This window comes from Arcobacter cryaerophilus gv. crypticus, assembly GCF_002993025.1.
GTDB lineage: Bacteria > Campylobacterota > Campylobacteria > Campylobacterales > Arcobacteraceae > Aliarcobacter > Aliarcobacter cryaerophilus_B.
Genome location: NZ_NXGI01000017.1, coordinates 1 through 57,671 on the forward strand (window position 1 = coordinate 1; position 57,671 = coordinate 57,671).

At 26.3% G+C, this 57,671-nt stretch carries 64 protein-coding genes and 1 tRNA gene (1 of these 65 running past the window's edge); 29 read left to right on the forward strand and 36 right to left on the reverse strand.

Translation table 11 applies throughout. The features are described 5' to 3' along the window. Positions 1–225 precede the first annotated feature (225 nt). Entirely contained in the window at positions 226–1,206 is a 981-nt protein-coding gene (locus CJ670_RS07395) for a diaminopimelate dehydrogenase (RefSeq protein ID WP_105939486.1), read from the reverse strand. 146 nt (positions 1,207–1,352) lie between these two features. Here CJ670_RS07395 and CJ670_RS07400 point away from each other — a divergent pair, with 146 nt between their 5' ends. The 3 genes from CJ670_RS07400 (at position 1,353) to CJ670_RS07410 (ending at position 6,474) form a co-directional block, all read left to right on the forward strand. Next, positions 1,353–2,141: an ABC transporter ATP-binding protein gene (locus CJ670_RS07400; protein WP_105939487.1), complete on the forward strand. Its 789-nt coding sequence runs from the start codon at positions 1,353–1,355 to the stop codon at positions 2,139–2,141. Positions 2,142–2,204: 63 nt separating this feature from the next. Next, positions 2,205–5,093, forward strand: a complete 2,889-nt coding sequence (locus CJ670_RS07405; RefSeq protein WP_105939488.1) for a DUF748 domain-containing protein — start codon at positions 2,205–2,207, stop codon at positions 5,091–5,093. A 97-nt stretch (positions 5,094–5,190) separates the two neighbouring features. Continuing rightward, positions 5,191–6,474 carry a hemolysin family protein gene (locus tag CJ670_RS07410; protein WP_105939489.1) on the forward strand — a complete coding sequence of 428 codons (1,284 nt, stop codon included), beginning with the start codon at positions 5,191–5,193 and terminating at the stop codon, positions 6,472–6,474. 15 nt (positions 6,475–6,489) lie between these two features. On the opposite strand, the gene CJ670_RS07415 is transcribed toward CJ670_RS07410, so the two are convergent. Then, positions 6,490–8,691, reverse strand: coding sequence for an endonuclease MutS2 (locus tag CJ670_RS07415; RefSeq protein ID WP_105939490.1), 2,202 nt, complete (start codon positions 8,689–8,691; stop codon positions 6,490–6,492). Positions 8,692–8,778: 87 nt separating this feature from the next. Beyond that, positions 8,779–11,535, reverse strand: coding sequence for a YhdP family protein (locus CJ670_RS07420; RefSeq protein WP_165785198.1), 2,757 nt, complete (start codon positions 11,533–11,535; stop codon positions 8,779–8,781). Positions 11,536–11,581: 46 nt separating this feature from the next. Here CJ670_RS07420 and mltG point away from each other — a divergent pair, with 46 nt between their 5' ends. The 5 genes from mltG to CJ670_RS07445 all read left to right on the forward strand — a co-directional run bounded on the left by mltG (position 11,582) and on the right by CJ670_RS07445 (position 16,689). After that, a complete protein-coding gene (gene mltG, locus CJ670_RS07425; RefSeq protein WP_280951924.1) occupies positions 11,582–12,709 on the forward strand; it encodes an endolytic transglycosylase MltG in 1,128 nt (375 codons plus the stop codon). A 119-nt stretch (positions 12,710–12,828) separates the two neighbouring features. Next, complete coding sequence (locus CJ670_RS07430; RefSeq protein WP_105939492.1) at positions 12,829–15,021, forward strand: NADP-dependent isocitrate dehydrogenase; 2,193 nt, start codon at positions 12,829–12,831, stop codon at positions 15,019–15,021. A gap of 90 nt (positions 15,022–15,111) precedes the next feature. Further along, the gene (locus tag CJ670_RS07435; protein WP_105939493.1) at positions 15,112–16,050 is read left to right on the forward strand and encodes a malate dehydrogenase; all 939 of its coding nucleotides are present in this window, start codon (positions 15,112–15,114) and stop codon (positions 16,048–16,050) included. Further along, the gene (locus CJ670_RS07440) at positions 16,047–16,343 is read left to right on the forward strand and encodes a heavy-metal-associated domain-containing protein (protein WP_105939494.1); all 297 of its coding nucleotides are present in this window, start codon (positions 16,047–16,049) and stop codon (positions 16,341–16,343) included. Before CJ670_RS07435 ends, CJ670_RS07440 begins: the two co-directional genes overlap by 4 nt. Positions 16,344–16,410: 67 nt before the next feature. After that, on the forward strand, positions 16,411–16,689 hold the full coding sequence (locus CJ670_RS07445; protein ID WP_105939495.1) for a c-type cytochrome: 279 nt from the start codon (positions 16,411–16,413) through the stop codon (positions 16,687–16,689). Positions 16,690–16,719: 30 nt separating this feature from the next. Here CJ670_RS07445 and CJ670_RS07450 read toward each other — a convergent pair whose 3' ends face one another. Then, a complete protein-coding gene (locus tag CJ670_RS07450) occupies positions 16,720–17,109 on the reverse strand; it encodes a hypothetical protein (protein WP_105939496.1) in 390 nt (129 codons plus the stop codon). A gap of 78 nt (positions 17,110–17,187) precedes the next feature. Here CJ670_RS07450 and CJ670_RS07455 point away from each other — a divergent pair, with 78 nt between their 5' ends. After that, entirely contained in the window at positions 17,188–18,477 is a 1,290-nt protein-coding gene (locus tag CJ670_RS07455) for a C40 family peptidase (protein WP_105939497.1), read from the forward strand. A gap of 1 nt (position 18,478) precedes the next feature. Here the strand turns inward: CJ670_RS07455 and CJ670_RS07460 are convergent, their stop codons facing one another. Both CJ670_RS07460 and rsmH read right to left on the reverse strand, forming a co-directional pair. Further along, the gene (locus tag CJ670_RS07460; protein ID WP_105910691.1) at positions 18,479–18,742 is read right to left on the reverse strand and encodes a hypothetical protein; all 264 of its coding nucleotides are present in this window, start codon (positions 18,740–18,742) and stop codon (positions 18,479–18,481) included. After that, a complete protein-coding gene (rsmH, locus tag CJ670_RS07465) occupies positions 18,735–19,640 on the reverse strand; it encodes a 16S rRNA (cytosine(1402)-N(4))-methyltransferase RsmH (protein WP_105939498.1) in 906 nt (301 codons plus the stop codon). The genes CJ670_RS07460 and rsmH overlap by 8 nt, the downstream gene beginning before the upstream one ends. A gap of 56 nt (positions 19,641–19,696) precedes the next feature. Here rsmH and CJ670_RS07470 point away from each other — a divergent pair, with 56 nt between their 5' ends. From CJ670_RS07470 to CJ670_RS07480, 3 genes are all read left to right on the forward strand, one after another. After that, positions 19,697–20,275: a class II aldolase and adducin N-terminal domain-containing protein gene (locus CJ670_RS07470; protein WP_105910693.1), complete on the forward strand. Its 579-nt coding sequence runs from the start codon at positions 19,697–19,699 to the stop codon at positions 20,273–20,275. A 33-nt stretch (positions 20,276–20,308) separates the two neighbouring features. After that, positions 20,309–20,650, forward strand: coding sequence for an HU family DNA-binding protein (locus CJ670_RS07475; RefSeq protein ID WP_483414924.1), 342 nt, complete (start codon positions 20,309–20,311; stop codon positions 20,648–20,650). Between the two features lie 133 nt (positions 20,651–20,783). Then, positions 20,784–20,867: transfer RNA gene (locus tag CJ670_RS07480), tRNA-Leu, on the forward strand. Positions 20,868–20,878: 11 nt separating this feature from the next. On the opposite strand, the gene CJ670_RS07485 is transcribed toward CJ670_RS07480, so the two are convergent. Beyond that, a complete protein-coding gene (locus tag CJ670_RS07485; protein ID WP_105939499.1) occupies positions 20,879–21,466 on the reverse strand; it encodes a hypothetical protein in 588 nt (195 codons plus the stop codon). Then, positions 21,463–22,629 carry an FAD-dependent oxidoreductase gene (locus tag CJ670_RS07490; protein ID WP_105939500.1) on the reverse strand — a complete coding sequence of 389 codons (1,167 nt, stop codon included), beginning with the start codon at positions 22,627–22,629 and terminating at the stop codon, positions 21,463–21,465. The genes CJ670_RS07485 and CJ670_RS07490 overlap by 4 nt, the downstream gene beginning before the upstream one ends. An 81-nt stretch (positions 22,630–22,710) precedes the next feature. Here CJ670_RS07490 and CJ670_RS07495 point away from each other — a divergent pair, with 81 nt between their 5' ends. The 5 genes from CJ670_RS07495 (at position 22,711) to CJ670_RS07515 (ending at position 26,517) form a co-directional block, all read left to right on the forward strand. Next, a complete protein-coding gene (locus CJ670_RS07495; RefSeq protein WP_105910697.1) occupies positions 22,711–23,076 on the forward strand; it encodes a response regulator in 366 nt (121 codons plus the stop codon). Positions 23,077–23,086: 10 nt separating this feature from the next. Then, positions 23,087–23,701, forward strand: coding sequence for a chemotaxis protein CheC (locus tag CJ670_RS07500; RefSeq protein ID WP_105939501.1), 615 nt, complete (start codon positions 23,087–23,089; stop codon positions 23,699–23,701). Next, complete coding sequence (locus CJ670_RS07505) at positions 23,698–25,197, forward strand: PAS domain-containing sensor histidine kinase (RefSeq protein ID WP_105939502.1); 1,500 nt, start codon at positions 23,698–23,700, stop codon at positions 25,195–25,197. Before CJ670_RS07500 ends, CJ670_RS07505 begins: the two co-directional genes overlap by 4 nt. Before the next feature lie 70 nt (positions 25,198–25,267). Beyond that, positions 25,268–26,128, forward strand: coding sequence for a DnaJ C-terminal domain-containing protein (locus CJ670_RS07510; RefSeq protein ID WP_105939503.1), 861 nt, complete (start codon positions 25,268–25,270; stop codon positions 26,126–26,128). 8 nt (positions 26,129–26,136) lie between these two features. Continuing rightward, on the forward strand, positions 26,137–26,517 hold the full coding sequence (locus tag CJ670_RS07515; RefSeq protein WP_105939504.1) for a heat shock protein transcriptional repressor HspR: 381 nt from the start codon (positions 26,137–26,139) through the stop codon (positions 26,515–26,517). 35 nt (positions 26,518–26,552) lie between these two features. Here the strand turns inward: CJ670_RS07515 and CJ670_RS07520 are convergent, their stop codons facing one another. The 12 genes from CJ670_RS07520 to CJ670_RS07575 form a co-directional block, all read right to left on the reverse strand. Continuing rightward, on the reverse strand, positions 26,553–27,620 hold the full coding sequence (locus CJ670_RS07520) for a DUF475 domain-containing protein (protein ID WP_105910702.1): 1,068 nt from the start codon (positions 27,618–27,620) through the stop codon (positions 26,553–26,555). A 53-nt stretch (positions 27,621–27,673) separates the two neighbouring features. Then, positions 27,674–28,618: a tetraacyldisaccharide 4'-kinase gene (locus tag CJ670_RS07525; RefSeq protein ID WP_105939505.1), complete on the reverse strand. Its 945-nt coding sequence runs from the start codon at positions 28,616–28,618 to the stop codon at positions 27,674–27,676. Positions 28,619–28,622: 4 nt separating this feature from the next. Beyond that, on the reverse strand, positions 28,623–29,759 hold the full coding sequence (locus CJ670_RS07530; RefSeq protein WP_105939506.1) for a DegT/DnrJ/EryC1/StrS family aminotransferase: 1,137 nt from the start codon (positions 29,757–29,759) through the stop codon (positions 28,623–28,625). 14 nt (positions 29,760–29,773) lie between these two features. Then, entirely contained in the window at positions 29,774–30,526 is a 753-nt protein-coding gene (locus CJ670_RS07535; protein WP_105939507.1) for an NAD+ synthase, read from the reverse strand. Between the two features lie 20 nt (positions 30,527–30,546). After that, a complete protein-coding gene (locus CJ670_RS07540; RefSeq protein ID WP_207761784.1) occupies positions 30,547–30,768 on the reverse strand; it encodes a hypothetical protein in 222 nt (73 codons plus the stop codon). A gap of 3 nt (positions 30,769–30,771) precedes the next feature. Continuing rightward, a complete protein-coding gene (locus tag CJ670_RS07545) occupies positions 30,772–31,002 on the reverse strand; it encodes a (2Fe-2S)-binding protein (protein WP_105910706.1) in 231 nt (76 codons plus the stop codon). After that, positions 31,002–31,757 carry a TerB family tellurite resistance protein gene (locus CJ670_RS07550; protein ID WP_105939508.1) on the reverse strand — a complete coding sequence of 252 codons (756 nt, stop codon included), beginning with the start codon at positions 31,755–31,757 and terminating at the stop codon, positions 31,002–31,004. The genes CJ670_RS07545 and CJ670_RS07550 overlap by 1 nt, the downstream gene beginning before the upstream one ends. A gap of 82 nt (positions 31,758–31,839) precedes the next feature. Beyond that, positions 31,840–32,580 carry a 3'-5' exonuclease gene (locus tag CJ670_RS07555; RefSeq protein WP_105939509.1) on the reverse strand — a complete coding sequence of 247 codons (741 nt, stop codon included), beginning with the start codon at positions 32,578–32,580 and terminating at the stop codon, positions 31,840–31,842. 18 nt (positions 32,581–32,598) lie between these two features. Then, entirely contained in the window at positions 32,599–33,627 is a 1,029-nt protein-coding gene (queA, locus tag CJ670_RS07560; RefSeq protein ID WP_425352277.1) for a tRNA preQ1(34) S-adenosylmethionine ribosyltransferase-isomerase QueA, read from the reverse strand. A 4-nt stretch (positions 33,628–33,631) separates the two neighbouring features. Further along, positions 33,632–34,363, reverse strand: a complete 732-nt coding sequence (gene tatC, locus CJ670_RS07565; RefSeq protein ID WP_105939511.1) for a twin-arginine translocase subunit TatC — start codon at positions 34,361–34,363, stop codon at positions 33,632–33,634. Then, positions 34,363–34,785, reverse strand: coding sequence for a Sec-independent protein translocase protein TatB (gene tatB / locus CJ670_RS07570; RefSeq protein WP_228154225.1), 423 nt, complete (start codon positions 34,783–34,785; stop codon positions 34,363–34,365). The genes tatC and tatB overlap by 1 nt, the downstream gene beginning before the upstream one ends. A 91-nt stretch (positions 34,786–34,876) precedes the next feature. After that, the gene (locus CJ670_RS07575; RefSeq protein WP_105910712.1) at positions 34,877–35,896 is read right to left on the reverse strand and encodes an aldo/keto reductase; all 1,020 of its coding nucleotides are present in this window, start codon (positions 35,894–35,896) and stop codon (positions 34,877–34,879) included. A gap of 137 nt (positions 35,897–36,033) precedes the next feature. On the opposite strand from CJ670_RS07575, the gene CJ670_RS07580 reads away from it, so the two are divergent. Beyond that, entirely contained in the window at positions 36,034–36,240 is a 207-nt protein-coding gene (locus tag CJ670_RS07580; protein ID WP_105939512.1) for a malate dehydrogenase, read from the forward strand. 27 nt (positions 36,241–36,267) lie between these two features. On the opposite strand, the gene CJ670_RS07585 is transcribed toward CJ670_RS07580, so the two are convergent. The 3 genes from CJ670_RS07585 to recR are packed head-to-tail and all read right to left on the reverse strand — an operon-like array spanning position 36,268 to position 37,949. Further along, positions 36,268–37,191 carry a dUTP diphosphatase gene (locus CJ670_RS07585; RefSeq protein WP_105910841.1) on the reverse strand — a complete coding sequence of 308 codons (924 nt, stop codon included), beginning with the start codon at positions 37,189–37,191 and terminating at the stop codon, positions 36,268–36,270. Position 37,192: 1 nt separating this feature from the next. Further along, positions 37,193–37,375, reverse strand: coding sequence for a uracil-DNA glycosylase (locus CJ670_RS07590; RefSeq protein WP_066154426.1), 183 nt, complete (start codon positions 37,373–37,375; stop codon positions 37,193–37,195). Between the two features lies 1 nt (position 37,376). Beyond that, positions 37,377–37,949, reverse strand: coding sequence for a recombination mediator RecR (gene recR, locus CJ670_RS07595; protein WP_105939513.1), 573 nt, complete (start codon positions 37,947–37,949; stop codon positions 37,377–37,379). 90 nt (positions 37,950–38,039) lie between these two features. Between recR and abc-f the strand changes: the two genes are divergently transcribed. The 5 genes from abc-f to CJ670_RS07620 all read left to right on the forward strand — a co-directional run bounded on the left by abc-f (position 38,040) and on the right by CJ670_RS07620 (position 42,998). Beyond that, positions 38,040–39,989, forward strand: coding sequence for a ribosomal protection-like ABC-F family protein (abc-f, locus tag CJ670_RS07600; protein ID WP_105939614.1), 1,950 nt, complete (start codon positions 38,040–38,042; stop codon positions 39,987–39,989). A 52-nt stretch (positions 39,990–40,041) separates the two neighbouring features. Continuing rightward, positions 40,042–40,485 (forward strand): GatB/YqeY domain-containing protein, encoded by a 444-nt coding sequence (locus CJ670_RS07605; protein ID WP_105910716.1) that lies wholly within the window; start codon positions 40,042–40,044, stop codon positions 40,483–40,485. Positions 40,486–40,513: 28 nt separating this feature from the next. Continuing rightward, complete coding sequence (locus CJ670_RS07610; RefSeq protein WP_105939514.1) at positions 40,514–41,455, forward strand: M23 family metallopeptidase; 942 nt, start codon at positions 40,514–40,516, stop codon at positions 41,453–41,455. 14 nt (positions 41,456–41,469) lie between these two features. Next, entirely contained in the window at positions 41,470–41,787 is a 318-nt protein-coding gene (locus CJ670_RS07615; protein WP_245391663.1) for a polymer-forming cytoskeletal protein, read from the forward strand. A gap of 95 nt (positions 41,788–41,882) precedes the next feature. Further along, the gene (locus tag CJ670_RS07620; protein WP_105939515.1) at positions 41,883–42,998 is read left to right on the forward strand and encodes a GGDEF domain-containing protein; all 1,116 of its coding nucleotides are present in this window, start codon (positions 41,883–41,885) and stop codon (positions 42,996–42,998) included. 16 nt (positions 42,999–43,014) lie between these two features. Here CJ670_RS07620 and CJ670_RS07625 read toward each other — a convergent pair whose 3' ends face one another. From CJ670_RS07625 to CJ670_RS07645, 5 genes are read right to left on the reverse strand one after another with little or no spacing between them, the layout of a single operon-like run. Next, on the reverse strand, positions 43,015–43,221 hold the full coding sequence (locus CJ670_RS07625) for a tautomerase family protein (RefSeq protein WP_105939516.1): 207 nt from the start codon (positions 43,219–43,221) through the stop codon (positions 43,015–43,017). Positions 43,222–43,233: 12 nt separating this feature from the next. Then, positions 43,234–44,025 (reverse strand): indole-3-glycerol phosphate synthase TrpC, encoded by a 792-nt coding sequence (gene trpC / locus CJ670_RS07630; RefSeq protein ID WP_105939517.1) that lies wholly within the window; start codon positions 44,023–44,025, stop codon positions 43,234–43,236. After that, positions 44,003–45,328: a tetratricopeptide repeat protein gene (locus CJ670_RS07635; RefSeq protein ID WP_105939518.1), complete on the reverse strand. Its 1,326-nt coding sequence runs from the start codon at positions 45,326–45,328 to the stop codon at positions 44,003–44,005. The genes trpC and CJ670_RS07635 overlap by 23 nt, the downstream gene beginning before the upstream one ends. Next, on the reverse strand, positions 45,304–45,687 hold the full coding sequence (locus CJ670_RS07640) for a YkgJ family cysteine cluster protein (protein WP_105939519.1): 384 nt from the start codon (positions 45,685–45,687) through the stop codon (positions 45,304–45,306). Before CJ670_RS07640 ends, CJ670_RS07635 begins: the two co-directional genes overlap by 25 nt. After that, positions 45,680–46,396 (reverse strand): tRNA1(Val) (adenine(37)-N6)-methyltransferase, encoded by a 717-nt coding sequence (locus CJ670_RS07645; protein WP_105939520.1) that lies wholly within the window; start codon positions 46,394–46,396, stop codon positions 45,680–45,682. Before CJ670_RS07645 ends, CJ670_RS07640 begins: the two co-directional genes overlap by 8 nt. A gap of 141 nt (positions 46,397–46,537) precedes the next feature. Here CJ670_RS07645 and CJ670_RS07650 point away from each other — a divergent pair, with 141 nt between their 5' ends. The 4 genes from CJ670_RS07650 to CJ670_RS07665 are packed head-to-tail and all read left to right on the forward strand — an operon-like array spanning position 46,538 to position 49,412. Next, the gene (locus CJ670_RS07650) at positions 46,538–46,867 is read left to right on the forward strand and encodes a 4Fe-4S binding protein (protein WP_105915171.1); all 330 of its coding nucleotides are present in this window, start codon (positions 46,538–46,540) and stop codon (positions 46,865–46,867) included. Between the two features lie 2 nt (positions 46,868–46,869). Then, positions 46,870–48,000 carry a 2-oxoglutarate synthase subunit alpha gene (locus tag CJ670_RS07655; protein ID WP_105939521.1) on the forward strand — a complete coding sequence of 377 codons (1,131 nt, stop codon included), beginning with the start codon at positions 46,870–46,872 and terminating at the stop codon, positions 47,998–48,000. A 2-nt stretch (positions 48,001–48,002) separates the two neighbouring features. Beyond that, on the forward strand, positions 48,003–48,836 hold the full coding sequence (locus CJ670_RS07660; protein WP_105917247.1) for a 2-oxoglutarate ferredoxin oxidoreductase subunit beta: 834 nt from the start codon (positions 48,003–48,005) through the stop codon (positions 48,834–48,836). Between the two features lie 9 nt (positions 48,837–48,845). Then, positions 48,846–49,412, forward strand: coding sequence for a 2-oxoacid:acceptor oxidoreductase family protein (locus CJ670_RS07665; protein ID WP_105910728.1), 567 nt, complete (start codon positions 48,846–48,848; stop codon positions 49,410–49,412). Between the two features lie 27 nt (positions 49,413–49,439). Here CJ670_RS07665 and CJ670_RS07670 read toward each other — a convergent pair whose 3' ends face one another. The 3 genes from CJ670_RS07670 to rpe are packed head-to-tail and all read right to left on the reverse strand — an operon-like array spanning position 49,440 to position 51,502. Continuing rightward, entirely contained in the window at positions 49,440–50,264 is an 825-nt protein-coding gene (locus CJ670_RS07670) for a 3'-5' exonuclease (RefSeq protein WP_105910729.1), read from the reverse strand. Beyond that, on the reverse strand, positions 50,251–50,844 hold the full coding sequence (locus tag CJ670_RS07675; RefSeq protein WP_105939522.1) for a phosphoribosylanthranilate isomerase: 594 nt from the start codon (positions 50,842–50,844) through the stop codon (positions 50,251–50,253). The genes CJ670_RS07670 and CJ670_RS07675 overlap by 14 nt, the downstream gene beginning before the upstream one ends. A gap of 16 nt (positions 50,845–50,860) precedes the next feature. Continuing rightward, complete coding sequence (gene rpe, locus CJ670_RS07680; RefSeq protein ID WP_105939523.1) at positions 50,861–51,502, reverse strand: ribulose-phosphate 3-epimerase; 642 nt, start codon at positions 51,500–51,502, stop codon at positions 50,861–50,863. Positions 51,503–51,607: 105 nt separating this feature from the next. Here rpe and CJ670_RS07685 point away from each other — a divergent pair, with 105 nt between their 5' ends. Further along, a complete protein-coding gene (locus CJ670_RS07685) occupies positions 51,608–52,612 on the forward strand; it encodes a phospholipase A (RefSeq protein WP_207763620.1) in 1,005 nt (334 codons plus the stop codon). A 105-nt stretch (positions 52,613–52,717) separates the two neighbouring features. On the opposite strand, the gene CJ670_RS07690 is transcribed toward CJ670_RS07685, so the two are convergent. From CJ670_RS07690 to hemH, 5 genes are read right to left on the reverse strand one after another with little or no spacing between them, the layout of a single operon-like run. Continuing rightward, positions 52,718–54,067, reverse strand: coding sequence for a cryptochrome/photolyase family protein (locus CJ670_RS07690; protein ID WP_105939525.1), 1,350 nt, complete (start codon positions 54,065–54,067; stop codon positions 52,718–52,720). Continuing rightward, entirely contained in the window at positions 54,064–54,915 is an 852-nt protein-coding gene (locus CJ670_RS07695) for a TIGR01777 family oxidoreductase (RefSeq protein WP_105939526.1), read from the reverse strand. Before CJ670_RS07695 ends, CJ670_RS07690 begins: the two co-directional genes overlap by 4 nt. A 23-nt stretch (positions 54,916–54,938) precedes the next feature. After that, the gene (locus CJ670_RS07700) at positions 54,939–55,235 is read right to left on the reverse strand and encodes a TIGR03643 family protein (RefSeq protein WP_105939527.1); all 297 of its coding nucleotides are present in this window, start codon (positions 55,233–55,235) and stop codon (positions 54,939–54,941) included. Positions 55,236–55,238: 3 nt separating this feature from the next. Then, on the reverse strand, positions 55,239–55,763 hold the full coding sequence (locus CJ670_RS07705) for a lipocalin family protein (protein WP_105939528.1): 525 nt from the start codon (positions 55,761–55,763) through the stop codon (positions 55,239–55,241). 9 nt (positions 55,764–55,772) lie between these two features. Beyond that, positions 55,773–56,708 carry a ferrochelatase gene (gene hemH / locus CJ670_RS07710; protein WP_105939529.1) on the reverse strand — a complete coding sequence of 312 codons (936 nt, stop codon included), beginning with the start codon at positions 56,706–56,708 and terminating at the stop codon, positions 55,773–55,775. Positions 56,709–56,855: 147 nt separating this feature from the next. Between hemH and CJ670_RS07715 the strand changes: the two genes are divergently transcribed. Beyond that, positions 56,856–57,671, forward strand: the 5' portion of a protein-coding gene (locus CJ670_RS07715) for a cryptochrome/photolyase family protein (protein WP_105939530.1). Its footprint extends 579 nt past the window's final position; 816 of the gene's 1,395 nt are visible here — the first part of the coding sequence; it begins with the start codon at positions 56,856–56,858; the stop codon falls past the right edge of the window.

Consider the following 57,671-nt stretch of genomic DNA (forward strand, 5'->3'; position numbering starts at 1 on the left):
GGATAAAATCATCAAGTCCCATAAAAAAGCCCTTTATATAGTTGATTGTAGTGATGAAATTATATCAAAAAGTGCCTATTTATGGGCTGTATTATAGCTTTTACATATAAGAAATTAATGATTTTTTATGTGCGAAAGTTGAGTAAATAGATTAAAATTATGATTAAATATTTTATGGATTAAATATTTAATAAATTGAGACCAAAGTCCCAATTTAAAATAGTATTATAAAAGTTCTTTTACTAAATCAGCTGATGATTTAGCAGATAATAAAATTGGTGCTACATCAAATACTGTTTTAGCTCCAAAATCACCTTTTAAAGACATTTTATATGTAGCTCTAGCATATGCTACAAGTACACTAGCAGTAAACTCTGGATTGCTATCAAGTTTTAAAGCATATTCAATTACTTGATTTACACCTTCGCTTGATTTTCCACTTCTTATTACAAATCCACCATGAGGCATAGTGTTGTGATTTTTATCAAACTCTTCTTGGCTTATAAAATTTACTGTTGTATCATAAGGCTCAAAGTAGTTTGGCATTGTTTTTATTTCATTTTCTACTTTTTTAGCATCCGCACCATCATTTAAAACTACAAAACACTCTCTAGCATGTTTTTCTTTTGTAGTTAAATTAGGTCTTGCACCACTTCTTACTTTTTCAATAGCACTATTTGAAGGAATTGTATATTGAACTCCAGCTTTTACACCCTCAACTCTTCTTATTGCATCTGAGTGTCCTTGACTTAGACCTTTTCCCCAAAATGTATAAGTATCTCCATCTGGAAGTAAAGCTTCTCCATATATTCTATTTATTGAAAACATTCCAGGATCCCAACCAACAGAAATCATTCCTATTTTTTTATTTTTTTGGCAAGATTTATCAACACTTGCAAAATAAGCTGGAATTTGGGCATGATTATCATAGCTGTCTACTATATGAAAATGCTCTGCGAATTTTGGTCCTTGAATAGGTAAATCATCTTTTGAACCACCACATAAGATTAAAACATCTATCTTTTCTTTGAAATCTAAAATATTTTCTAAAGAAAATACAGGAGTGTTTATTGTAGTTACACTTTTCGGGTCTCTTCTTGAAAAAACTGCTACTAAACTCATATCAGGATTTTTTGAAATAGAAAGCTCAACACCTCTTCCTAAATTCCCATATCCAACAATTGCAACTTTAATCTGATTATTCATGCTAAACGCTCCTTTTGAAGTAGTAAGTTTTTTTGGTATGTAAGATATAACAAAAAAATTTCGGCAATATTTTACTATTAAAAAACTTAATAAAATAGTTAGTAGTGTTGTTGTAAAATTCCAATTATCCAATTTTAGGAGTAAAAATGAATATAATAGAGTTCGAAAATATCGATGTTGGATATGATGAAAAAATTGTTTTAAAAGATATAAATTTGAAAATTAAAAGTGGTGAGCACTTTGCAATCTTAGGTGCAAATGGAAGTGGAAAATCAACTTTAATGAAACTAATCCAATCTCAAATTCATCCAAGACACACAAAAGAGTTTAAAAAAGAGATTTTTGGAAAAAGTAGATACTCTATTTTTGAATTAAAAAAAGAGTTAGGAATAATCACAAATGATTTACACAACTATTTTGAAAAAGAAGGTGGATATTTAACTGGTTTTGAAGTAGTTTTAAGTGGATTTTATAGCTCAATTGGAATATTTACACATCAAGATTTTACAAAAGAGCAGATAAAAAAAGCTCTTGAAGTTATTCATTTTTTAGAAATTATTGATTTAAAAGATAAAAAAGTATCATCTATGAGTACAGGACAACTTCGAAAATGTATAGTAGCACGTTCTTTAATACACGATCCAAAAGCTTTTGTACTAGATGAACCAACTGTTGGACTCGATATAAAAGCTCAAATAAATTTTATAAAACTATTACAAAAAATATCACTAAAATCAACAATTATTTTAGTAACTCATCATCTAGAAGAGATATTTCCAGAGATAAAAAATGTAGCTTTAATTTACAACAACACAATTTTTAAAATTGGTAAAAAAGAAGATATTTTAAATAGTGAAAATTTAAGCATAATTTTTGATATAAAACTTGAAGTTAAAGAAAAAAACAAAAGATACTATATTGAAAGCATTTTATAATAAATTTATTTATCATTGTGCTATAATCTAAAAAAAAAACATAAATAAAAAGGAAAATAAAAAATGAAAGCCCTCAAAATAACATCTTATTTCATACTTTCATTACTATTTTTATATATTTTAAGCGGATTTTTTCTTCTTCCTTATATTGCAAAAAAAGAGATAGTAAAAAATTTAGATGAAATTTTAATTACAAAAACAAAAATTGAAAAAATATATTTTAATCCTTTAACTCTAGATTTAGAGATAAAAGGTTTTTCACTATTAGATGAAAAAGAGCAAGAAGTTGTAGGTTTAAAAAGCTTATTTGTTGATTTTAGAGCTTTAAAATCAATAGAAAAAAAATATTTCCATATAAAAAATATTTTACTTAAAGGTATTTATTTAAATATTATAGAAGAAGAAAAAGGCGTTTTTAACTTAGCAAGCTTAGTAAAACCAACCGAAACAATAGATGAAGAGATAAATCAAAAAGAGAAAACAAAACTTATTGATTTTTTAGTTTCTAAAATAGTTTTAAAAGATACAAATATAGATTTTACAAGTTTTACAGATAAAAAGAAGTACAACTTACTTCTAAAAGATATAAACTATACAATATATGATTTTGGAACATTCAAAAACTATTTATCTTCAAATAACTTGCAATTTAAATTAAATGAAAATACAGATGTAAAAATATCTGGAGGTCTAAAAATTGATCCATTTATTGCTTATGGAAAAATTACTATCTCAAATTTAAAAATCAAAGAACTTTTAGATTTTGATAAATCACTTTTTAATTTTGAATTAAATCCTGAGGCAAATATAAATCTTGTTTTAAACTACAATATTGACACTACAAATGATTTTAATCTATTTTTAAATAGTGAAATTTTTGAGATAAATAATTTAAAATTAAAACAAAATCAAAAAGAGATAGCAAGATTAAATAAACTAGATTTAAAATATTTTTCATTTGATTTAAAAAATCAAGAGTTGAATTTTAAAGATTTAACTCTAAAAGATTTATATGTAAATATGATTTTAGATAAGTCTGGAGTTAATTTTACAAATCTTTTAAAAGAGAAAAAAAATGAAAAAGATATACAACATAATACTCAAGAAAATAATGTAAATAATAAACCATGGAAAATAAATTTTGAAAATACTAATTTAAATGCAAACTTTGATTTTGATGATTTTTTAAATAATTCAAAACTAAATATTAAAGATATAAAAGTAAAAACTTCAAATATAAATATAATAGATGATAAAATAAATATTCAAGGTGCTAATTTAGCTACTTTAAATACAAAATATCTTGATAATAACAATAAATTAAATATTAGTTCAAGCAAAACAGATTTAACTCATGACAATATTAATATAAATGGCTCAAAAGTTGAAATATCAAATTCAACTTTAAAAAAAGATAATTTAATATTTGAAGATGAAAAATCAAAAATTAAAATAACTACAAATAGTTTAGATTTAGGTTTATCAAAACTATCTATTTTCGATGAAATATCTTTTGATTTATCAGATTTAAAACTAAATAATTTGGTTTTTTCAGATAAAAACAACAATATATCTTTATCTTCAAAAAATAGTAAGCTAAAAGTAAATAACTTTTTATTAGATAAACAAAATAACATCTCTATGAAGCAAACTGAACTTTATGATACAAATATTAATTTTTTTGATTCAAATAGCTCTTTTGATATAAATACAAAAAAAACAAATTTAAAAATTTCAAATTTCAGCTTAAAAAAAGATGTAATAACTGTTGGTCAAATTTTATTAAAAGATCCTAGAATAGATATTTTAAATATGGAAAGCAAACTTAAAATTGAAGCTAAAAATCTAAATCTGGATTTAAATAAACTAGTTAGTAAAAAGAATTTATTTAGAATAGAGAAAACAAATTTAAACAATCCACATATATCTATAATCCTAGCAAAAAATATTCAAGCTAAAGATGAAATAGAAAAAAATGATATAAAAAAACAAGAAGTTGATAAAAAAGTTGAAAACAAAAAAGCAACAAGACTAAATTTAGGTCCAATTAATATAAAAAATATGACTTTAGATTTTGAAGATAAAAATCTTCCAATTCCTTTTAAAACAACAATTTCAAAACTAACAGGAGCAGTTTCAGCAGTAAAAAATAGAGCAAATAGTACTTCAAATCTTGAGATAAATGGAGTTGTAGATGATTATGGAGTTGCTAAAATAACAGGAATTGTAAATCCAAATGATATAAAAATTCTAACAGATATAAATATGAAATTTCAAAATATATCTATGAAAAATTTCACGCCATATACAGCAAAATTTCTTGGTCGAACAATAAAAGATGGTAAGCTTGAACTCGATTTAAACTACAATATTAGCGAGTCAAATCTAAAAGCAAAAAATAGTATTATTATTAAAAAATTAGAGCTAGGAGACAAAATAGAAAGTAAAGATGCAGTATCTTTGCCTTTGGATTTAGCAATTACACTTCTAGAAGATAGCTCAAATACTATTGATTTGAATCTTCCTGTTTCTGGAAATGTAGATGACCCAGAATTTTCTATTGCTGCAATAGTTTGGAAAGCATTTGTAAATCTTATTACAAAAGCTATAACAGCACCATTTTCACTTATTGGAAGCTTATTTAATTTTAGTGAAGATGAGATAAATAGCGTAGATTTTAATTTAAAAGAGAGCGAAATAACTCCTATACAAAAAGAGACTTTGGATAAAATAGCTATTATTTTAAATAGTAAAAAAGAGTTTGCAATTAGTTTTTCTCCATCTTTTGATGAAAAAAATGAAAAAGAGAAAATTGCAAATCAAAGAGCTTTAAATATTCAAAAATATTTAATTGAAGAAAAATCAATAGATAAAAAACAGGTTATTTTAGAAAAAGATATCAAAAAATCATCTTCAAATATTAATTTAAATTTAAAAGAGATAAAAAAGTAATCTAAAAGCAAAATTTAAGTCAATATTGTTTATATTTCTGGTTCTTAAAAAATTTAATTAAAGGAAAAACTTGGATCCCGATATACAGTCCTATGTTATGCTTCTTACCGCACTTATTTTAGTGCTAATGAATGGTTTTTTCGTACTTTCAGAATTCGCAATTGTTAAAGTTAGAAAAACTAAACTCGAAGAGTTTGTAAAACAAGGCAGAAAAAGTGCAGTTTTAGCACTAAAAATGTCAAATTCTCTTGATACTTATTTAAGTGCAACTCAACTTGGAATTACTTTTTCATCTTTAGCTTTAGGTTGGATAGGTGAGCCAGCTCTTGCAAGGCTAATAGAATCAAATGTATCTTTTCTTGCAAACAACCCTGTATTACTTCATACAATAAGTTTTACTATTGCTTTTTCTATTGTTACATTTTTGCATGTTGTTTTTGGTGAAATTGTTCCAAAATCTATTGCTATTGCAAAAGCCGAAGTGATGGTTTTATATATCGCTCGTCCTTTATATATATTTTGGTTAATTTTTTATCCACTTATTAGATTTTTTGATATTGTTGCTGCTGCTGTTCTTAGAGCACTTGGAGTTAAACCAGCAACAGAGCATGAATTGGCTCACTCAGAAGAAGAACTTAGAATTATAGTAAATGAGAGTTTTAAAGGTGGTCATATTGACTCTGTTGAGAGTGAAATAATAAAAAATGCGGTTGATTTCTCAGAAACTGTTGCAAGAGAGATTATGACTCCACGAAAAGATATGATATGCTTAAATTCTGAAAAAAGTTTTGAAGAAAATATAAAAAGAGTAACTTCTACAAAACATACAAGATATCCATATTGCCACGGCGGAAAAGATAATATTGTAGGAATGGTTCATACTAGAGATTTGCTAAATAATGCTCTTGAAAATAAAGAAATTGATATTTCAAAACTTGTAAGACCAATTATTATGGTGCCTGAAAATACTTCAATATCTTCAATTTTAACAAGAATGAATAAAAGTAGAATACATTTAGCATTAGTTGTAGATGAGTATGGTGGGACTTCTGGACTTATTACTATGGATGATATTATTGAAGAGATTATTGGTGAAACTACAGATGAGCATGATCCAAAAAATGAAACTATAAAAAAAATAGATGAAAATAAATATGAACTAGATGGAATGGTAAATATTGAAAAAGTTGAAGAGATTCTAGATATAAATTTTGACGATGATAAAGTATCTGTTACAATCGGTGGAAGAATTTTTAATTTAATAGGAAGATTACCAATTGCTGGAGAAACTATTGAAGACAAAGATTGTACTTATAAAATTATAGAAGTAGGAAGTAATCGTATAAAAAGAATATTATGCGAAAAAAAAGAACAAGAATAATCTATTAAATTAGAGCTAAAGTTTTATAACTTTAGCTCCAAATCCACCACTACTTGGATGTGCATCTTCAAAACCTTTTACTCTTGGATGTTTTTTCAAAAATTCTTTTACAGCAAAAGCTAGTTTTCCAGTGCCAATTCCATGATATACTAAAACTTCTTCAAATCCAGCCAAAAGAGAATCACTTAAAAACTTATCAAGATTTTCAATAGCTTCTTCAGCTCTAAGACCGTGTAAATCTAACTTTATATTCGCTGTTTCTGGCTTTTGTATAGTTACCACAGCTTTTTTTGTAGGAATTTTTGGTGGAGGATTTCCACTTCTACTTAAATCATTAAGTTGAACTTGAACTTTCATTCCCATATCATTTTCAATAAATGCCTTAGAACCTTTAATTGAAACAATAGCGCCTTTTGTATTTCTATATTTAACTCTATCCCCTACTTTTAACTCTATTTTTTCTTGTACTTTTTCAACTTCTATCTCTTTTGCTATTTTGTGTGAAACATTTAAGTGTTGATGAGATTGGCTAATAAGTTTTGCTTTTATAGCCTTTTTAGCTTCATCTCTGGCATCTTTATACTCTTTGTGAAGTTTTGATTTTTCACTATAAATATGTAAATCCAAACTCTCTTTTTGCTCTATTAAATTATTTGTTAACCTTTTATAATTTTCTATTTCACTATCTAAATTTGATATTTTTTGCCTATATTCTTTTTCTAGCTCGCTACTTCTTTCTATTAACTCATTTAATCTATCTTTATCTTCCCCATAAACCTCTTTTGCTCTTTTTACAACTCCAGCTGGGATTTTATATCTCAAAGCTGTTTCAAAAGCATAAGACCTACCAATAGTTCCTTGCAAGAATTGATATGTTGGTCTTTGATTCTCTTCATCATAAAGTGCTGCTATTAGCTCAACATTTGGATTTGAAGCCATCAAAGCAGCCAATCTTTTATGGTGAGTTGTGATAATTATTTTTATATCATTTTTAATTAAATCTTCAATTATAACTTTAAATAAGCTAGCAGCTTCATCTGAATCAGTACCTAATTCTATCTCATCAACTCCAACTATTGCATTTTTTACTTCAAAAAGCTTTGAAAATTCTAGCATTCTACCAGCAAATGTAGAAATGTCATTTTTAACACTTTGTGGGTCATCTAAAACAGCATTAATAGATTTAAAATTGCTTACGACTGTACTTTTGTGTGCATTATATGGAAGTAAATATTTTGATAGAAAAATCGCACTTAAAATCGATTTTAACATCATAGTTTTTCCACCTGCATTTACACCTGTTATCATAATAACACTCTTTGAAAAATCAATACAAATAGGTCTTGGACTACTTAAAGCTGGATGACAAAAATCAACAAGTCTATTTTCATCTTTTTTTGAAGGTAAAATAAAATTCTTATCCCCTATTTTTGAGAAAAATATTCTTGCTTGATAGTGATCAAATTTATCAAACTCTTTGTTTATAAATTTTAAAAAAAATAGATTTCTTTCAAAAAGATGAGAGATTTCTTTACAAAGTCTAAATAAAATTTCCTCTTGTTTGTTTTTCAAATCACTCTGTTTTTGTTTTAAATCACTAACACTATGTGGAATTACATAAAAAAATCCCGAATTTGATCTATCTATAACACTTCCACTAAGTATGTGATTAAATCCTCCACGAACTAGTAAACACTCTTGGTCATTTATAAAATGTACTTGCATATCTACTAAATATGGCTTTATTTTTGAGGAGTTTATAGTTTTATAAAGGCTTTGTTTTATCTCTTCTTTATTTTTATAAATTGCTTGTTTTATATTGTCAAAATCTTCATCAATACCCTCTTTTATATTTGCTTTATCATCAAAATATTCACAAATTTTTATAATCTCACTTGGAATAATGATTTTATCCATCCATTCAAGAAGTTTTCCTTCAAAATTAAACCTTTTTAGATACAAAAAATAGTTTATTATTTTTATAAACTCATAAATTTCATAAACTCTTAAAATACCTTGTTTTTGAATGTGCATAAGTTGTGAATCAAGATTTTGTACACTTAAAGGCTGGTTTATATTATATTTTGAAAGTTCACTTATTATTTTATAGTGAATATTTATATCACCTTCTAGTATTATAGATTTTTCTCTTGCAAAAAGTTTTGAAAAGTTTGTGATATATTCGTTTAAGTCTAGTTTTTTTATTAAATTTTCCATAGCGTAAATTGTATCAAAATAGCCATAAGGTTCTTATGAAAAATTTTATATTTTTATAATAAAGCTATAGTAAAAATAGTACTAAATTCAATCTTTTTGATTAAATTTATTAAAATCATCAATCATATTTGAAGGTGTTGTAAATACTCTTTTAAATATATTCAAAGGTGCATAAAATCCATCTTTAAATAAATTTGTAGTAAGAACTGGGTCACTTAAGCTTCCTGTTACTTGAATTTGTGTTTCAACTCTCTTTCCATCTCCCAATAAAATATAATTTATAATTGGAATATATTCAAATACAGATGAATATGTTTTTAAAAATACTAAATTAAGAGTTGCATCTACTTCTTTTTTATTCAAGTCTAAAACTCCTTTTCCTTCAAAATCCATACCATTTCCAACTGTGTGTAAATTTTTTATATCAATTAAATTTTTATCGTTATCATATTCAAATTCAACTACACCCTCTTTCATCTTATAAATTCCTAGTTTATTTAATCCAAAAACAGCAGGAATAGCCAAAAGTGGATTTATAAAAGCTGGTGAACTTTCAATTAAAAACATAATATTATTTAAAATACTAACATTTTTTAAACTACTATCTTCAATTATCAATTTTCCTTTTACGCTTTTGGTAGTTCCATTTGCAAAAAAATCAATTTTTCCACCATCCAAAATATTACTATTTGCAAAAGTATTTATAAATTTTTCATTTATTTTTGCTGCATATACATCTATATTATTATTTTTACTTGTAAAACTTATTTTACTATCTTCAAATTCCAAATAGAAAAATTTTCTATCTTTATTTATATTTAACTCATAAAAATCTGCTAAAATTTTATTTTTATTATTTATAACTATATTCGATTTTATTCCAATAATACCTAAACTTCCTATTTTCTCATGAATATCATTGTATTTAGTATCATAAAAAATATCATATCCATCTAATTTTATAGTTGTTTGCTTATCTTTTACTCTTAAAAAAATATCATCTGTTTTTGAGTTTATATCTAAAATACCATTTTTGTACTTTCCTAAAATATCAAGCTCTTTTAAATCTTCATTATCTTTTTTTATAGGTAAATCCAAATCAAATAAAGATGCATTAAAAGTTATTAAATCTTTTTTTATATTAAAATTAGCACTTTTTATTTTATACTCTTGATTATCAAAAAATAGTTTAGAATTTTTTAAGTCTATATTTGTATCAAATTCTACTTTACTATTTTTACTAATATTTTCATCATAAAAAATATCATATCCATCCAAAAAAAGATCTATATTATCTTTAAAATTTAACCTTATTGAGTTATCACTAGAAGAGATTTGTACTCTATCTTTATTTATATTTCCATAAAAATCTAAACTATTTATCTCTTTATTATCTTTTTTTATAGGAATAGTAAATCCACTAAAAAATCCATTGAAGTCTATATTATCTTTATTTATAATTTTTAAAGATATGTTTCCATTATTTATATTATTTTGTTTTAAAATATCTGAATAATTATATATTTTTGAAATATCATTTACATTTATAGTTAAAAACTTATCGTATTTTATAGTTGTTTTTAAATCTTTTAGTTCAATATTTACATTTTTGCTAAAATCCATAAAAATATCACTATTTGCGTTTGTTATATTTAAAATTTTAGAATTTTTGCTATCTTTTATTAAAATCTTATTTATTTGTGAAGTTCCTTCTATTTTTAAACTATTTAAATCTAGTTTTAAATTTGCTTTTGCATCTACAATATCTTGAAAAATAAAGCTAGCATCATTTATATATAATAAATCATTTTCTAAAATAACTTTTGCACCATTTGTTTCAAAATCAAAACCAGATATAGAAATGTTTGATTTTTCTGCTATAAAAACTCCATTATAACTCATAGGCTTATCTTCAGCATACGGGAAAGACAAAAGAAGCTTTGCTTGTGTTTCTCCGTTTTTTTGCAAAACAGGAACAATAATTTCATAAGCTTTTAAAATATCTAAAACATCTTTATCTAAAGAGGTTTTAGCCTCTATATTAACCAAAACTAAACCATTATTCTCATTTGCAATATCTTTTATTGTTACAAAACTATTTTTAAGCTCTTTTCCTTTATATATTGCATCTACTAAATCAAAATGCAAAGTACTATTTTTGAAATTTACATCAACTTTACTTGTATTTATCTCTTCTAGACTATTTTCAAATCTTATTTTTGCATTTTCAATAACTGCATCACCTTGGAGGCTTTTTTCAATTATCTCATTTTTATTTAAATCAAATTCACCATAAAACCAATTTAGTTTAAAATCACCATTTACATTATCATACATCCAAGAATTTGCAACTTCTGGTAAATCAAGATATTCTTTTAAAAAATGTAAGTTTTTGAAAAATTCACTATTTATAAAAAAATTAACTCTATCTTTTGTAATATCAATATTTCCATTAACTATTAAATCTTGATAATAAATATCCCCAAAATACTTTAACTCTTCATCAAAATAGTCTATTTTTGCTTTTCCTTTAAATAAAATGTTGTAATCTTTTAAATATAAATTATTAATATCTAACAAAACCTCTTTTGATAAGACATCTATTTTTGAGTCAAGTAAAAAAAACTTATTTTCAACACTTAAGATATCTTTATTTAATATTATTTTAACTACATTATCATTGATTGATAGTTTTTCTATATCAATATTTTGAAACCATTTTAATACAAATGGTAAAATATCCAAATTCTTTTTTATATCTTCAATTGAGCTATTTGTCATGGTTTTTTTTGATTTATACTCTATGTTTTCAATCTTTAAAATCAGTTTTTTATCCAATTTCATATAAAATTCCGAAATTTTAAAATTTAATAACTGAAAAGAGCTTATTTTGATACCTGAAAATAGAAGAGAAAACATTACCAATAAGAGAGATATTACAAGCAACAATACAAAAATTCTAATCTTTTTTAACACTTTATATCTATCCCTTATTTTTTGTATTATTGTGCTTTACTATTTAAATTTACCAGTTGTTACAAATAAAATTATATTTATTCCAAAAGGTAGTACGAGCAGTATTGTAACACACTTAAACAAAAATGGCTATGAAATGAATATAATAGATGAGATTATTTTAAAATCTGGTGGCTTCATACAAAGTGGTTGGATCGATGTTGAGCAAACAAGACTTACAAAAATGGATTTCTTAATAAAACTTCTTACTTCAAAAGCTGCTTTAAAAACAATTACACTAATTCCAGGCGAAACTTCATACTTTTTTTTAAAGAAAATTGCAGATGAATTTAATTTAGATGAAAACAAACTTCAAAAAATATATAATGAATACTCTTATAAACTAGATGGAAATATATTAGCAGATAGCTATTCTTTACCTATTGGAATGAACGAAGAGTATATTTTATTTTATCTATTTTCACAAACAAATAAAAAATATGAAGAGTTCTCAAAAAAAATATTTGGTAGATATGACAAAGAAAAATGGTTTAGATACATATCTTTAGCTTCGGTTGTACAAAAAGAAGCAGCAACAACAAATGAAATGCCAATAATAGCAAGTGTTGTTCATAATAGATTAAAGAAAAATATGGCACTTCAGATGGATGGAACATTAAACTATGGAAAATATTCAAATAGTGTTGTAACAGCTGATAGAATAAGAAATGATGAAAGTTCATACAATACTTACAAAAACAAAGGCTTACCAAAAGATCCAGTTTGTGCTGTTAGTTTAGATGCAATAAAAGCAGCAATTTTCCCTGTAAAAAGTAATTACTTATATTTTGTAAGAGATAATAAAACAGGGCTTCATAAGTTCTCAAATGATTATGAAACACATCAAGCAAATATTAATGCAAATATTGGAGTAGTAAAAACTTATACAAAAGTTAATGATAAACCAAACGATATAGATAATGAAGCTATTGATATTATGAAAAATGATATTTCAAATCAAAAAGCACCTTCAATAAAAGATTTATTTAATAGTGTAAATTAAGATGTGAATATTTGAAACAATCAAATATTCACACAAAAAAATATAACCAAATTCAATATCTTTAAATATAAATCTAGTTACAATCTTGCCATATCAAATTTACAATTTAGGATGGAAAAATGGCACAAATTATTTACACAAAAGTTGATGAAGCACCAGCTTTAGCAACATACTCTTTTTTACCAATAATACAGGCTTTTACAAAAAGTTCTGATATACAAATGGTTCAAAAAGATATTTCACTAGCTGGAAGAATTATTTCAACTTTCCCTGAAAACTTAAAACCAGAGCAAAAAATTGGTGATACTTTGGCTGAACTTGGAGATATGACTCAAAATCCAGATGCAAATATTATTAAATTACCAAATATTTCTGCATCAATTCCTCAGTTAAAAGCTGCAATTGCTGAGCTTCAATCAAAAGGTTATGATATTCCAAATTATGATGCAAGCCAAGAAGTAACTGCAAAATACTCTAAAATCTTAGGAAGTGCTGTAAATCCAGTATTAAGAGAAGGAAACTCTGATAGAAGAGCTCCAAGTGCTGTTAAAAACTATGCAAAAAACAATCCTCATAGAATGGGTGTTTGGGCAAAAGATTCTAAAACTGATGTTGCTCATATGAATGCTGATGATTTTTACGGGACAGAAGTTTCAACAATCTTAGATAAAGAAGATAACTTTAAAATTTCTTTTGTAGGTAAAGATGGAAAAGAGACAGTTTTAAAGGCATCTTTACCACTAGAAAATGGTGAAGTTGTTGATGCAACTAAATTATCTGCAAAAGCTTTACAAGAGTTTTATCAAAAAGGTATTGATGAAGCTAAAAAAAGAGATGTTTTATTATCACTTCACTTAAAAGCTACAATGATGAAAGTATCTGATCCAATTATGTTTGGATTTGCAGTAAAAGTATATTTCAAAGATTTAATTGCAAAACATAGCTCAACTTTTGAAAAAATTGGAGTAAACTTTAACAATGGTTTAGGAGATTTATACTCAAAATTAGACCAAGTTGATGATGCATTAAGAGCTCAAATTTTAGCAGATATTGATGCAGTATATGCATCTCAACCAAGACTTGCTATGGTAAACTCTGCAAAAGGTATCACAAACTTACATGTTCCATCTGACGTTATTATTGATGCATCTATGCCTGCTATGATTAGAGGTGGTGGAAAAATGTGGAATAAAGAGGACAAAGAAGAAGATACTCTAGCTATGATTCCTGATAGATGTTATGCTACAACATACCAAATTATTATTGATGATTGTAAAAAAAATGGAGCACTTGATCCAAAAACTATAGGAACAGTTCCAAATGTTGGATTAATGGCTAAAAAAGCAGAAGAGTATGGAAGCCACGATAAAACTTTCCAAGCAAATGCTGATGGGAAAATAGTTGTAACAAATAAAGCAGGTGAGACTGTATTTAGTTTTGATGTTGATAATGGTGATATCTTTAGAATGTGCCAAACTAAAGATGAACCAATTAAAGATTGGGTAAAACTAGCAGTTAATAGAGCTAAATTATCAAATACTCCTGCAGTATTTTGGTTAGATAAAAATAGAGGTCATGATGCAAAAATGATTGAAAAAGTTGAAAAATACTTAAAAGATTATGATTTAAGTGGTCTTGAAATATCTATTAAATCTCCAGATGATGCTATGCAATACTCTCTTGATAGAATGAGAAAAGGTCTTGATACAATTTCAGTAACTGGAAATGTATTTAGAGATTACAATACAGATTTATTCCCAATTTTAGAGCTAGGAACTAGTGCAAAAATGTTATCAATTGTTCCACTTATGAATGGTGGAGGTTTATTTGAAACTGGTGCTGGTGGATCTGCTCCTAAACACGTTCAACAACTTCAAGAAGAGAACTATTTAAGATGGGATAGTTTAGGTGAATTTATGGCTCTTGCTGCTTCATTTGACCACTTAGCTAATACTCAAAATAATAAAAAAGCAGCTGTTTTAGCAAAAACTCTAGATGCAGCTACTGGAACATTCTTAATCAATGACAAATCACCAGCTAGAAAAGTTGGTGATATTGATAATAGAGGAAGTCATTTCTATCTTGCAATGTACTGGGCTGATGAGTTAGCAAAACAAAATGATGATGCTGAACTTAAAGCTGAATTTACTTCAGTTGCAAAAGTAATGAATGAAAATGAAGCTCAAATTGTAAAAGAACTTGCTGAAGTTCAAGGAAAACCTGCAAATACAGGTGGTTACTACTTATTTGATGATGAATTAACTTCAAAAGTTATGAGACCTTCTGCAACACTTAATAAAATTATTGGATAACTAAAAAGAGGTAATCCTCTTTTTAGTATAAATGTAAAATCTTTCTTAAGAAAACTCTTAATTTACTCTTCAAATTTAAAAAGGCTTAATGTGAATAAAAAAACTGTTGGAATTATTGGAGTTGGAAATGTTGGCTCAAACTTAGCTTTTTGCTTAGCTACAAGTGATATTTGTAAATCTATTTTACTAAAAGACATTAGAGAAGAATTTACACAAGCTATGGCTTTAGATATATCTCAAGCAGCAAAATCAAAAAATAGCACTACAAAAGTTAAAGCTTGTATAAATAATAGTGATTTCAAAAACTGTGATATTGTTGTAATAACAGCTGGAATTGCAAGAAAACCAAATATGAGTAGAGAAGATCTGATATTTACTAATCAAAAAATATTAGAATCAATTTTTGATGAAGTATTAGAAAACAATAAAAATGCTATTTTTATTATAGTTTCAAATCCTTTAGATGCTATGGTCTATGTAGCACTGAATAAATCAAAATTACCTAGAAATAGAGTTTTTGGAATGGCTGGTGTTTTAGATAGTGCAAGATTTAAACACTATATAGAAGAAAAAATAGATTTTGATTACAACAATATAGAAGCTATGGTTATAGGAGCTCATTCAAATACAATGGTTCCTTTAATAAATCATGCAAAAATTGATGGTAAAAAAGTAGTTGATATTTTAAAACCTGAAGATATTGAACATATTTTACAAAATACTAAAAATGGTGGAGCTAGAATTGTTGATTTATTAAAAACAGGTTCTGCATATTTTGCACCAGCTTACTCTTGTTTTCTTATTTGTAGGGCTATAATAAAAGATACTAAAGAGATTTTTTCAACATCTGTTGTCCTTTTTGATGAATATGGTTATAATAATATTACTCTTGGAGTACCAACTATAATAGGTAAAAATGGTATTGAAGATATTATAGAGCTTGATTTGAGTGATGATGAAAAAGAAGAATTAAATATATCTGCTCAAACTGTTCTAAGTAGTATTAATATTTTAAAGGATAGTAAATGAAACAAACATTTGAAGTGCATAATGTAAAATGTAGTGGTTGTGCAAATACTTTAACAAAATCTTTAAAAGATGAGTTTGGTAACATTGAAGTTGATTTATCTGTAAATCCTAGAAAAATAACATTAGATATTGAAGATAATAAAATTGAAGAGTTAAAACTTAAATTAAGAAGTTTGGGGTATCCACTAACGAATGATGAATTAAGTGGTTTTGAAAAAGCAACTACAACTGCAAAGAGTTTTGTCTCTTGTGCTATTGGTAAAATTGATGTTGCTTTAAATAAAAAAAATTGATTAAAATCAATATATTTTAATCTTATATTTCATATAATCATCTCATCTTATTTAAAAGGGAAATTAAATGAAAAAAATAGTTTTAGCAACAACAATATTAGCAGCAAGTTTTGCATTCGCAAATCCTTATGCAAAATGTGTAGCATGTCATGGTGCAAATGGTGAAAAAGTAGCTTTAGGAAAATCTAAAATTATTAAAGATATGACAAAAGAAGATTTTGTAGCATCTTTAAAAGGTTATCAAGATGGAACTTATGGTGGTCCTCAAAAAGCTCTAATGGTTGGTCAAGTTAAAGATATGACTGAAGCAACTATGAAAGAAATTGCTGATTTAATAGTTAAGTAATTATTTTAATAAAGTAGCTAAAATATTTAGCTACTTTATACTCTTTTTTATATTTTCTAACATTTTTATAAGCTCATTTTTCTCATTCATAAGTTCGTTTATCAAAATATCTTTTTCATCTTTGAAATTATTTATATTTTTTTGCTCTAAAATTTTACCAATATAAATTTTAAATATATTTTTATCTTCTAAATACTCTATTTTTTGGCACTCTACTATTATTTGTGGTTTATCTTCACCAAATGTATTAACAAAAACTATTTTTTCAATACATTTTATATCATATAATATATTGTCTTCAATAATTTTTGGCTCTAAAAACTCTTTTTTCCAATATTTAGTAGCTTCTTTTTCAATGATTGTTATATTTTTTAATATAATATCTTCAAATAGAACCTTATTTATAGATAATTTAAGCATTTATTTTTTCCTAAAATCGAATTGAAACGAATTTCAATTATAAAATGATACAATCCTTAAAAATTTCAAGGGATAATTATGTTAAAAACTTTTAAATATTTTACTACTATTTTAGCGATATCTTTTTTACTTACAGCTTGTAGTCAAAAAGTAGTTGTAGAAAAGCCAACAATTTTAGAAGTAAAACAAGATACAATTGTAGAACTATCAAAACAAGCAAATGATAAATTCTTAAATCAAGAAGAACAAGCAGATGAATATTTTTCTAAATATTTTAGACCTTGGAAACAATCAAAATTATCTTATAGTGAAGTTGAAGCAAAATGGGGTTTTTCATATAAAAATAAAAAAGTATATTTAGAAAACCATAATCAAGCAACAAAAGAGTGGTTTGATAAGAAAATAGAAAATGCAAATTTTGAAAACTACAATAAAGATATTAAAAAAGCAATTACACTAAAAAACACAAATGTAAGAGTATTGCCAACAAACTCACCAATGTTTTATAATCCTAGCCTACCAGGAGAGGGTTTTCCATTTGATTACAACCAAAATTCACTATTAAAAATAAACACACCTTTAATAGTTTCTCATTTTTCAAAAGATAGAGCTTGGGCATTTGTTGAATCAAACTTTGTTGGTGGTTGGGTAGAGATAAATAGTATTGCTTTTGTAGATGATAATTTCATACAAGATTTTACTACAAATGATTATTTTATAGCAACTAAAGAAAAATTTGCAATTTATGACCCTATTTTTAGAGAGTATGTAAAAGTTGGTACAATTTTTCCAAAAAAAGAAAATAATTTTATAGTTGCAAAAAAAGATGACAATCTAAATGCAAAAATATCATATATTAAAATAGAAGATGAGTTCGTTGAGAAAATGCCTTTGGCTTATACTTATGAAAACCGTGCAAAAGTTTTAAAAGAATTTATAAATGAGCCTTACGGTTGGGGAGGACTTTTAAACAATAGAGATTGTTCTAGTTTTACTCAAGACTATTTTAGTGTATTTGGAAAATATCTTCATAGAAACTCAAAAGCACAAACAACAAATGGAAAATATTATGATATCTCACAACTAAATCTTGATGAGAAAAAAGAGTTTATAAGAAAAAATGCTATTCCTTTTTCTACTTTAGTATATTTAAAAGGGCATATAATGTTGTATATAGGTATTGAAAACAACGAACCTTTGGTTGTTCATAATGTTTGGAGTGTAAAATTAAAAAACAAAGATGATAAAGAATTTAGATATATAATAGGTAAAACAGCTATTACAACTCTAGAGCCAGCAAAAGAACAAGAAGGTTTTACTCAAGATAGTAATATTCTAAAAAAAGTTCTAGGAATAACTATTTTATAAGTTACTTATTTTCTTCAAGCCTAATTAGAGGATTAAATAAAAGAGAATCTAAAACTTGATTTTTAAACTTCATATCCTCTAATTGTTTACTTAAAAATGTATTTTCTTCGTTTAGAGATATATAATGAGAATAAAGTCTATTTATATCTTTGCTTGTATAATAAATATTATTACTAACAAAAATTTTTGGTATATACATAGAAAGTGCTAAGAATAGCATAATAATAACAAATCTTAATGAATTTTTTTGGTTTAATTTAAACAAATCTAAATACCCTTAACTTTGCACTTCTGCTTCTTGGATTTTGTTTTATCTCAAAATTAGTTGCAATTATAGGCTTTTTTGTAATAATTTTACCTAAAGAGTGGTTTTTTCCACATTCACATCTAAATGCATCTTTAGGACAAATACAATTTTCACTCCACTTCTTGAAATAATTTTTTACAACTCTGTCTTCTAAAGAGTGAAAAGAAATTATTGCCACAATACAATCTTTTAGTTTTGCTTCTTCCATAGATTTAAATAATCTATCTAAAACACCTAACTCATCATTCACTTCAATTCTAATTGCTTGAAAAATCAAAGTAGCTGGATGAATTTTACCTTTTGGAAGTTTATTATAAAAAAATTCTGCAAGCTCTTTTGCACTATAAAATGGTCTATTTTGAACAATCAAAGATGCAACTTTTTTGTATTCTCTAACTTCACCATACTCTTTGAAAATATTTTCAAGTTCTACTTGAGAGTACGAATTTATAACAGTTGAAGCATCTAAACTTTGATTTTGATTCATTCTCATATCAAGATTTTGCGAATTAAAACTAAAACCTCTATCTAGTTTATCTAGCTGCAAAGAAGATACTCCAATATCTGCCAAAATACCTCTTATTGGATAATCTTCAAATTTTTTAATAACATTTTCAAAATTTCCTTTATTAAATTCAACTCTCTTTTCAAAATCTTTTAATCTATTTTTACTAAATTTTAGTGCTTCATCATCTTGATCATTACAAATTAGTTTTACACTACTATTTTGATTTAATAATCCACTACTATGTCCAGCATATCCAGTAGTACAATCAATTATATACCCTATTTTTATCTCTTTAAAACAATCTAAAACTTCATTATATAAAACAGGAATGTGTGGTATATCTTCCAAATTTAACCTTTTATTAAAATTCCTATATAATAGCGAAAATATATTTAAGGCTTAAAATGTTGAATCAAGATACAGTAAAACTATTATCAGAACTATCACTATCAATGTTTACAAAAAACTTTTTTGGAATTTTTCAAGGTGCAATATCAGCCAAACTAGACCATGAACACTTTATGATTAATTCAAAAGATGCTGTTTTTGATAATCTAGATGATAAATCTTTTTGTACTTTAAATATGAATAAACCTGACTATAGATGGAATATTGCTAGTTTAGATGCATATACTCATTCAGCTATTTATACAAATATCCATGAAGCAAAATATATAGCATTTGGTATGCCAATTTATACGACAGCTTATACTTTAGGACATGATAATATAATTTTTGAAGATTATTTTGGAAAAATACTTTTTGGAGAAGTTCCAATATATAATCCAGGTGATTTATCAACTTGGAAAGAAAGAAGTGCTTTAGAAATTACAAAATCTATAAAAAATACTGAACATAACTTGCTTGTAATAAAAGGAATTGGTACTTATATTTACGATAGAGATATTCATGAACTTGTAAAAAAAATAGCAATTTTAGAGAACTCTTGTAGACTTTTAAGCATAAAAAGCACCTTTAGATGATTTTTTTACAAAATTTAATACAAAATAGTAGAAATTTTAGGTAACTTAAAGTTTAACTATAATAAAGTTTTCGCAATTTATTTTATACGAGGAGTTATTATGAACAAAGCGGAATTTATTGATGCAGTTGCTGCAAAAGCTGGTTTATCTAAAAAAGATGCAAAAGGTGCTGTTGATGCAGTATTAGATACTATTACAGAAGCTTTAGTTAAAAAAGATACTGTAAGCTTTATTGGGTTTGGTACATTCTCAACAGCTCCTAGAGCAGCTAGAGAAGCTAGAGTTCCAGGAACTGACAAAACTGTAAATGTTGCTGCTACAACAGTTGCTAAATTTAAAGTTGGAAAAGCTTTAAAAGAGGCTGTTGCTAAATAAGTTTTAAAACTTATAAAAGAGAGTTTATTTTTATTTAAAATAAACTCTCTTTTCTTTTTTGTATATTTTAATATTTTGTGATTTAATTACCTATAATTTACTTTAAATATAAAATTAATAATAAAAACTATATGGCTCTATGGCGGAATTGGTAGACGCGTACGATTCAAAATCGTGTTCCATTGGAGTGCCAGTTCGACTCTGGCTAGGGCTACCATTTAGTTTAATTTAATTTGTATTATATTTATTAAATTCTTTTATAAAATTTTCCAAATCTCTTTGTATATCATCTTCACTTATTCCATTTTGTAATGCACCTTTTTTTACGCTATTTTGAAAAAGCTTAGTTATTTTTCCATCTTCAAAAACTTTATATACAAAATATTCATTTTGTGAATTATTCTTTAAATCTAAACTATTGGAAAAACTACCACTTGAATCATTTATCAAATGAATTTTTGAATCTTTAAACATCTTTTCAAGTTCACCATTTACTGCTATTTGTTTAATAAGCCAAGGTGTATTAGATATATTTGCAACTAAAACTATATTTTCATTTATATTTTTTTTATATAACTGACTAAAAACTGCCAAAGTATCATGATTTAAAACTACCAAATATAATGGAAATTTTTTAAAAAAATCATCTTTTTTTGTATAGTTATTTGAATTTACTACATCAAAAAAGCTAGGTAGATATTTAAAATCTAACTCTTTTTCGCTTTTATTCTCTTTTATACTAGAAGGAATTGTAAAATATATTAAAAATCCAAATCCAACAACAAACAACAAAACTACTTTGAAAATATTTTTCATAAACTTTTCCCCTCTTTCTTTGCCCATCTTTTAAATAATCTATAATTTAAAATATTTTTAGGCATTTCTGTATTATTTACTACAAATTCACACAAAATATTAGCTAAATATGGAGCTAAAACAAAACCTCTTCCACCAACACCATTTAAAGTATATAAATTTTCATACAAAACTAACTGTTCATCTTTTATAAAAGCTCCATTTTTAATATGTGGATAAGATTTAAAACTATTTTTACTATCAATCAAATTTCCAAGCATTGGAAAATAATCAATACTTGAAGCTCTAGCTCCTATTTTTATATCTATAACTTCTATATTTTCAAGGTTTAAAATATCATTTGCTTTTTCTAAAAGCTTTTTTGTATCATTTTGCATTATTTTTAAAGTTTTTTCATTATGAGATATAAAATTTATATCTTTTAAATTTAAATCATAAGAACTATTACTCATATCATTCTCAAATCTATTATGTGTCGCACCAATTGAAATTTTAAACTTTTTATTTTCTTCTACACTTTTAGATATTGAGCACTCTTTGTGATAGTTATACAACACTTTCGTACTACTTAAAATATCTATTTTTTGACCCCAAACTGCTCTTAGTTTAAAATAATTCTCATCAATTAACGAAATATTTGCACCTGTACATAAAAATAGTTTATTGGCTTTAATCTCATCATTTAAAATCCAATAGTTTTCGCTTTGATTTATTGTTTTAACATCATAATTAAATAGTTTTTCAATACCAAAACTAAGCTCTTTACATAAAATTTCAGGTTTAACAGTACTTCCTATTTCAAAATAATATCCATTTTCTCTTTTTTCAAAAGGAAAATCCATATAAGGTATATAATTATTAAATTTATCTTCATCTACTTTATTTTTTGGAATTCTTATTGTTCCAGATTTTACAAAACTTTTTGAGAAGTTTTCTTCATAAAATTTTGTTGAAAATTTTAAAGCATTTGTTACTAAATCTTTAAAATTATTATCAATACCTAAAAGTGGTGATAAAAAAGCCCCAGCAGCACCACTAGCACCCAAACAAACATCACTATTTTTATCTATAAGTAAAATATTATTAGAATATTTTTTTAAAAAATAAGCTAAAGAACATCCAACTATACCACTTCCAATAATTATATAATCATACTTTTTCATAAAAATAGTATATCAAAAAAAATCAAAGTATATTTTAAATTTAAGTAGATAAAATACATAATTATTTTTAAAAGGTAGTTTATGAAAATTTTAGTAACAGATGATTCTAAAATGGCTAGAAAAATGGTAATAAAAACACTTCAAGATGCATTAGATGATAAAAATTATGAAGTTTTAGAAGCACAAAATGGTCAAGAGAGTCTTGATTTGTATAAAGAACACAATCCTGATATAGTTTTTATGGATTTAACAATGCCTGTAATGGATGGATTTGAAGCTTTAAAAAAGATAAAAGAGTTTAATGAAAATGCAAAAGTAGTTGTAATATCTGCTGATATTCAAAAACAAGCTATGGACAAAGTTAGAGAACTTGGGGCACTGAATTTTGTAAAAAAGCCAATTGATTTAAAAAAAATGCAACAAATTTTAAATAATATAAACTCTTAAAAGGTAAAAAATGAGCAATATAAAACTAACAGAAGATGAAAAAGATTGTCTTCAAGAGCTTATGAATGTAGCCTATGGAAGTGCAACTGCTGCAATTACTGAGATATTTGATGCTTTTGCAAAACTTAGTATTCCAACTATTAGAATAATAAATGCTGTAGATTTAAAAGATTATTTAGCAAAAGAATTAAACTTTAAAGATGAACACTTTATAGCATCACAACAAATAAATGGTCCTTTAAATGGTGAAAATATGTTTATCATAGATAAAAAATCTGCTACAAATATGTCTATTAAATTTAGTTTTAGTGATGATGAAATTTCAAATGAAGATATTAGTGATATAACTTTAGAAATTACAAATATTTTATCATCTTCAACTATCAGTAAATTAGCAGAAAATATGGGAACCAGTGTATCTTTTTCTGCTCCAACAATAAAAACTATAAATTCAATCAATCAATTAAACAATATATTTATAAGCAACTACGAAAAAGTCATTATAATTTCTACTAAATTAGAGTTTGATGACTTAAATATCCATGGTGAACTCTTTATTTTAACAACAGATAACTCAATTTTATTTATAAAAGAGAAATTAAATAAAATATTGGATGAACTATGAGTAATCCAACAAAAAATAAATTTGATATTATTTGTAATACCGTAGATAATGGAATTATTGTATTAAACAAAGATTTAACAATACTTTTCTGGAACAGATGGTTGGAAACTAGGACAGGTATAGAGGCAAGTAGTATTATTGATAAAAATATTTTAAATTTTTATTCAAATATTGATGAAAAAAAATTAAAAAGAAAAATAACAACTGCTTTAAAGCTAAATTCTCCAACATTTTATACTCCCCAAACAGATAATTTTTTAATTAATATAGAGATAAATAATATATCTGATAGAGTATTTAATCAAATGCAACAAAGCATTACTATAACTCCACTAGATTTAGAAGAAAGCTTAGTTATTTTATATATATACGATATAACTTTTTTAAGCGAAACAAACTATAAACTAGAGATTGCAAAGAAAAATTTAAGTGAAAAAAATGAAGAATTAAGGCTTATTTTAGATACTACAATGGAAGCTATAATTATTTTTAAAGATAATAGTGTTGTTGATTGTAATAAAATTGCCATTGAATTATTTAATAAACAGATGAAATATGAGTTAATAAATAAAAGTTTTACTGATTTAATAAATAATAAGAATAGTGATATTTTTAATGAAAAAGAACCTTTTGAAACTAACTTAAGAAGAGATGATGGTAGTGAATTTAGTGCTATTATAAATATCAAAGATACTAGCTTAAACAACCAAATATTCAAAATCGTAACTATAGCAAATATCGAGGATTTAAAAAGAAAAGATAATCTTATGGCAGAACAGACAAAACTAGCTGCAATGGGTGAAATGTTAGGAAATATTGCTCATCAATGGAGACAGCCTTTAAACATAATCTCTATGTCATCTTCTAATCTTAAATTAAAAAATGATATGGGAGAGCTAAATAATTCTACATTAAGTGAGTCATTATCTCTTATATTAAAGACAACAAATCATCTATCTGATACTATAGACACATTTAACGATTTTCTAAAAATAGATAAGGAAAAAACTATTTTTAATGTTAATGATAATATTAAAAATAGTATCTCTTTGATAGATAGTTTTTTTAAAAATTTCAATATCGATATTGTTTTAGAGTTAGAAGAAGGTCTTTTATTAAATAGCCTTCCAAATGAGTTTTCTCAAGCATTTATAAATATTTTAAATAATGCAAAAGATGCAATAGTTTTAAATCTAAAAGATAATGAATTTGGTTTAATAAAAATAAAAACAAAAAAGATTGACAATTTTATAGAAATATTAGTTTTAGACAATGCGTTAGGAGTAGATAAAGATATTTTAAATAAAATATTTGAGCCATATTTTACTACAAAACATAAATATCAAGGTACAGGTCTTGGTCTTTATATGACTAGAAAGATTATAAATTCTAGTATGGGTGGAGAAATAAGTATTCAAAATAAGAAATTTTTACACAATCAAAAAGAGTATGAAGGGGCTGAGTTTAAAATAACAATTCCAATTAAACTTGATTGACTTTGACTCAAGGTTTGTGATATAATTTTATCCTATAATTTAAAATTTTTAATAACATAGGATTTAAAAAATGGCAAAAAGTTTATATGAAACATTAGAAGTAAGTGAAAATGCATCAGCTGATGAGATAAAAAAAGCTTACAGAAAACTAGCAAGAAAATATCATCCAGATGTAAACAAAGATCCAAAAGCTGAAGATAAATTTAAAGAAATAAATGCAGCTTATGAGGTTTTAAGTGATCCACAAAAAAAACAACAATATGACCAACATGGAGACTCTATGTTTGGTGGACAAAATTTCAGTGATTTTGCTAAAAATCAAGGTGGTGGAGTTGATTTAGATGAGATTTTAAGACAGATGTTTGGTGGTGGTGCAGCTGGATTTGGAAGAAGTAATTTTGGTGGTGGATTTGGATTTGATACTCCTGATTTAGATACAAATGCACAAGTTACTATACCTTTTGACGTTGCAGTTTTAGGTGGTAAACAAAATATATCTTTAAATAATGATTCATTTGATATAAAAATTCCAGAAGGAATTGAAGATGGTCAAAGAATAAGAGCAAAAGGAAAAGGAAAATCATATCAAGGGCAAAGAGGAGATTTGATTTTAAAAATAAATATCTCTCCTAGCAATGAATATGAAAGAGACTTTGATAATCTAATAAAATATTTTGATTTACCTTTAAAAACAGCTTTATTTGGTGGTAAAGTTAATATTAAAACTATTCACAAAGATATAACACTAAAAGTTCCACAAAATACAAAACAAAATCAAAAATTTAGAGTAAAAGAGCTTGGTGTTTTAAATAAAAAAACAAAAGTAAGAGGTGATTTATATCTTAAAGCAAATATCATTTTACCAAAAATAGAAGAGCTTAGTCCTGAGCTTTGTAAACTACTTGAAGAAGAACTAAAAGATAATCAATAGGAGTTTTTATGGAAAAAAATAGCTATATTGAACCAGTTTACTTAATATCAGTAGTTGCTGATATTTTAGGAGTTCATCCACAAACTTTAAGACAATATGAAAGAGAAGGTTTAATAAAACCATCTAGAACAAATGGTAAAATAAGACTATATTCACAAAAAGACATTAACCACATAAAGTATGTTTTAACTCTCACAAAAGAGATAGGTGTAAATTTAGCTGGTGTTGATATTATTTTAAAGTTAAATGATAAGATTGAAGAACTTGAAACTATAATTTCAACTTACAAAAACAAGACCCAAAAAGTAGATAATCTATCTGTTGTTCCAGATAAAAAAGCATTGGTAATACAAAAAAGCTCTTTTGAGATGGTTATTATTAAGAATTAATTGAAATTTTTTGGGAGATTATCCCAAAAAATTTACTATTTTGGATCTATTATAAACTCTTTATTTTTATAAATAGAGTGAATAAATGCCAAACCAATAGGTACTATTGCAAAAGTAGTAATCAACATAGGTGGTAAATGATAAAAAATCTGAATCAACATAGATAAAGATAAAAGTCCAATAGACCACATAGCACCATGTTCAAGATATATATATTTTGAAACAACCTCTCTTTCAACCATAAAAATTGTAAGACTTCTTACCGCCATAGCTCCAATACCAAGACCTAACATGATTATTACAATATTTTGAGTAATTGCAAATGCTCCTAAAACTCCATCTAAAGAGAAACTCATATCAATTACTTCAAGATACATAAAAGAGATAAAACCTCCACTTAGTTCTGTAACTTTTAAATCAGAATTTGAATCAGTTTTAAGCTCCATAATACCTTTTAAAAGTTCTAAAAGATAAAAAGCAATAACACCAATAACCATAGGAACTATAATTTCAAGCTTATCAACTTTTACTAAATTATCGCCCATAACAACTTCATTTGGTGCAATATAAGTAATACCTAAAATTAAAAACATAATAAAAAGCGCTTTAATATCACCTACTTTTGATAGTTTTGTAGCAAAATTCTCAATATATTTTACCCAGTGTGTATCTTTGTTTTCATCAAAAATAAATTTTAAAAATAGCATTAATAGGAACATCCCACCAAATGACATAATTACATGATGAGAATTTTGAATAATTTTCTCATACTCATCTGGATTATTTACAGCTAAATTAAAAGAGTCAAGAAAACCCATAGATGTTGAAAAATAAACTATTAAAATGGGAAATACAAATCTAACACCAAATACAGCTATTATCATTCCCCAAAGAAGAAATCTTCTTCTCCATACAAGAGCCATTGTTGCCAAAATAGTAGCATTTACAACAGCATTATCAAAAGATAAACTAAGCTCCAAAACAGATAAAATAGTACCTTGATAAAGTGCAAAAAAGCCACCATACAAAAATAGTAAAACTGAAGCTACAAACCAAACAGCAAAAAAGCCATAGAAATAAGATATGATAGGTTTTTGTTTCAATATAATCCCTTGATTTATAAATTTTTGGCGATTATATCAAAATTTAATAAATATTAGCTATTTATTTTTAAGTAGTCATTTAATTCTTTAAAATCCAATTTTTCGCATAGTTCTATTTTTAAATCCATAATATAAATATCTTTTAAATAAAAGTTCTTAAGTTTTACAAAATCTTTTTGTGTAGTAACTATTGCAAAATCTCTATGTTTTTCTAAAATAGTATCTATCTCATCTTTTGTAAAAGTATGGTGATCTTCAAAAAATATAGTCTCTATGTTTTTTGGTAAAAATTCCAAAAGCCTTTTTGGTTTTGAAATTGCAGTTAAAAGAATAGTTTTTTCAGGAAGTTCTGATTTTTGACCATCTTTTTTTATCTCTACAACTCTTTTAAAATCAATACCTTCTTTTAAAACTAGATTTGCTTTTTTATAAAAACTCTTTGGCTCTCTATATGCTCCGCTTGGAATACAAAAATTATTCGTTGGTTCATCTTTTGGTTTTAATAAAATATCAAATTTTTTTATATTATATTTTGAAAAGCCATCATCTAAAAAAATAACTTTACAACCTAACTCTTTTGCTTTATTTATACCCAAAACTCTATCTTCACTAACTATTACAGTAGCATTTTTTAAAGATGTAGCTAAAAGCATAGCTTCGTCACCACTTGTGCTTACATCTACTTTTATTTCACCATTTAAACTAACTACAAAAAGTCCTTTTGAAACTCTTCCATAACCTCTTAAAATAACGCAAACATCATTAAAATTTTTAGCTAATTCAATAGTAATTGGAGTTTTTCCACTTCCCCCAATAGTTAGGTTTCCAATAGATATTATAGGAATACCAAAATCAATTTTTGAAGAAGTAACTCTTTTTATAAAAATAATAAAAATGTATAAAAAACTAAGTGGTAAAAGTAAATAAGATAATATTTTTTGTGAAAAATTTGGAAAAAATAGATAATCTTCAATCCAGAAAATTATTTTTTGCTTCAAAATTTTAAATCCACTCTAGTGCAATTTGTACAACTTGATCACAAACATAATTCACCTCTTCATTTGTAAGACCTGCATATATTGGTAAAGATAAAATTTGCTGATAGTTATTTAAAGCATTTGGAAATGCTGTTATTTTTATAAAATATTTATTTTTGTAATAAGTCAAAAGATGAAGCGGAATATAGTTTAATGCCGTTGAAACGCCTTTTTCTTTTAAAGCCCTTGCAAAAGCATCTCTATTTCTTGATATTTTTATGATATATTGAGTGTAAATATGCTCATTTTTATGAGGTAAAATAGTGATATGTTTAATATCTTTTAATCTCTCTTCATAAATTTTTGCTATCTCTTTTCTTCTTTTTATAAAACCATCTGTTTTATTTAACTGTGCTATTGCATAAGCAGCATCAAGTTCAGAAATGTCAAATTTATGCCCAATATCATCAACATCATAGATATAATCTAAGTTTCCATAACTATCATATGCTGTTGTAATTGCATGAGTTCTTAAAAGTTTTGCTCTACTAGCCAACTCTTCATTGTTTGTAACTAAAACTCCTGAACGACTAATCGCATATTTTGATGGTGATGGATTTGTAGAAAAAATTGTCATATCAGCACTTAAATTTCCAACTTTTTTACCCTTGTATGTAGTTCCTAATGCAGCTCTACAATCTTCTATTATTAAAATATTGTGCTTTTTTGCAATCTCATAAATTTTGTCCAAATTTGGAGCAAGTCCACCAATAAAAGTGATAATCGCTGCTCTTAATTTTTTTGATTTATTTGCAATAATTGCCTCTTCAAATTTTTCAATATCTAAATTCATATCTTCTAAATTTATATCAACAAATATAGGCTCTGCATCAAAATGTCTTACAGTTTCTGGCAAGTTTACAAAAGAGTTTACAGACATTAAAACCTTATCACCTCTTTTTAATCTCATAGAGCTAAGTGCCAAATGAAGAGCGGCTGTTGAAGTTGCTGTTGCAATAGCATACTTTGCTCCAATATATTTAACCATCTTCTCTTCAAACTCTAAAACTTTTGATAAATCATCTTTAGCTTGAAGAACTGATTTTAATTGATCAATCTCCTCATTATCTAAAGTTGCTTTATATATTGCAATATTTCTCATCTTTACCTCTATTTCTATATTTTAGCAATAATTGGCAATCTTCTTTTAAACTCATTTACTTGAACTCTTCTTTTGATATTCTCTATAAACAAAGCTTCAAATCCAAAAGCCAAAAGCTCATCATTGCTTCTATTCTCATCTATCATCTTTTTTAATAAAGAGTCAATTTTAGCATAACTATATCCCAAATCAGCCTCATCACTTTGACCTTCATAAAAATCAGCACTAGGTGCTTTTTTAACTATATTTTCATTCACACCTAAATATTTTGCAAATTCAAACAAATCACTTTTATATATATTTCCAATAGGATTTATTGCACAAGCTAAATCTCCAAAAATTGTTCCATATCCAAGCAATAATTCACTTTTATTTGAAGTTCCAACTACTAAAGAATTTTCTCTTGCACTAATATCATATAAAACTGACATTCTTAATCTTGCACTAAAATTTCCAATTCTAAGACTATTTTCTTGCATATTTTTTAAATATGCACTTAGCATTGGTTCAATACTTACTATCTCATACTTTATATTAAACTTTTCACAAAGCTCTACTGCATCATCAATTGAAGCTTTAGATGAGTATTGAGATGGTATTAAAACGCAGTTTAAATTATCATCAAATACTTCTTTACACAAAACTGCTACAACAGCAGAATCAAGTCCACCTGAAAGCCCTAAAGTAACTCTTTTTAATCCAGTTTTTAAAACTTCTTCTTTTAAAAAATTTATTAAATTTTGCTTAATTTTTTCATATTTATTCATTTTTAAACCTTAATTTAAGATTATATATCATCTTTCTTTGTTTTTTGATAAATCTCATCCAAATAGGCCGAATTTCCCTTTTGCTGTTCAACTTTTTTATCAATTAATCTAAAAACAATATCTTTTAGTTCATCTTCATCAAAATAGTTTAAATAGTTTGGATTTATATCTATCTTTTCACTATCATTTATTTTTAAAAGCTCTTTTATCTCTTTTATTAACTCTTCTTTTATATCTATCAATTTTTACTCTTTATTAAATTTTTTTAAAATTTCATCTAAATGTAGTTCCATTTTTTGCTCACCAATATCAGTTTCACTAGATTTACAACAACCACAAGAACTTCCTGCATCTGTTAAATCTTCCAAATCATCAAGTGTTTTTGCATTTTTTTCTTTTATTGCATATATTAATTCGCCAAGACTAACTTGTTTGCAATCACAAACTATAAATGAGTGAGGAAAATTTCTTGCCATTATATACCTCTACTCTTTTTTATAATCTCGTAAGCTTCATTTATCTCTTGAAGTTTTGTTGTAGCTTCATCTATAATATTTTGAGAAGCACCCTGCCCTGTAATAATATCTGGATGATATTTTTTAACTAAATTTCTGTAGTTTTTCTTTAAAGTTGAATCATCATCATTTGGATTTGATTCTAAAATTTCATAAGCACTTTCAAGTGATAGTGCTTTTTCATTTGCTCTATTTTTATAAAAATTCTCAAAATTTGATATAAGATTTATATAATCTTTTTGCTCTATTTTTAAAGCTTTTGCAATATCTTCAGTTATCTCTTGCTCTTGTTTTGAAAAATCTCCATCAATAAATGCAAGATTTAGTAGATACTCCATATATTTTAATCTTTTAGAATAATCTGATCTTGTTAAACTATACAATCTTTCACAAATAGTAATAAGATTTGAAAAGCTATCTTTTTCTTTATTATATAAATTTTTTAGATTTTCTCGAACTTCTTGTGAATTTTGAAAATGGCTTGAAATATCACTAAAAGTATGTTTTAAAATCTCAGCTTCAAGCTCTCCAACTTTTCCATCTGCTTTTGCAACTTTTGCCATTAAAGCAACTAAAAGACCAGCTTCATGATTTAATAAATCACCTCTAAAAATCTCTTTTTGATTTAAATTTATATTTTTAAACTCTTCAGTTTTATAATTTTTTCCAATAATAAATAAAATTGCAATAACAACTGCTAAAACTATTAACTCCATTAATATCCTACTTTTGATTTAAAAATTTGAGTTTTTATTTTATCAAATTTAGACTGAGAGTATAAAAAGCTTAATTAATAATTTAATTTTTTAAAACCATATTTAAAGTATATTGCATATCTTCATCAAGTTCCATATTTTTAATCATCCAGTTTAGATAGTTTGCATCTTTTCTAGCAATATCTTCTATATTTTCACCTTTATATTTCCCAAATTTAAAAGTTTGTACAAATACTGGAGTAGAAGTTAGTTCAACCAATTTTTTCATAGGATTTACATCTGGAAAACTTTCTTTTACTTTTGCTACAAGTTTTGATAAGAATAGCTTCATAACTAATACATCACCTATTGCATCATGAGCTTTTATTGTTATATTGTATTTTTTTGCTTCAATTTCCTCTTGTTTGAAAAGTTCCAAAGCGTATCTTAAATATTGTAATCTATGATAAGGAAGTTCAGAAAAAAGATGTCTAGCACATCTTAAAGTATCTATTAATTGAAGTTGATTTTCAAAACCCTCTTTTTTTATCATATCTAAATCAAAATTTATATTGTGTGCTATCAAAAAATTTTCACTATTATTTAATTCTTGTAACCTTTTATAAAATTTTGTATCAACTGCTTTTGGCTTATTTTCTAGTAAATCTTGTGTAATATTGTGAATTTCCATAGCTTCAAGTTTTATTGGAATATCACTACTGCAAAGTTCATCAAAAGCTTCAACCTGACCTTTTTGGTCTACAATCATAGCTCCAAATTGAATAACTCTATCTTCTTGAGAAATACCTGTCGTTTCAGTATCAAATAAAATATAATATGCCATAGTAAATTTAAGTATCCTTTATATTATTAACATTCCATCACCATAAGAATAAAATCTATAATTATTTTTTATAGCGATGTCATATAGTTCTAATGTTTTTTCAAGCCCAATAAATGAAGCAACTAACATAATCAAAGTAGATTTAGGAAGATGAAAATTTGTAAGTAAATAATCAACTTTTATAGGTTTATTAATAGGATTTAAAAAAAGATCACACTCGCCTTGAATTTTATTTGTTCTTACATAATACTCAATAGTTCTTGTAACTGTTGTACCAACTGCCAATACTTTTTTTGCATTATCTAAATTCTTTTTTGCATCAATTCCTATTTCAAAATATTCACTGTGCATTGGATGAGATAAAATATCTTCAACATCTACAGGCTTAAATGTACCTGCTCCCACATGAAGCGTAAGATAATTTAAACCATATTTTTTCTCTATTTCTTCTAGCAATTTTGTTGTAAAATGTAAAGATGCAGTTGGAGCTGCAACTGCTCCATAATTTTTTGCAAAAAGTGTTTGATAGTTTAATTCATCTTCTTTTTTATCCTCTCTTTGCATATATGGAGGAAGTGGAATATGTCCTATTTTATTTAAAATCTCAACCAAAGATAAAAAATCAACTCTTTTTTTACTATTTTCATCTTTAAAAAATGATACAACTCTTGTACCATCTTCATTTAATTCTAAAACTTCTGCTATTAAATTTTCATCAAAAAATATTAGAGTCCCAACTTTTACTTTTCCTTTTATCATAACTAAATATCTATCCATAAAAAGAGGTTTATTTAAAAGTAGTTCTAATTTAGCACCTGTAGATTTTTTACCAAATATTCTAGCTTTTATAACTTTTGTATCATTTAAAAATATAGTTAAATCTTGCGGTAAAAAATCTAAAATATTCTCAAAAGTAGAGTGAAAAATCTCATTTTTCTCTCTATTATAAACCAACATTTTTGCACTACTAGGAGGATTTACTGGAAAAGTAGCAATTTGACTAGCAGGAAGGTTAAAATCATAACTTGAAGTTTTTAAAACATCTATCAAATTAATCTTCTTCCTCTTCTTCTTTTTGTGCTGGATTAAATACTTTTGCTATATAAATAGATACTCCATAAAGAATTAATAAAGGAGCTGCCATTAAAACTTGACTAATAACATCTGGAGGAGTTAAAACTGCTGAAACTATAAAGATTAAAACAACTGCATATCTAAAAAAATCTTTTAGCATTTGGTCATTTACAATACCAATTTTTGCAAGAAAAAATGTAATAACTGGTAACTCAAAAGCAATACCAAAACCTATCATAAGTTTTGTGAAAAATCCAACATATTTCCCAATACTAGGCAATACATTAACAACACTATTACCAAATGCAATCAAAAAATCAAATCCTATTGGAACAACTATATAGTAAGCAAAAGAGGCTCCCATCAAAAACATTAAAGTTGCAAAAAATACAAAAGGAATAACAAGTTTTTTCTCATGGTCATATAACCCAGGAGCTAGAAACAACCATAATTGCCAAAAAATTACAGGTAAAGAAAGAATAAATCCAGCAAAAAATGCAACTTTCATAGCAGTAAAAAATGTCTCTTGAATTTCAACTGCTATCATTGAAGTTCCAACAGGAAGAGCATGCTTAACAGGAGCCATCATCCACTCTAAAATGGGTTCATAAAAAGAGAAACAAGCAAAAAACATAACAACAATAGTAATACTAGAAATAACCAATCTCTTTCTAAGATCTGCTATATGTGGTTTTAAATCATCAAACATTATTTAACTTCCTCACTATTTTTTAAAGAAATTTTTCCATCTTTGCTTTTTTGAGATTTATCTTCATTTGCTTTTGCAAATTTTTCTTTAATTTTTTCAACCTCATTATCATTTTTTAAAGGTTCTAAATCATTTTTTAAAATATCATCTAGACCTAAATCAAACTTATTTTCAATACTTAAAGATGATTTTGTATCTTCAATTTGAGCTTTAAATTTATTTGCTTCTTCTTTTAATTCTGCTATATTTAGCTCATTATCCAAAGTTGTTTTTGCATCGCTTATCCCTTTTTTAACACTGTTAAACATTTTTGCTATTTTTACCATAGCATCTGGCAGTTTTTCAGGACCTAATGCGATAACTGCAACTATTGCTATTAGAAGAATTTCAGTTATTCCCATTCCAAACATTTTTCGCTCCATATTTTTATAAGGTTGTGATTCTAGCTAAATTGAACAAAAATAGTGTTTAATCAAAAATCCAAACTACTAAAAGTGTCCTAAAATATTTAAATTAACCCATAGGGTATAAAATATCTTTTTGAATTATCTCGATTTTTTTTAACAACTCACTTGAGATTTTAAAATCAAAAGCTTTAAAAGAGTCATCTAGTTGCTCTATTTTTCTTGCCCCAACAATAGTAGAAGCAACAAAATCAAAATGCTTTGAATAAGAAATTGCCAAAGTAACTGGGCTTATTTCATACTCTTTTGAAAGTTCTAAATATTTTTTAGTAGCTTCTAGAGTTCTTTCATTTACAAATCTATGTGCCATAGCCTGAACTCTTTTATTACTCTCTTTTAAATATGTTGCAAATCTTGAATCTTCTGGATAAAATCCACCACAATATTTTCCACTTAAAACTCCACCTGCCATTGGTGAATATGGTAATAAAGATATATTTTCAAGTCTACAAACATTTGCTAACTCATCATGAAATCTTGGATTTAAAAGTGAAAAATTATTTTGAATAGACTCAAATCTAGCATATCCTTTATGTTTACTTATTTCATTTGCTTTTGTAAGCCCATAAGCACTATCATTTGAAGTTCCTATATATCTTACTTTTCCCTCTTTTACAAGTGAATCAAAAGCTTTTAAACTCTCTTCTATTGGTACTATAGTATCTGGCCAATGCATTTGATAAAGATCTATATAATCTGTTTGAAGTCTTCTTAAACTATCTTCAACAGCTTTTTTTATATGAAAACTATCAATTGCTGTAAAACCATGTCTTACGGGTGGTACAAACCAACCAGAAGCAGCACCTGCAATTTTTGTTGCCATTATTACACTATCTCTTGGCTTTGTTTTAAGCCACTCTCCTACTATTTTCTCAGTATTTCCTATAGTCTCTTTTTTGGGACTAACAGGATAAAGTTCTGCTGTATCAAAAAAATTTATTCCTCTATCATAAGCCTTATTCAAAATCTTAAATGCTTCATCTTTTGATGTACTACTTCCAAAAGTCATAGTTCCCATACAAATTGAACTTACTCTAAGACCTGTTTTACCAATATATCTATATTCCATTTTTAGCCTCTTATAGCGAATTTTATAAATTATACAAATCTCTTTCTTAAAAATATGCTTTACTTTTTATAAATTAAACAAAAGGATTGATTTTAATACTATTTTAGTAGAATTTTAAAAAATATATTTAGGATTTAATGTTGGTAAAGAAGAAAATAGTAGATTTAAAGAAGCTCAATCTTGAATTTATACAAAAAGATGAAACAATAAAACTATTAAGTTTTGATACTTTAAAGATGAATTTAGAAATATCTATTTTTAAAAATGAGAAGTTTGTAAAAAATAGCTCTATGGTTTTTGCACATCTTCCAAAAAGCTTAAAAGCAAAACTAAATCCTAAATAAAAGGAAAAAAGCTTTGCTTTTTATAAATTAATTTTGATTATATTTTAATTTTAATTGCTCATAAAGTTCATCAAAACTTACATCTTCTATTGTTTTTAGTAATTCAACCATCACAACATTATCTTCATTTCCATTCCAAACTTTTTTATATGTTCCTTCTTTGTATCCATTATCTTGTCTAAATTGATTTAAGCAATTTTTACCAATATATAGTTTTTGAAGCCAAGAAAAAGATAATCCAGCACTTTTACAAGCTCTAAAAAACTGCTCAATAAATCTTTCTATTCCACTAAAAGATGGCATATTTTTTGTCTCAATAGCAAGTGCTATATATGATAGTTTTTCAGACTCTTTGATTATCAAATTTACATCTATACTTTGAGCAGCTTCATAAATACAGTGTGTATTTACTAAAGAAACTGCTTTTGGCACATTCGTTTCTTGTAAAATATAACTCATTAAAAAGTGCCAAATATCTACAAGCTCAACATGAATATTATTCATATCAGGAGTTGAATTAATATTTTTCCAGTGTTTCCAAGGAGTTGAATCAATTAGTTCAGCTACTTCCATATGAATACATCTAAGCCAATTTATCTCTTTATTAAATTTATTTACACCCAATTCCCAATTTTTACCATTTGTACTATCATTTAGTTGTTTTTGAAGTAGAAACATCTCTTCAAGTTTTGATGGAAAAGATGAAGCCTCTTCAAGTAAAGAAGCAAGTGGTAAACACTCTTCAATAATATTTTGCAAGCTCAAACTAGATGGTAAAACCTCTTTATCACCTTTTAGAATATGTAAAAGTAAAGATACAAAATATGGGATTTCATCTTTTGATTCCCATGTTAATACATCAGTTGAGTCTAACTTTGCATATTTTACAAACTCATCAACCGAAGCAAATCCAACAACTTTTACAGCCTCTTTAAAATCTTTATATAACAAATTAACTCCTATTTTCAAATTTTTTTTCAACAAAAAGCTTACAATTCTCTCCACTACTATTTTTTACAACAATACTAGGAATTGCCTTTGACTTAAATCCATAAGCCTTACAACCATGAGGTTTTCCTGCTTCCCAAGTTACAAAATAGTTTGTACATTTTTGACAAATTATTTTTTTTTCCATCTTATATTCCAACTTGACTTTGAATAGCTTTTGATAAAGACATTAAATCTACATTTTCTAAACTAACTCCTGTAGGAACACCTTGAGCTATTTTTGTAAAACTTATATCAAACTCTTTTAATTTATCTTCAATATATAATATAAAAGCATCATTTGCAATAGATGGCGTAATAGCAAATAAAATATTTTTTACTCCACTATTTTTTATATATTCTTGAAGCTTAATTATTAAATCAAGCTCAAGCTCATCTATTACAAAATATCTTCCATCAAACTCTTTTGAATCTTCAATAATAAAAATATCTTTTGCACTTTGCACAATACATAATTTACTACTATCACGACTCTCATCTAAGCAATATTCACAAATCTCATTTTCACTCATACTTCCACATCTTTTGCATTTTTTAATAGTTTTCAAAGCATTTTCTATACTATGAGATAGTTTTATTCCGCAATAGTTGTCATTCATTACAATGTGATAAGCAAGTCTTAGAGCCGATTTTTTTCCAATAGTTGGTAAAGATTCAAAAGCTTCTACTAGTTCATAAAATTTTTCTAACTCTCTATTCATTTTGGGATTATATTCTAATATTTATATTAAATTAATTAAAAGGTTTTTTTGATAAACTATATACTTTTAAATTTAAAAGGTTTTTTTATAATGGCACTCATAGACTTACAAAACATTTCCAAACAATACGATATTAAAGTTATTTTAAAAGATGCAAACTTCACTCTTCAAGCTGGTCAAAGAGTTGCAGTTATTGGGCAAAATGGACAAGGAAAATCAACACTTTTCAAAATAATCATGAAAACAGTGGAACCAGATAGCGGTGAAATGGCTATTGATAGAAGTATAAAAATAGAGATGCTAGAACAGCAACCAAAATTTGAAGCAAATTTAAGCGTAAGAGATGCTATTGAAAATCAGCTAGTTGAGTTAAAAAGCGCAAAAAATGAGTATGAAAAAATTACAAATCAACTCTCAACAGATTATGAAAACGAAGAGCTTTTAAGAAAACAAAGCGAACTTGCAACTTTTATTGATTTTCACAATGCTTGGGATTTGGAAAATACAATTGAGAGAGTTTTAGTAGAGTTTGCACTAAAAGAGTATGAACACAAAGATGTAAATATGCTTAGCGGTGGAGAGCAACGGCGTGTTAGTTTAGCTGGTTTGATTTTAAAAAAACCAGATGTTTTACTTCTTGATGAGCCTACAAATCACCTTGATGTTTACATGGTTGAGTTTTTAGAAGAGTTGCTTTTGAAAAACAACTTTACTCTACTTTTTATATCTCATGATAGATATTTTATTGATAATATTGCTACAAATGTAATAGAAGTTGATGGTGGAGAATTAAGAAAATTTAATGGTGGCTACTCTTCATATTTGGAGCAAAAATCACAAATTTTATCAAATTTACAAAAAGAGCATGACAACTTACTTAGACTTGTAAAACAAGAAGCTCACTGGATGCAACATGGAGTAACTGCAAGAAGAAAAAGAAATGAAAGAAGAAAATCTGAATATTTTGATTTAAAACAAAAAGCAAAATCAAATCCTGCGTATATCAAAAAAATGAGCATAGAACTTCAAAGAGAACAAAAATCTTTTAATAGTGAAGAAAAACAACAAAATAAGAAAAAAATGCTTTATGAGCTTGATAATATTTATAAATCTTTAGGAGAAAAAGAGTTAATTAAAGATTTTACAACTAGAATTTTACAAAAAGATACTATTGCAATAGTAGGTCCCAACGGAAGTGGAAAATCAACACTTCTTAAAATATTTATGGAAAAATTAAAAATAGATAAAGGAAGCTTCAAAAAAGGAGATTTTCACATAGGATATTTTGATCAACAAAGAGATATGCTTGATGATGAAAAAACTGTTATGGAGACTTTTTGTCCAAATGGTGGTGATAGAGTTGTGCTTGATGATGGACGAAACTTGCATGTTTTTGGATATTTAAAAAACTTTCTTTTTCCAAAAGAGTATTTAGATAAAAAAGTTGGTGCTTTAAGTGGTGGAGAAAAAAACAGAGTTGCACTTGCCCTACTTTTTACAAAAAGAGTTGATTGTATGATTCTTGATGAACCTACAAATGATTTGGATATTCCAACAATTAATATTTTAGAAGAGTATTTACAAAATTTTCAAGGTGCTTTAGTTTTCGTATCTCACGATAGATATTTTGTAGATAAAATTGCGAAAAAACTATATGTATTTACTGGAAATGGACATATTATGGAAAGTTTTCAACCATATAGTGAATATCTTGAAATCGAAAAAGAGTTAAAAGAACTAGATAATTTAGAATCTTATATAGAAAAAGAGAAAAATAATCCAAAAATAGAAAATTTGCCAAAAAAACAAGTGAAATTGTCATATAAAGACCAAAGAGAATACGATAGTTTACCAAATGAACTAGAAAAAATTGAAGAAAAAATAGCAGAACTAAACAGCTGTTTAGCAGACCCAAAATGTTATGAAAAAATAGGAATTGTAGTACTTTCAAAAGAGCTAGAAGAGACAAAAGCTATTTATGAAGAGAAGGTTGAGAGATTTTTAGAGCTTGAAGAGCTGGTTGAGAGTTTTAATTCTTAAAAAAGTATAATCAAGTTTTAAAAAATTTAAATTTAAAAAAGGAGTTTTACAAATGAGCTTAAAAGAGAAATTAAACGAAGATTTAAAACAAGCAATGAGAGATAAAGAAGTAGTAAAAAGAGACTCTATAAGAGCTATTAATACAATGATTAAACAAATTGAAGTTGATGAAAGAAGAGTTTTAGATGATGCTGAAGTTATAAAACTTGTTCAAAGAGGTATTAAACAAAGAGAAGAGGCAATTTCTCAATATAGTGCTGCTTCAAGAACTGATTTAGTTGAAAAAGAACAAAGCCAAATTGATGTATTTATGATTTATTTACCTAAACAATTAAGCGATGAAGAGCTTGAAGCTGGTATGAAAGATATAATTGAAGAAGTAAAAGCAGAAACTATAAAAGATATGGGAAAAGTTATGGGAGCAGCTTCAAAAAAATTTGCAGGTGTTGCAGATGGAAAAAGAATAAATGAAATGGTAAAAAAATTATTGTCATAATCTTTTTGTGTAAAATTCAAGGAAAAAAATGGATCAATATGCAAACAAATATATAACATTTACAATAAATGATGATAATGGTATAAAACAGATAAAACTAAGAAAAAAGCCTCTTTTTTATACTTTATACACATTTATTGGAATATCTTTTATATTTGTAGCAGCATTTATCTTTATAAATCTTTCTTTAATTCAAATGGATAAAGATAGACTAGATATTGAGCTTGAATTAGTAGAGTTTAAAAGAATAAACGAAGAGCTAAATAATTTAGTTAGTCAAACACAATTAGAACTTCATGAAAAAAATGAAGAGATTAGTGAAGCTACTGATTATTTCAATAAAATGGAAAATATAATAGGAATTCCAACTGAAAATGAGCTTCCGTTAAAACAAAGAGTTGATATTGCAAGACTTAATACAGAAGAAAGAACAACTCTTTTACAACTAATTCCTAGTGGTTTTCCTGTTGAAAATAGAGTTATAAATAGCTATTTTGGATATAGACACCATCCTGTTTTAAATAGAAAAGCTCTTCATATGGGAATTGATTTAAAAGCACCTGTTGGAACGCCTGTTTATGCAACAGCAGATGGAATTGTTGAAACTTCAAGTTTTGATAGATTCAATGGAAATTTAGTAACAATTCAGCATATTTATGGGTTTAAATCATATTATGCCCACTTAAACAAAACTTTGGTAAAATCTGGCTCTTTTGTTAAAAAAGGGGATTTAATAGCATATTCAGGGAATACAGGGATAAGTAGCGGACCTCATTTACACTATGAAATCCGTTTTTTATCAAGATCTCTTGATCCACTTACTTTTGTAATGTGGGACATGAAAAATTATACAGAAATTTTTGAAAAGGAAACAGAAATATCATGGGATTCTTTAATAACAGCAATCAGTCACATCAAAATACAAGATCCGACTCCACAACCACAATTATCACTGCAGGAACAAAAATAACAGGGAATATAAACTTGTCTTGCAATTTGTATATTGATGGTTATTTTGAAGGAAATATAAACTCAGAGCAAGAGATAAATATTGGAAAAAATGGAAAAATAAAAGGAGAAATAACTGCTTTAAGAGTTATTGTTCAAGGATTAGCAGAAGGTTCAATAAATGCAACAAGAGTTGATATTAAACCAGATGGAAAAGTTACAGGTTCAGTTGAATCAGAAGAATTTGTAATTGAAGCAAAAGGAATTTTTGAAGGAAATAGTCTTGTAAAGACAACTTTAAACAGCAAATCAATAGATAAAAAAGAGGATTTTATCAAAACAGAAGATATATAATATAAAAAATTATATTTTATATATTTTTTGGCTATAATCCAAAACTTAGACTTAATTTAGTCTTTTATTTTATAATATTTTTAAAAAAGGGAAATATGAAAAATTTTTTAAGCCAATTAAATGATACTGAATACAATGAAGCAATTTCAAATCAATTAGATACCCCTGAAAAATTAATACAGCTTCTATTAAGACGAATTCATCCAAAAAATGTTGAAGTTATAATAGATATTTTAAAACAAGCTATTACTCCATCTATTAGCTCTGATTTAAATAATATTTCTGATGTTTTATTTGAGCAACTTAAAAAAAATCCAAAAGATATTTTTGAAAAATCAATACAAATACAAATAGAAAAATTAATATTCGAAAGATTTGAAAAAGATAAAAAATTAGTTATTGAAAAAACAGAAGATATATCAAAACTTGTTGTACTTATGGAAGAGTATTTTAATGAAGCTATTTTTAGTAGTGGAAATGGTTCTAAAAAAGTTTTAAATATAAAAGAAAAAATCCAAGCAATAGATGTAACAAAGGGTGGAGTAGAAGTGTTAAGCAAAATACAAAGTGAACTTGTTATTGCTGCTGCTTCTATAGAGCAAGAGATAAATAATGTTACAAACAAACTAGAAAATGGAAAATCTAAAGTAGAAGAATTAGAAGAAAAAATAAATAGTTTGGAAAATGAGCTTAACAAAACAAAACAAGAAAATAGAAAAGATTTTTTAACTCAAGTTCTTACAAGAAAAGCATTTAATGAAGAGATGATAAAAGTTGAAAACTCTTACAGTAGATTAAAAACTCAATATGCAGTAATATTTTTTGATATAGACCATTTTAAAAAAGTAAATGATACTTATGGGCATGAGTGTGGAGATGTAGTTCTTTCAACTTTTGGGAAAATTTTAGACAAAAGTATTAGAGATATAGATTTAATAGCAAGATATGGTGGAGAAGAGTTTATTGCTATTATACATTTTAATCTAGATAGAGAGCTTTTAATGTTATTAAAAAGAATAAAATCAATAGTTACAGAAAATAGCTTTATTTATCAAGATAAAAAACTAAAAATCACTTTTAGTGCTGGAGTTACAATAAGAAATAAATATCCTACATATGATATAGCTCTTCAAAAAGCAGACTCTTTATTATACAAAGCAAAAGATAGTGGAAGAAATAAAATTTTATTAGATAATGGAATCGAGATTTAAAAAAAGTAGAAAAAATCTACTTCTCTTTTCTTATTTTTGTAACTGATTTTCCACCAATAAAGTAGTTATCTGTATTAAGCTCTTCTATTAAAACTACTGCATTTGAAGATGAACGATTAAATATTTTGCTAAAAAGCTCAGTTATACCTTTTGAGAACTCCTCTTTTTGCTCAATAGTAGCTCCACCATCTTCATGTGTCATTTTTACATTTATTACTGGCATTTTATTCCTTTTTTAGTTCAAAGAATTTTTAAATTTTTTTAATTCATCTTCTATACTTGGAACTCTCATAAAATGCTCACCTATTAAAAAAGCATCTGCTCCAAGATTATGAAGCTTTTTTATAACTTCAGTATCACTAACTCCAGATTCAGCAACAATTATTTTACCTTCGGGAATAAGTGGTATTAGCTCCTCGCACAAATTCATATCCATCTCAAAAGTTTTTAAATTTCTATGATTTATTCCTATAATATCTGCTTTGCTTTTTAAAGCTTTAGTCAAATCTTCAAAATCGTGAATTTCAACTAAAACTTCTAAATCCAAACCTCTAGCATAACTATATAACTCATTTAACTCATCTTGACTAAGTGATTTTGCAATTAAAAGTATAAAATCTGCTCCATATATCAAAGCTTCTGCAATTTGGTATTTTGTAAGTATAAAATCTTTCCTTAAAAGTGGAATATTTGTAATACTTTTTATCTCTTTTAAATAATCTAAATTTCCCAAGAAAAAGTGTGGTTCTGTTAATATAGAAATTGCATTTGCACCAAAATCATTATAATCTTTTGCAATTTGAAGATGATTAAAATCTTCTTTTATAATACCTTTACTAGGACTTGCTTTTTTTACTTCTGCAATTATTCGTATAGGTTCATCAATTGAAGATTTTAAAAACTTTTTTACATCTTTTGTAGGAAAATTCCCGTCCGCTATTAAATTTTCAAGCTCATCTAAAGATATTTTTTCTTCTCTTTTTTTTACATCTTCAAGAGTTTTATTATTTATTTTTTCTAGTATCATTATCTTTGCACTCCTTAATTTTTTCCCAATGAATTTTTATCTCTTCATCATTTAAACCTATTTCATCTACAATTAATTTCATATTTTTATATGCATCTTTACAGTTTTTATTCTTATATTCACCCCACGCTAAAGTATCTATAAAAGCAATATTTGTAGGGTCTTGCTCCAGTGCTTTTTTTACCAAAACTAAACCTTTTGGAATATCAATATCATAATCAATCAATAAATATGCCAAATAATTTTGATAAATAGGGTTTGAAGATGTTTTTAAAGATATATTAAACTTCTCAATAACACTTGCTAATACACTATTTTTATCTTCTGCCAACTCAAACTCAATAATAGCTTGTTGTGCCAAATAATCAGGATTTGAATCGTTTGTATATAATTTTTTAAGTAAATCATATGCTTTTTCTGGTTGTTTTGTTCGTTTATAAAGCTCTAAAAGAAAATCATCTTCTAGGTGATTTTCTTCCAAAAATATTATAATATCATTCGCTTCAAAATTTTGAAACATCAAATTTACTGTTTTATTTAATTGCAAAGCATCTTCACTATTTTTATAGTATAAAAACATCTCTTTTAGTAAAGATTGTATTTTCTGTTTGTCATCTAAATGATTATAAAAAGTCAAAAGCTGAAGTGCAATATTAAAATCATATTGACTTTTAGGAAGATAATCTTTAAGATCTTCTATTGCATGTTTTTGTCGATTTAATTGAAAAAACTCTAAACTAGCTTTTGTCTGTACTATTGAGCTTGAAACACCGTATTTTAAAGCTTTATTAAAACTATCATAAGCCTTTTGGAACTCATCTTTTGATATATAAATTGTCCCTAAAAGTTCATAATTTATACTACTTTTATACGAATCTGTAAGAATAAGAGCATTTTTTAGTGATAAATCAAACTCTTGAAGCTTCAAAAGTGCAAAACTATACAATCTTAAAAGTATCTCTTCTTCTTTAATATTTGGTATGAAATATTTTGAAATCTGCTCTTTTATGGCCTGATAATCTTGAAGTTGTGTAGCAATTGTTGCATAAGCAACCAAATATTCATATTTACTTGTATTTAAAAATAGTTTCAAATATATCTCTTTTGCACTATCATAGATTCTTGCATTTTCCATCTCTAAAGCATAAATTATGTAATAGTCCTCTAGTTGAAAACTTTTTTCTTCTACTTTTAAATATTTTCTATTTTCTTTTTCATTGTTTAAATCTGAATCTTTTATAGTACAAGAAACAAAAAAACTTAAAACTACTAATATTATTAAATATTTTTTATGGCTGGGCACTCTTTATATACCTCTTTTTCATTATTTTTAAAATATTCCCAAAATGGAAAAGTCCTACACTGTGTTGGTCTATAATCATAAATAGAGCATTTTCTTTTTTCTAAATCAAAAAAACAGCAAGCAAAACTATTATTTGGTAATTCTACCTCTTTTATGCTATATTTATACCCTACTTTAAAAAGATATTTTTCTCTAAAACTATCTAAAGTGAGTCCTAAATATTTTGATAAAGCTTCAATTTCAACAATATTTATCCAAATATATCCACTTTCACCAATACAACAATTTCCAGCACAACTCTCACAAGCACTAGGGTTAAAAGCAAAATTGTATCCATTTTTCTTTATTAAGTTACTCACAAAAAACCTTTATACTATGTGTTTGAGCCTCTTTGTAAATATTTTGTACAGTTTTTGTAAACTTATTGTTTTCATCAAAAACGATTAAAGGATTTAAAATTTTTACCAAAGATTTAGAATCTTTTTTAGCATAAATCATTACCAAAGTTGCATCTTTTGAATCATTTGGATATACAAATTGTAAAGCTTCAAGGTTCAATTTAAACTCTTTTAAATATAAAACAATATCTGCTAATTGCTTACAATCGTAACAGAAAAAAAATTTTCCATCATTTTTCAAAACTTGTGAAACTTTTTTTATAAAATCTCTCAAAGGCATATAATCATTATATCTTGCAATTTTGATGTTTTCTTTTTCACTTTTTATTACATCACTATGATAAAATGGTGGATTTGATATACAAATATCAAACTTTTTATCAAAATTAAGCTCCAAAAATGAGCCTTTGTGCATTGTTGAAGATATTTTATTTATTTTTGCATTTTTTATTGAAAAAAACTGAAAAATATCTTGAATTTCAACTTGATTTAGATTTGTTTTACTATATCTTTTTGAAAATAAAAGACCTAAAATACCACTTCCACTCCCAATATCAAGAACTTCTCCACTTATATTTTTATATTTTTCCAAAGATTTACAAATAAAACTATATAAAAAATGTGTATCACTATTGTAACAATAACCATTTTGAGGTTGATATAATACCAAAAAGCTTCCTTTTTTAAAATCTTTGGATTATATCTAAATTATTTATAGTTTTCTTTTAATAAAATAAGCTAAATTATAGTAATATTGTTTCCAAAATTATAAAATTTATAAATTTTTATTATATTTAAGTAAAGGAAAATTATGTCAAATGTTGAAGCTCCTTTAAATACACCTGTATGGGTAAATGAGAGTAGATGTAAAGCTTGTGATAGATGTGTATCTGTTTGTCCAGCTGGAGTTCTTGGGATGAGACAAGATATTCACTCAACTTTAGGTTCTATGGCAACTGTTGTACATCCTGAAGCATGTATTGGATGCAATGATTGTGAATTATCTTGCCCTGATTTTGCTATTTTTGTCGCTGATAAAAAAGAGTATAAGTTTTCAAAATTAAGCGATGAAGCAAAGCAAAGACAAGAGAGAATTATAAATAATAGTTATAAAATATTAGATGAAGATAAAAAGGTTTGATTATGTCAAGAGAATTAATATCAACAGGAAATGAATTAGCAGCATTAGCAGCTATTGATTCAAAATGTGAGTTTTTTGGTGGTTATCCAATAACACCATCTAGTGAAATTATGCATACATTATCATCGAAACTACCTGCAATTGGTGGAGTTTGTATGCAAATGGAAGATGAGATTTCTGGGATTTGTGCAAGTCTTGGTGCTGCTATGAGTGGTAAAAGATCAATGACTGCATCAAGTGGACCTGGAATTTCACTAAAATCTGAGAATTTAGGATTAGGTTATATAGCAGAAGTTCCTCTTGTAGTTGTAAATGTAATGAGAGGAGGACCATCAACAGGTCTTCCTACAAGAGTTGCTCAAGGTGATATTTTACAAGCAAAAAATCCAACGCATGGAGATGTAAAATCTATTACTTTAATGCCTGGAAATTTAACTGAGTGTTATACAGAAGTTGTACGAGCTTTTAATCTAGCAGATAGATTTATGCAACCTGTTTTTGTACTTTTAGATGAAACTATTGGGCATATGGCTGGAAAAGTTGTAATTCCACCTTTAAGTGAAATAGAAAAAAATAGAGTTTTTAGAAAAAGATTTGATGGTGATAAAAAAGATTATCTTCCTTATGGTGCTGCACAAGATGAACCTGCAACTTTAAATCCAATGTTTGAAGGTTATAGATACCACTTTACTGGACTTCATCATGGACCAACAGGTCATCCAACAGAAGATGCTGTTGCTTGTAGTGCTTTGATGAGTAGATTATTTAAAAAAGTTGAAAATCATACAAATGAACTTGAATTAAATGAAGAATATATGCTAGAAGATGCTGATATTTTAATTATTGCTTATGGTTCTGTTTCGCTTGGAGCTAAAGAGGCTATTAATCGTCTTAGAAAAGAGGGAATAAAAGCTGGATTATTTAGTCCAAAAACTATTTGGCCAAGTCCTGAAAAAAGAATAAATGAACTTGTAAATAAATTTGATAAAGTTCTAGTTGCAGAGCTTAACATGGGACAATACACTCAAGAGATACAAAGAGTTAGTGGAAGAGCAGATTTTGATACTCTTTTAAAAGCAAACGGAAGACCACTCTCTCCGCTTGAAATAATAGAAAAAGTAAAAGGAATGTAATTATGGCTTTTAACTATGATGAATATTTAAGAACAGATAAAATGCCAACACTTTGGTGTTGGGGATGTGGAGATGGAGTTATATTAAAAGCTCTAATTCGTGCTATTGATAAACTAGGTTGGAATATGGATGATGTTTGTGTTGTTTCTGGAATTGGTTGTTCTGGAAGATTTAGTTCATACATAAATTGTAACACTGTTCATACAACTCATGGAAGAACTCTTCCTTATGCAACTGGAATAAAAATGGCAAATCCAAATAAAAAGGTTATCGTTGTAGGTGGAGATGGAGATGGTCTTGCAATTGGTGGAAATCATACAATTCATGCTGCTAGAAGAAATATTGATTTAACTTATATTTTAATAAACAACTTCATTTATGGACTTACAAACTCTCAAACAAGCCCAACAACTCCAAAAGGTATGTGGACAGCTACAATGGAAAGAGGAAATATAGACCCAACTTTTGACTCTTGTAAACTTGTAGAAGCTGCTGGTGCATCTTTTGTTGCAAGAGAAACTATGATTGATCCAAAAAAACTTGAAAGAACTTTAGTAAAAGCTCTTGAACATAAAGGATTTTCATATTTAGAAGTATTCTCAAATTGTCACGTAAATTTAGGAAGAAAAAATAAAATGGCAAGTGCAACAGCAAACTTAGAGTGGATTGATTCAATCTCTTTGGCAAAAACAAAATTTGATATGTTAGAAGAGAGTCAAAAAGATGGAAAATATCCAACTGGTGTTTTAAAACAAGATGAAAATGCACTTGAATATTGTGAAGCTTATGAAAAAGTAAAAGAAGCACACAAAAATAAAACTATGGTAGAGCTTTAAGGAAATAATATGTCAAATAGAACTTTAATGAGATTTACAGGAGTTGGTGGACAAGGTGTTTTACTAGCAGGTGAAATTTTTGCTGCTGCAAAAATAAGCAATGGTGGATTTGGACTAAAAACAGCAACTTATACTTCACAGGTACGTGGTGGACCAACTGTTGTTGATATTACACTTCAAGATGAAGAGGTTATCTATCCATACGCAAATGATGGAGAGATTGATTTTATGCTTTCTGTTGCTCAAATATCTTTTGATTTATTTAAAAATGGTGTAAAAGATGGTGCAACGATAGTAATTGAACCAAACCTAGTAAGACCAAGCGAAGAAGATAAAAAAAGATGGAATATTATTGAAATACAAATAATTACTATTGCAAAAGAAGAAGTTGGAAATGTTATAACTCAATCTATTTTAGCATTAGCAATAGCAAATTACTTTACAGGAGAAACTATTCCTAAAGAGGTTTTAAGAAGTACAATGCTCTCAAAAATTCCTCCAAAACTTCATGATTTAAACAACAAAGCTTATGATTTAGGTTATAAGTATGCAAAAGAAGCTGATAATAGAAAATAATATATTAAACTAAGAAGTTTTTACTTCTTAGTTATTTTCTTTAGGAATTTTTAGAATATTATTTGATTTACTAAAGGCTATTAAATCTTCAGTAGATTTTATCTTACTAAAATCTATATTTTCTAAACATCTTTCAAAAATAATTTCTGTTGATAATGCGTCAAAATATGCTCTATGATGATTTTGTACATCTATATTTAAAAGTTCTTTTAAAGTACTAAGACCATATTTTTCGGATTTTATACATCTTTTTGATAAATCTATTGTACAAATTTTTCTATTTAAAAGTTTTCCCAAATTATACTTTTCAAAACTATCAGAGATAAAATTATAATCAAATTTAATATCATGAGCTACAAAAACATCATCCCCCAAAAACTCTTTAAACTCTTTTAAAACTTTTTCTAATCTTGGTGCATTTAAAAGCATATTTGGGCTTATATTTGTAACTTCTTGAATAAATATTGGAATCTCTTTTGCAAAAACCAAAGAGTCAAATTTATCTAATATTTGTCCATTTTTATACTTAACTGCTCCTAATTCTATGATTTGATGACCATTTTTTGGGCTTCCACCATTTGTTTCAATATCAACAAAACAAAAAGTTTGTTCAAGTATAGAAGTTTTTGTTGTTTTTAAAAATACAAAATTATCTTTTATATCTATTGGAAATCCATTTATTAATAGTAGCTCAAACTCCAGCTCACTATTTTCATAAAATTTATCACTTATATTTTCTAAAAGCTCTAAAAATTCAGAAAACTCAATTGGCTCTTTTTTTAATCTTCTTACAATATCTAAAAAAGTCTGCTTTTGGGGTTTTAAAATATACTTTCTTTTATGAGATTTCATTTGCAGCTTTCACAAAATCAATCATCTTTTGATTATCTTTTTTACCTTTTTGTTTTTCTACTGCACTACTTACATCAACTCCAAAAAAGTTAAAACCATTTAGCTCTTTTAGATTTTGAGAACTTAATCCACCAGCGAGTATAAATTTAGAACAATCTATATCTTTAAACCAAGAGAGTTCCAATCTTTTTCCAGCTCCACCAAACTCCTGCACAAATGCATCTACTAAATAATAATCATCTTTTAAATTTATTAAATCCTCTTTATTTTTAGCTCTTAATACTTGTAAATATTTAACTTCTAGTTTTAAAAAATCTACTATATTTTCATCATCTATAATTTGAGCTAGTTGCATTTTGCTATCTTTGCAAACTTTATTTATAAAATCTGTTGTCTCATTTACAAAAAGTCCAACAGTTTGTACAAAAGGTGGTAGATTTTCAACTATTTTCAAAGCATCAAGTGGTTCAATATATCTAGGAGATGGTTTATAAAACACAAATCCTAAAGCGGAAGCACCTGCATTTATAGCATTTAATGCATCTTCTAAATTTGTTATTCCACATATTTTTACTCTCATATTTGAAACTCTTATCTTATACTTTTAAACTATCTATAGCTTTTTTATAATCACCACTTCCAAAAATGAAACTACCAGCAACAACAATATCAACTCCAGCATCTTTTAAATCTTTGATGTTTTTATCACTAACTCCACCATCAACCTCTATTAAGCAGTTTGGATTTCTTTTATTTATTAGCTCTTTTAGTTTTTTAACTTTCTCAATTACACTTGGAATAAATTTTTGTCCACCAAAGCCTGGATTTACAGACATTAAAAGTACCATATCTAAATCTTCAATTAAATATTCAATATCTTCAACTTTTGTGTGAGGATTTAGTGTAATTGCAGGACTTATTCCTAAACTTCTTATTTTTTGAATAAGTCTATGTGGATGCTTTTCACTCTCAATATGAAATGATAGATATTTTGGTTTTAGTGGAGCAAATAAATCTACAAAAAAGTTGTTATTTTTAACCATCAAATGAATATCAAGAGGTTTTGTAGAAGCCTTGCTTACAGGTTCAACAACAACTGGACCAATTGTTAAATTTGGTACAAAATGCCCATCCATAACATCAACATGCACTAAATCACAACCAGCTTCACAAATACTTTTTATCTCTTTTTCTAAATTTCCAAAGTCAGCTGATAATATTGAGGGAGCTACGAGCATTTTTTACCTTTTTTTATAAAAATTAGCAAAAATTATACACTATTATCGCTTTTAGATAGTATAAATAAATTTTAGAGTAAAATGCAAATTATTTTAAGGAAAAAATTGAATAAAAAACTAATAATCTTATTTATAGCAACAATATCTTTATGTTTTGGTCAAGATGTTAACTCTATTTATAAAGAAGCAAAAAAGCTAGAAGATAGTGGAGATTACAAATCTGCAATGCTTTTATATAAAAAAATAGCAAATGAGAGCTTTAAAAATTCTTATTTAGAAGAAAATCAAGATTTAGTAGTAAAAGAGATTAAAAAAGAGCCAAAAAAAGAGTTTTTTGAACATAATATAGATAAGTCTGAAGATAAAGAGACAAATAGTAATTTAGAGCAACTAGTTACAAAAGATTTTGGTATTTATCCTTATAAAAAGACCTATTTTTTACCTGCAACTTATACTTCAAATAATATTTCAGACAGAGATAATTTTGAAACTTCTTTTCAAATTAGTTTAGAAAAACCAATTTCTAATGACTTTTTTGGTTTAAATGAGACAATAAGTGTTGCATACACTCAAAAATCATTTTGGCAAACTGCATCTAGTTCTGCCCCATTTCGTGAATCAAACTATGAACCAGAAATTTTTATGCAAATTCCCAATGATGGAAAATATCTAAAACTTTATAAAACATCTTTCCTACACTCTTCAAATGGAAAAGGTGGAGATGATTCAAGATCTTTAAATAGAGCATATCTACAAACTTTTTTCCAATTTAATAATCTTTTTGTATCTCCAAAAGTTTGGTATAGAATCCCTGAAAAAACTAAAGATGATGATATGAAAGATTTTTATAAATATTATGGATACGGAGATATTTCATTTTTGTATGCTTATGGTAAACAAACTTTTGAACTACTTTTAAGAGATAACTTAAGATTAAACAGTTCAAACAAGGGAGCGGCTGAATTTAACTATACTTTTCCACTTCCAGATTTTATATCTTCAAAAAATAGCTATGGTATTTTCCAAATTTTCCATGGATATGGTCATAGTTTGATAGATTATGATAGAGAAATAACAAATATTGGTATTGGAATTACTTTTTCTAGATAGTATAGTAATCGAAAAATATTAAATATTTTAAACATTCAGTTTAATAATACTTGGGGGTATTGGAACAATAATGTCCCCCCCACTATTCTCTATTTACTTGCTAAATTATTTATCATTATTCGCTCTTTTAAACTCCATAATCGCCCTATTTCTTGAGTATGAAATTCCTGCAATTTGCCTTGGATAATTTAGAAAAATATCTTCTTGAACACCATTTTCTGTATGTATAACTTTTGGTGAAATATCTTTTAAATCTTTTAAAACAGTTTTTATAAAAATTGCATCTTTATCAAATTTTTTTGATTGTAAATATGGATTAAAAACTCTAAAATAAGGAACTGAATCAACTCCAGTACTAGCAGCCCACTGCCAAGAACCTATATTTGAACTTGCTTCAAAATCCAAAAGTTTCAAAGCAAAATACTCTTCACCTTTTTTCCAATCAATCAATAAATTTTTTGTCAAATATGAAGATACAACCATTCTTAAACGATTATGCATAAGTCCCGTAAGATTAAGATATTTCATTGAAGCATCTATTATAGGAACACCTGTATTTCCTTCACACCAATTTTTAAAATCATCTTCATTTTGATTCCAATTTACTTTAATTGCATTTAGATTTTCAAATTGTGATTTAGGAAAATGGTATAAAATATAGTTATAAAATTCTCTCCAAAATAGCTCTCTTATAAAAAAATCTATCTCTTTTTTTGGTGCATTCAGACTTTTTATTTTATTAAATAGTGTTCTAGGAGAAATAAGACCAAATCTTAAATGAACACTCAAATTTGAACCAGCATCTAAATAAAAATAGTCTCTATTTTCTTGATAATTTTGAATTTTCTTTGAAAAAATATCTATTAAATCATCTGCGCTTTTATTTAAAAAATCTGGTAAATCTTGCTTTTCAAATCCTAAATCATTTAAAGTAGGACTAAAACTATAATCAAACTTTGATTTTTTTAAATTTTTAGGAGTTTCAAACTCTTTTATATTGTTTGAACTATGCAAAAATTCCAAAGAGTTATAAAAAGCCGTAAATACCTTGTATGGTGTTTTATCAGCTTTTAATACATCATTTGGATAAATCAAAAAAGAGTCCGAATACCTTTTTATTGGCAATATTTTCTCGCACTCTTCATCTCTTTTTTTTGCATAAATATCAAAATCTATTGAAGTTAAAACCTCATCAAACCCTTGATTTTTTAAATCAATAAAAACATCTTTGGGATTTGCATAAAATATTGCTAAATCAAGCCCTATTTTTTGTAAATTATCTTTTAATTCCAAAACACTTTTATATATAAAAGTTACTCTTTTATCATCTTTTGGAAGCTTATTTAATATATTTTTATCAAAAATAAAGATAGGTAGAACCTCATCTTTAGCATTTGCTAAAATCTCACTATCAGCTACTCTTAAATCTCTTCTAAACCATAAAACTTGCTTCATTGTGCTAAATTTTTCAAAGTTTCATCTATATTTTTGTATTTAAAATTAAATCCTAATTCAAGCAATCTTTTAGGAATTGCACTTTGTCCATCACTTAAAACTTTTGCACCTTCACTAAATATTAGTTTTAAAACAAATTCTGGAATAGGAAAAATTGTTGGTCTATTTAAAACTCTTCCTAGTGTCTTTGTAAACTCATAGTTTGTTGTAGGAGTTGGAGCTGTACAGTTAAATACTCCATCAAAATTATTCTCTATTACAAACTTATAAACTTGTATCAAATCTTCTATGTGAATATATGAAAAGTGTTGTTTCCCACTTCCTATAATTCCACCAAGTCCTAGTTTAAAAGGAGTTATCATCTTTTGAAATGCTCCACCATTTTTTCCTAAAACTATTCCAAATCTAAAAATAGCAACTTTTGTACTCTCTTTTTTTGCTTTTTGTGCCTCTTTTTCCCAATTTTGGCAAAGAGTTGATAAAAAATCATTTGAAAAAGAGCCATTTTCATCATATTTAGCATTATTGTCATAAATTCCAACAGCTGAAGTTGATATAAAAAGTTTATCTTTTTTTTCAACTCTATTTAGAGATTCAACAAGTTTTTTTGTAGTATCAAGTCTGCTTGAAATCAAAAGTTTTTTATAACTTTCACTCCATCTATTTATTATATTTGCACCACTTAGATTTATTACAACATCACTAGAGTTTATAAGTTCATCTAGTTTTAAAGAGTTATCTAAAATATCTCTTTTTATTTGAACTACCTTATAGTTTTGTTTTAAAAATAAATCTGTCAAACTTTGTCCAACAAACCCACTTGCACCTGATATTGCAATAGTTTTCATATTTTATCCTCGTATAATTATTTTTACTGAAATCTTGTAGTTTTATAGCTTACTTTTAATTTATGTTTTGTAGCTCTTCCTTGAACTCTTTTTCTCCACATTTTAAAACTACTTCTTTTTAAAAGATCCCTCATCATATTTTTAACTTCATTTTCAGTAAAACCATAAAGCTCTTTTATAATATCAAAAGAGACTCTATCTTGCCATGCCATTTCAACTAATCTATTTTTATCAGTTTCACTAAAAATTAAATTAGTTTTTTTAACAGTCTTTTTTTTATTTATATTAAACTCTCTATTACTATCTTTTTCAAAATACATACCTTACTCCTGTATTGTGTAAATAAGTTTTGACTTATCAAACCCCATATTTGTAATTTTTTCTAACAATTTGTTTAATACATCATCACTAATAGTTTTTTCTCTTGATAAAATCCATAAATACTCTTTTGAAGGAGTTCCAATGATTGCATACTTATAATCTTTATCTAAATCCAAAATCCAATAATCTCCATAAAATGGTCTAAAAAAACTAACCTTTAATTTACTATTTGTATCATCAACATTATATGCAACTGCTTTTGCATCTTTAAACTCATTTGTACTTATTTTTGTACAACTATTTAAAACTTGAATTTTCCCATCATCTCTTAAAGAGTAATTTGCTTTTACATTTTTGCAATCTTTTTGAAACTTATGCTCATATCTTGCAATCTCATACCAATCACCTAGATATTTTTGTAAATCTACTTGTTGTACTGTTTTTAAATCTGTTGCTTGTTTTGTACTACAAGATACAAGAAGAATAGACAATAAAGCTATACAACAAAAACTAACTACTTTTTTCATAATTTTTCCTTATTTTAATTTTAAATTTTCATAAATAGATTTTAAAGCCGCAATAAAATTATAATTGCTATTTAAAGCTTTTGCAACCCTATAATCTTTTATACCATACTCTTTTGCTAACTCTCCATATTCTATCACTAATTCTCCTAAAGTTTCTGAATTATCAACTGTAAAAGATATAGGATAAATAATAACCTTTTTTCCTAACTCTTTTAACTTATCTTCCATATATGGTTGTAACCATTTCATAGGACCAACTCTTGACTGATAGGCAACATCTATTTTTTTGAAATTTATATTTTCTCTTTTTAACTCATCTTTTACAAATTCAACATTTGCCAAAATATGTTTTTGATATAAATCACCCTTATCTATAACTCTTTGAGTCAATCCATGAGCTGAAAAAACCAATTCAAACTCTTCTGCTCTATCATCTTTTAAAGACTCTTTAATTCTATCAACTATTGCTTTATTATAAAATATATTATCATAGTAATAATCTATAGTTTTTATTTTATGCTCAATTTTAAAACTCTTAGCACAAGATATAAAATCTTCAATAGAAGATAAAGTTGTAGTTCTTGAATGATGTGGATACATAGGTATTGCATAAATCTCATCATAATGTTTTATTTTTTCAATAACATCTTTTGCAAAAGGAGATGTATATCTCATCTCATAAAATACATCTGCATCTACAACTTTTTGTAATCTTCTTACTAATCTTTTTGTATATCCAACTATTGGAGAAATTCCACCTAATTGTCTATAGTTCTCTTTTGCTATATTTAATCTTTTATATATAATTAATTTTGCAATTAAGGCTCTAATTGGTTGAGGAGCACCTATAATATATTTGTCATTAAACATATTTTTCAAAAACACTTCAACTTCATCAAGGTTGTTTGGTCCACCCATATTCATTAAAACTATTGCTCTTTTCAAAATTTTTCCTAATTTTTATTGAAATTTATAATATATGAAAGATTTTTTGTAGCTCTTTTTTGTTAGTTGATATTTAATTTAAAAAATAAGGAATAAACTAACACATAAAGAGTACAAACAAACAGTTAAAATAAATAAAATCAGTTTATGAAAACATTTATCCTTTACCCAAACCAACTATTTAAAAATTTATCAAACTTTGCAAACAAAAAAGTGCTTTTAATAGAAGAGCCACTATTTTTTACTCAATATGATTTTCATATTCAAAAACTTGTGCTTCATAGAGCTAGTATGAAGTTTTATGAGAGTTTTTTAAAACAAAACAATACTTTAGTTGAGTATTTTGAAGATGAGAGTTATCTTGAAATTTATAAAAATGAAGAGATTTTTATATATGAACTTTTTGATAACTATTTGGAGAAAAAAGTTTATAAAAACTTTTCAAATATAACAACAATTAAAAATCCAAACTTCATAAACCCAAAAGATAAAAACAAGTTTTTGCATAAGTTTTATATAAATAGAAGAAAAGAGTTAGATATTTTTATGCAAAATGGAAAACCTCTTTTTGATAAATATAGTTTTGATGAAGACAATAGAAAAAAACTTCGAAAAGAGATAAAAATTCCACCAACTTTGACATATGAAAATAGTTTTATAAAAGAGGCAAAAGAGTATTGCAAAAAGTTTAAAAGTGTTGGGGTTTGTGAATATTTCTATTATCCTACAACTTTTGAAGAAGCCTCTTTGCAACTAAACTACTTTTTAAAAGAAAAATTTGAGAATTTTGGCTTCTATCAAGATGCAATCACAAAAGATACAAAACAATCTTTTTTATTTCATTCAAATATTTCAAGTAGTTTAAATATTGGTTTACTTGATTTAAAGGAGTTAATAGAAAAAATAGTAAATTTTGAGGCACCTTATAATGCAAAAGAGGGATTTATAAGACAAATTATAGCT

What these genes read in the sequence shown, in the direction of transcription:
- CJ670_RS07395 (WP_105939486.1), bottom strand. Translation starts at nt 1,206, where the DNA reads ATGAATAATCAGATTAAAGTTGCAATTGTTGGATATGGGAATTTAGGA.
- CJ670_RS07400 (WP_105939487.1), top strand. Translation starts at nt 1,353, where the DNA reads ATGAATATAATAGAGTTCGAAAATATCGATGTTGGATATGATGAAAAA.
- CJ670_RS07405 (WP_105939488.1), top strand. Translation starts at nt 2,205, where the DNA reads ATGAAAGCCCTCAAAATAACATCTTATTTCATACTTTCATTACTATTT.
- CJ670_RS07410 (WP_105939489.1), top strand. Translation starts at nt 5,191, where the DNA reads ATGCTTCTTACCGCACTTATTTTAGTGCTAATGAATGGTTTTTTCGTA.
- CJ670_RS07415 (WP_105939490.1), bottom strand. Translation starts at nt 8,691, where the DNA reads ATGGAAAATTTAATAAAAAAACTAGACTTAAACGAATATATCACAAAC.
- CJ670_RS07420 (WP_165785198.1), bottom strand. Translation starts at nt 11,535, where the DNA reads ATGAAATTGGATAAAAAACTGATTTTAAAGATTGAAAACATAGAGTAT.
- CJ670_RS07430 (WP_105939492.1), top strand. Translation starts at nt 12,829, where the DNA reads ATGGCACAAATTATTTACACAAAAGTTGATGAAGCACCAGCTTTAGCA.
- CJ670_RS07440 (WP_105939494.1), top strand. Translation starts at nt 16,047, where the DNA reads ATGAAACAAACATTTGAAGTGCATAATGTAAAATGTAGTGGTTGTGCA.
- CJ670_RS07445 (WP_105939495.1), top strand. Translation starts at nt 16,411, where the DNA reads ATGAAAAAAATAGTTTTAGCAACAACAATATTAGCAGCAAGTTTTGCA.
- CJ670_RS07450 (WP_105939496.1), bottom strand. Translation starts at nt 17,109, where the DNA reads ATGCTTAAATTATCTATAAATAAGGTTCTATTTGAAGATATTATATTA.
- CJ670_RS07455 (WP_105939497.1), top strand. Translation starts at nt 17,188, where the DNA reads ATGTTAAAAACTTTTAAATATTTTACTACTATTTTAGCGATATCTTTT.
- CJ670_RS07470 (WP_105910693.1), top strand. Translation starts at nt 19,697, where the DNA reads ATGTTGAATCAAGATACAGTAAAACTATTATCAGAACTATCACTATCA.
- CJ670_RS07485 (WP_105939499.1), bottom strand. Translation starts at nt 21,466, where the DNA reads ATGAAAAATATTTTCAAAGTAGTTTTGTTGTTTGTTGTTGGATTTGGA.
- CJ670_RS07490 (WP_105939500.1), bottom strand. Translation starts at nt 22,629, where the DNA reads ATGAAAAAGTATGATTATATAATTATTGGAAGTGGTATAGTTGGATGT.
- CJ670_RS07495 (WP_105910697.1), top strand. Translation starts at nt 22,711, where the DNA reads ATGAAAATTTTAGTAACAGATGATTCTAAAATGGCTAGAAAAATGGTA.
- CJ670_RS07500 (WP_105939501.1), top strand. Translation starts at nt 23,087, where the DNA reads ATGAGCAATATAAAACTAACAGAAGATGAAAAAGATTGTCTTCAAGAG.
- CJ670_RS07505 (WP_105939502.1), top strand. Translation starts at nt 23,698, where the DNA reads ATGAGTAATCCAACAAAAAATAAATTTGATATTATTTGTAATACCGTA.
- CJ670_RS07510 (WP_105939503.1), top strand. Translation starts at nt 25,268, where the DNA reads ATGGCAAAAAGTTTATATGAAACATTAGAAGTAAGTGAAAATGCATCA.
- CJ670_RS07515 (WP_105939504.1), top strand. Translation starts at nt 26,137, where the DNA reads ATGGAAAAAAATAGCTATATTGAACCAGTTTACTTAATATCAGTAGTT.
- CJ670_RS07530 (WP_105939506.1), bottom strand. Translation starts at nt 29,759, where the DNA reads ATGAGAAATATTGCAATATATAAAGCAACTTTAGATAATGAGGAGATT.
- CJ670_RS07535 (WP_105939507.1), bottom strand. Translation starts at nt 30,526, where the DNA reads ATGAATAAATATGAAAAAATTAAGCAAAATTTAATAAATTTTTTAAAA.
- CJ670_RS07545 (WP_105910706.1), bottom strand. Translation starts at nt 31,002, where the DNA reads ATGGCAAGAAATTTTCCTCACTCATTTATAGTTTGTGATTGCAAACAA.
- CJ670_RS07550 (WP_105939508.1), bottom strand. Translation starts at nt 31,757, where the DNA reads ATGGAGTTAATAGTTTTAGCAGTTGTTATTGCAATTTTATTTATTATT.
- CJ670_RS07555 (WP_105939509.1), bottom strand. Translation starts at nt 32,580, where the DNA reads ATGGCATATTATATTTTATTTGATACTGAAACGACAGGTATTTCTCAA.
- tatC (WP_105939511.1), bottom strand. Translation starts at nt 34,363, where the DNA reads ATGTTTGATGATTTAAAACCACATATAGCAGATCTTAGAAAGAGATTG.
- tatB (WP_228154225.1), bottom strand. Translation starts at nt 34,785, where the DNA reads ATGGAGCGAAAAATGTTTGGAATGGGAATAACTGAAATTCTTCTAATA.
- CJ670_RS07575 (WP_105910712.1), bottom strand. Translation starts at nt 35,896, where the DNA reads ATGGAATATAGATATATTGGTAAAACAGGTCTTAGAGTAAGTTCAATT.
- CJ670_RS07580 (WP_105939512.1), top strand. Translation starts at nt 36,034, where the DNA reads ATGTTGGTAAAGAAGAAAATAGTAGATTTAAAGAAGCTCAATCTTGAA.
- CJ670_RS07590 (WP_066154426.1), bottom strand. Translation starts at nt 37,375, where the DNA reads ATGGAAAAAAAAATAATTTGTCAAAAATGTACAAACTATTTTGTAACT.
- recR (WP_105939513.1), bottom strand. Translation starts at nt 37,949, where the DNA reads ATGAATAGAGAGTTAGAAAAATTTTATGAACTAGTAGAAGCTTTTGAA.
- abc-f (WP_105939614.1), top strand. Translation starts at nt 38,040, where the DNA reads ATGGCACTCATAGACTTACAAAACATTTCCAAACAATACGATATTAAA.
- CJ670_RS07605 (WP_105910716.1), top strand. Translation starts at nt 40,042, where the DNA reads ATGAGCTTAAAAGAGAAATTAAACGAAGATTTAAAACAAGCAATGAGA.
- CJ670_RS07610 (WP_105939514.1), top strand. Translation starts at nt 40,514, where the DNA reads ATGGATCAATATGCAAACAAATATATAACATTTACAATAAATGATGAT.
- CJ670_RS07620 (WP_105939515.1), top strand. Translation starts at nt 41,883, where the DNA reads ATGAAAAATTTTTTAAGCCAATTAAATGATACTGAATACAATGAAGCA.
- CJ670_RS07625 (WP_105939516.1), bottom strand. Translation starts at nt 43,221, where the DNA reads ATGCCAGTAATAAATGTAAAAATGACACATGAAGATGGTGGAGCTACT.
- trpC (WP_105939517.1), bottom strand. Translation starts at nt 44,025, where the DNA reads ATGATACTAGAAAAAATAAATAATAAAACTCTTGAAGATGTAAAAAAA.
- CJ670_RS07650 (WP_105915171.1), top strand. Translation starts at nt 46,538, where the DNA reads ATGTCAAATGTTGAAGCTCCTTTAAATACACCTGTATGGGTAAATGAG.
- CJ670_RS07655 (WP_105939521.1), top strand. Translation starts at nt 46,870, where the DNA reads ATGTCAAGAGAATTAATATCAACAGGAAATGAATTAGCAGCATTAGCA.
- CJ670_RS07660 (WP_105917247.1), top strand. Translation starts at nt 48,003, where the DNA reads ATGGCTTTTAACTATGATGAATATTTAAGAACAGATAAAATGCCAACA.
- CJ670_RS07665 (WP_105910728.1), top strand. Translation starts at nt 48,846, where the DNA reads ATGTCAAATAGAACTTTAATGAGATTTACAGGAGTTGGTGGACAAGGT.
- CJ670_RS07670 (WP_105910729.1), bottom strand. Translation starts at nt 50,264, where the DNA reads ATGAAATCTCATAAAAGAAAGTATATTTTAAAACCCCAAAAGCAGACT.
- CJ670_RS07675 (WP_105939522.1), bottom strand. Translation starts at nt 50,844, where the DNA reads ATGAGAGTAAAAATATGTGGAATAACAAATTTAGAAGATGCATTAAAT.
- rpe (WP_105939523.1), bottom strand. Translation starts at nt 51,502, where the DNA reads ATGCTCGTAGCTCCCTCAATATTATCAGCTGACTTTGGAAATTTAGAA.
- CJ670_RS07690 (WP_105939525.1), bottom strand. Translation starts at nt 54,067, where the DNA reads ATGAAGCAAGTTTTATGGTTTAGAAGAGATTTAAGAGTAGCTGATAGT.
- CJ670_RS07695 (WP_105939526.1), bottom strand. Translation starts at nt 54,915, where the DNA reads ATGAAAACTATTGCAATATCAGGTGCAAGTGGGTTTGTTGGACAAAGT.
- CJ670_RS07700 (WP_105939527.1), bottom strand. Translation starts at nt 55,235, where the DNA reads ATGTATTTTGAAAAAGATAGTAATAGAGAGTTTAATATAAATAAAAAA.
- CJ670_RS07705 (WP_105939528.1), bottom strand. Translation starts at nt 55,763, where the DNA reads ATGAAAAAAGTAGTTAGTTTTTGTTGTATAGCTTTATTGTCTATTCTT.